Origin of the sequence: Streptomyces sp. XH2 (assembly GCF_049725035.1) — a bacterium.
GTDB classification, from domain to species: Bacteria; Actinomycetota; Actinomycetes; order Streptomycetales; family Streptomycetaceae; genus Streptomyces; species Streptomyces roseoverticillatus.
The window spans coordinates 266350-323702 of sequence record NZ_JBMMMZ010000010.1 but is presented as its reverse complement, the minus strand read 5'-3'; the positions used below and the strand labels follow the sequence as shown (position 1 = coordinate 323702).

General features: G+C 73.0%; 47 protein-coding genes and 1 riboswitch (1 of these 48 running past the window's edge). Of the genes, 36 read left to right on the top strand and 11 right to left on the bottom strand.

All coding sequences use genetic code 11. From position 1 onward, the window contains the following. The 3 genes from ACOTKD_RS22105 to ACOTKD_RS22095 all read left to right on the top strand — a co-directional run. On the top strand, positions 1–746 hold the 3' portion of the coding sequence (locus ACOTKD_RS22105) for a GNAT family N-acetyltransferase (protein WP_424890716.1). It extends 112 nt beyond the left edge of the window; 746 of the gene's 858 nt are visible here — the last part of the coding sequence; the start codon falls outside the window, past its left edge; its stop codon occupies positions 744–746. Positions 747–1035: 289 nt separating this feature from the next. Continuing rightward, positions 1036–2805, top strand: a complete 1770-nt coding sequence (locus ACOTKD_RS22100; protein ID WP_424890779.1) for an IucA/IucC family protein — start codon at positions 1036–1038, stop codon at positions 2803–2805. Between the two features lie 43 nt (positions 2806–2848). Beyond that, a complete protein-coding gene (locus tag ACOTKD_RS22095; protein WP_424890715.1) occupies positions 2849–4828 on the top strand; it encodes an ATP-dependent DNA helicase in 1980 nt (659 codons plus the stop codon). Positions 4829–4955: 127 nt separating this feature from the next. On the opposite strand, the gene lexA is transcribed toward ACOTKD_RS22095, so the two are convergent. Then, a complete protein-coding gene (gene lexA, locus ACOTKD_RS22090) occupies positions 4956–5741 on the bottom strand; it encodes a transcriptional repressor LexA (protein WP_030368667.1) in 786 nt (261 codons plus the stop codon). Between the two features lie 536 nt (positions 5742–6277). Between lexA and nrdR the strand changes: the two genes are divergently transcribed. Next, positions 6278–6790: a transcriptional regulator NrdR gene (gene nrdR / locus ACOTKD_RS22085; protein WP_030368666.1), complete on the top strand. Its 513-nt coding sequence runs from the start codon at positions 6278–6280 to the stop codon at positions 6788–6790. Between the two features lie 113 nt (positions 6791–6903). Next, entirely contained in the window at positions 6904–9768 is a 2865-nt protein-coding gene (locus ACOTKD_RS22080; RefSeq protein ID WP_424890714.1) for a vitamin B12-dependent ribonucleotide reductase, read from the top strand. Positions 9769–9840: 72 nt separating this feature from the next. On the opposite strand, the gene ACOTKD_RS22075 is transcribed toward ACOTKD_RS22080, so the two are convergent. Next, positions 9841–10263: a nuclear transport factor 2 family protein gene (locus tag ACOTKD_RS22075; RefSeq protein ID WP_424890713.1), complete on the bottom strand. Its 423-nt coding sequence runs from the start codon at positions 10261–10263 to the stop codon at positions 9841–9843. Between the two features lie 102 nt (positions 10264–10365). Here ACOTKD_RS22075 and ACOTKD_RS22070 point away from each other — a divergent pair, with 102 nt between their 5' ends. The 3 genes from ACOTKD_RS22070 to ACOTKD_RS22060 are packed head-to-tail and all read left to right on the top strand — an operon-like array spanning position 10366 to position 12480. Then, positions 10366–10980, top strand: a complete 615-nt coding sequence (locus tag ACOTKD_RS22070) for a TetR/AcrR family transcriptional regulator (protein WP_424890712.1) — start codon at positions 10366–10368, stop codon at positions 10978–10980. 26 nt (positions 10981–11006) lie between these two features. Next, positions 11007–11840 carry an arylamine N-acetyltransferase family protein gene (locus ACOTKD_RS22065; RefSeq protein ID WP_424890711.1) on the top strand — a complete coding sequence of 278 codons (834 nt, stop codon included), beginning with the start codon at positions 11007–11009 and terminating at the stop codon, positions 11838–11840. 34 nt (positions 11841–11874) lie between these two features. Next, positions 11875–12480 (top strand): YdbC family protein, encoded by a 606-nt coding sequence (locus ACOTKD_RS22060; protein ID WP_424890710.1) that lies wholly within the window; start codon positions 11875–11877, stop codon positions 12478–12480. A 35-nt stretch (positions 12481–12515) separates the two neighbouring features. On the opposite strand, the gene ACOTKD_RS22055 is transcribed toward ACOTKD_RS22060, so the two are convergent. Further along, entirely contained in the window at positions 12516–13196 is a 681-nt protein-coding gene (locus tag ACOTKD_RS22055) for a TetR/AcrR family transcriptional regulator (RefSeq protein ID WP_424890709.1), read from the bottom strand. Between the two features lie 133 nt (positions 13197–13329). Between ACOTKD_RS22055 and ACOTKD_RS22050 the strand changes: the two genes are divergently transcribed. The 6 genes from ACOTKD_RS22050 to ACOTKD_RS22025 all read left to right on the top strand — a co-directional run bounded on the left by ACOTKD_RS22050 (position 13330) and on the right by ACOTKD_RS22025 (position 17588). Continuing rightward, complete coding sequence (locus ACOTKD_RS22050) at positions 13330–14031, top strand: ATP-binding cassette domain-containing protein (protein WP_424890708.1); 702 nt, start codon at positions 13330–13332, stop codon at positions 14029–14031. After that, a complete protein-coding gene (locus tag ACOTKD_RS22045; RefSeq protein ID WP_424890707.1) occupies positions 14028–14444 on the top strand; it encodes an ATP-binding cassette domain-containing protein in 417 nt (138 codons plus the stop codon). Before ACOTKD_RS22050 ends, ACOTKD_RS22045 begins: the two co-directional genes overlap by 4 nt. A 38-nt stretch (positions 14445–14482) precedes the next feature. Then, positions 14483–15142: a histidine phosphatase family protein gene (locus ACOTKD_RS22040; protein ID WP_424890706.1), complete on the top strand. Its 660-nt coding sequence runs from the start codon at positions 14483–14485 to the stop codon at positions 15140–15142. A gap of 41 nt (positions 15143–15183) precedes the next feature. Next, on the top strand, positions 15184–16083 hold the full coding sequence (locus ACOTKD_RS22035; protein WP_424890705.1) for an ADP-ribosylglycohydrolase family protein: 900 nt from the start codon (positions 15184–15186) through the stop codon (positions 16081–16083). A 150-nt stretch (positions 16084–16233) separates the two neighbouring features. Further along, positions 16234–16935, top strand: a complete 702-nt coding sequence (locus ACOTKD_RS22030) for a ribonuclease HII (protein WP_424890704.1) — start codon at positions 16234–16236, stop codon at positions 16933–16935. Positions 16936–16994: 59 nt separating this feature from the next. Then, positions 16995–17588: a hypothetical protein gene (locus ACOTKD_RS22025; protein WP_424890703.1), complete on the top strand. Its 594-nt coding sequence runs from the start codon at positions 16995–16997 to the stop codon at positions 17586–17588. A 104-nt stretch (positions 17589–17692) separates the two neighbouring features. Here the strand turns inward: ACOTKD_RS22025 and ACOTKD_RS22020 are convergent, their stop codons facing one another. Both ACOTKD_RS22020 and ACOTKD_RS22015 read right to left on the bottom strand, forming a co-directional pair. Next, positions 17693–18271, bottom strand: a complete 579-nt coding sequence (locus ACOTKD_RS22020; RefSeq protein ID WP_424890702.1) for a hypothetical protein — start codon at positions 18269–18271, stop codon at positions 17693–17695. Between the two features lie 219 nt (positions 18272–18490). Then, on the bottom strand, positions 18491–20656 hold the full coding sequence (locus ACOTKD_RS22015) for a RecQ family ATP-dependent DNA helicase (protein WP_424890701.1): 2166 nt from the start codon (positions 20654–20656) through the stop codon (positions 18491–18493). Between the two features lie 146 nt (positions 20657–20802). Here ACOTKD_RS22015 and ACOTKD_RS22010 point away from each other — a divergent pair, with 146 nt between their 5' ends. From ACOTKD_RS22010 to ACOTKD_RS21980, 7 genes are all read left to right on the top strand, one after another. Further along, positions 20803–22230 carry a DUF4192 domain-containing protein gene (locus tag ACOTKD_RS22010; RefSeq protein ID WP_424890700.1) on the top strand — a complete coding sequence of 476 codons (1428 nt, stop codon included), beginning with the start codon at positions 20803–20805 and terminating at the stop codon, positions 22228–22230. Between the two features lie 233 nt (positions 22231–22463). Beyond that, positions 22464–24401 (top strand): glycogen debranching N-terminal domain-containing protein, encoded by a 1938-nt coding sequence (locus ACOTKD_RS22005; protein ID WP_424890778.1) that lies wholly within the window; start codon positions 22464–22466, stop codon positions 24399–24401. A gap of 89 nt (positions 24402–24490) precedes the next feature. After that, positions 24491–25252, top strand: coding sequence for an NUDIX hydrolase (locus tag ACOTKD_RS22000; protein WP_030368650.1), 762 nt, complete (start codon positions 24491–24493; stop codon positions 25250–25252). Between the two features lie 251 nt (positions 25253–25503). Beyond that, positions 25504–27312 carry an ATP-binding cassette domain-containing protein gene (locus ACOTKD_RS21995; RefSeq protein WP_424890699.1) on the top strand — a complete coding sequence of 603 codons (1809 nt, stop codon included), beginning with the start codon at positions 25504–25506 and terminating at the stop codon, positions 27310–27312. 158 nt (positions 27313–27470) lie between these two features. Continuing rightward, on the top strand, positions 27471–28409 hold the full coding sequence (locus ACOTKD_RS21990; RefSeq protein ID WP_106674939.1) for a FadR/GntR family transcriptional regulator: 939 nt from the start codon (positions 27471–27473) through the stop codon (positions 28407–28409). A gap of 434 nt (positions 28410–28843) precedes the next feature. Next, positions 28844–30394, top strand: coding sequence for an RNA polymerase sigma factor (locus tag ACOTKD_RS21985; RefSeq protein ID WP_424890698.1), 1551 nt, complete (start codon positions 28844–28846; stop codon positions 30392–30394). Positions 30395–30579: 185 nt separating this feature from the next. After that, positions 30580–31680 carry a S1 family peptidase gene (locus ACOTKD_RS21980; RefSeq protein ID WP_424890697.1) on the top strand — a complete coding sequence of 367 codons (1101 nt, stop codon included), beginning with the start codon at positions 30580–30582 and terminating at the stop codon, positions 31678–31680. Here ACOTKD_RS21980 and ACOTKD_RS21975 read toward each other — a convergent pair. Beyond that, entirely contained in the window at positions 31640–31870 is a 231-nt protein-coding gene (locus tag ACOTKD_RS21975; RefSeq protein ID WP_106674942.1) for a DUF7455 domain-containing protein, read from the bottom strand. The genes ACOTKD_RS21980 and ACOTKD_RS21975 overlap by 41 nt on opposite strands. Positions 31871–32311: 441 nt before the next feature. On the opposite strand from ACOTKD_RS21975, the gene ACOTKD_RS21970 reads away from it, so the two are divergent. The 6 genes from ACOTKD_RS21970 to ACOTKD_RS21945 all read left to right on the top strand — a co-directional run bounded on the left by ACOTKD_RS21970 (position 32312) and on the right by ACOTKD_RS21945 (position 39260). Continuing rightward, positions 32312–34432 carry a DNA gyrase/topoisomerase IV subunit B gene (locus tag ACOTKD_RS21970; RefSeq protein WP_424890696.1) on the top strand — a complete coding sequence of 707 codons (2121 nt, stop codon included), beginning with the start codon at positions 32312–32314 and terminating at the stop codon, positions 34430–34432. Positions 34433–34641: 209 nt separating this feature from the next. Beyond that, entirely contained in the window at positions 34642–35106 is a 465-nt protein-coding gene (locus ACOTKD_RS21965; protein WP_424890695.1) for a DUF1453 domain-containing protein, read from the top strand. Positions 35107–35140: 34 nt separating this feature from the next. After that, the gene (locus tag ACOTKD_RS21960) at positions 35141–36298 is read left to right on the top strand and encodes a sensor histidine kinase (protein ID WP_424890777.1); all 1158 of its coding nucleotides are present in this window, start codon (positions 35141–35143) and stop codon (positions 36296–36298) included. 110 nt (positions 36299–36408) lie between these two features. Next, entirely contained in the window at positions 36409–37098 is a 690-nt protein-coding gene (locus ACOTKD_RS21955) for a response regulator (protein WP_424890776.1), read from the top strand. Between the two features lie 114 nt (positions 37099–37212). Beyond that, positions 37213–37671 carry a DUF485 domain-containing protein gene (locus ACOTKD_RS21950; protein ID WP_424890694.1) on the top strand — a complete coding sequence of 153 codons (459 nt, stop codon included), beginning with the start codon at positions 37213–37215 and terminating at the stop codon, positions 37669–37671. Continuing rightward, a complete protein-coding gene (locus ACOTKD_RS21945) occupies positions 37668–39260 on the top strand; it encodes a solute symporter family protein (RefSeq protein ID WP_424890693.1) in 1593 nt (530 codons plus the stop codon). The genes ACOTKD_RS21950 and ACOTKD_RS21945 overlap by 4 nt, the downstream gene beginning before the upstream one ends. 94 nt (positions 39261–39354) lie before the next feature. Here the strand turns inward: ACOTKD_RS21945 and ACOTKD_RS21940 are convergent, their stop codons facing one another. Further along, positions 39355–40032 carry a response regulator gene (locus tag ACOTKD_RS21940; RefSeq protein ID WP_424890692.1) on the bottom strand — a complete coding sequence of 226 codons (678 nt, stop codon included), beginning with the start codon at positions 40030–40032 and terminating at the stop codon, positions 39355–39357. Continuing rightward, positions 40029–41693 carry a sensor histidine kinase gene (locus ACOTKD_RS21935; protein ID WP_424890691.1) on the bottom strand — a complete coding sequence of 555 codons (1665 nt, stop codon included), beginning with the start codon at positions 41691–41693 and terminating at the stop codon, positions 40029–40031. The genes ACOTKD_RS21940 and ACOTKD_RS21935 overlap by 4 nt, the downstream gene beginning before the upstream one ends. A 196-nt stretch (positions 41694–41889) precedes the next feature. Between ACOTKD_RS21935 and ACOTKD_RS21930 the strand changes: the two genes are divergently transcribed. The 3 genes from ACOTKD_RS21930 to ACOTKD_RS21920 all read left to right on the top strand — a co-directional run bounded on the left by ACOTKD_RS21930 (position 41890) and on the right by ACOTKD_RS21920 (position 44791). After that, positions 41890–42729, top strand: a complete 840-nt coding sequence (locus tag ACOTKD_RS21930) for an ABC transporter ATP-binding protein (protein ID WP_424890690.1) — start codon at positions 41890–41892, stop codon at positions 42727–42729. A gap of 28 nt (positions 42730–42757) precedes the next feature. Continuing rightward, entirely contained in the window at positions 42758–43624 is an 867-nt protein-coding gene (locus tag ACOTKD_RS21925; protein ID WP_424890689.1) for an ABC transporter permease, read from the top strand. Positions 43625–43732: 108 nt separating this feature from the next. Continuing rightward, entirely contained in the window at positions 43733–44791 is a 1059-nt protein-coding gene (locus tag ACOTKD_RS21920) for an ABC transporter substrate-binding protein (RefSeq protein WP_424890688.1), read from the top strand. Here the strand turns inward: ACOTKD_RS21920 and ACOTKD_RS21915 are convergent. Together ACOTKD_RS21915 and ACOTKD_RS21910 are read right to left on the bottom strand one after the other, a co-directional pair. After that, positions 44775–45746: a sucrase ferredoxin gene (locus tag ACOTKD_RS21915; protein WP_424890687.1), complete on the bottom strand. Its 972-nt coding sequence runs from the start codon at positions 45744–45746 to the stop codon at positions 44775–44777. The two genes, ACOTKD_RS21920 and ACOTKD_RS21915, sit on opposite strands and share 17 nt — an antisense overlap. A 95-nt stretch (positions 45747–45841) precedes the next feature. Then, a complete protein-coding gene (locus ACOTKD_RS21910; protein ID WP_424890686.1) occupies positions 45842–47104 on the bottom strand; it encodes a citrate/2-methylcitrate synthase in 1263 nt (420 codons plus the stop codon). Between the two features lie 113 nt (positions 47105–47217). Here ACOTKD_RS21910 and ACOTKD_RS21905 point away from each other — a divergent pair, with 113 nt between their 5' ends. Both ACOTKD_RS21905 and ACOTKD_RS21900 read left to right on the top strand, forming a co-directional pair. Further along, positions 47218–48366, top strand: coding sequence for a citrate synthase/methylcitrate synthase (locus tag ACOTKD_RS21905; RefSeq protein WP_424890685.1), 1149 nt, complete (start codon positions 47218–47220; stop codon positions 48364–48366). A gap of 17 nt (positions 48367–48383) precedes the next feature. Next, the gene (locus tag ACOTKD_RS21900; RefSeq protein ID WP_424890684.1) at positions 48384–49445 is read left to right on the top strand and encodes a CobW family GTP-binding protein; all 1062 of its coding nucleotides are present in this window, start codon (positions 48384–48386) and stop codon (positions 49443–49445) included. Positions 49446–49509: 64 nt separating this feature from the next. Here ACOTKD_RS21900 and ACOTKD_RS21895 read toward each other — a convergent pair whose 3' ends face one another. Continuing rightward, the gene (locus ACOTKD_RS21895; RefSeq protein ID WP_424890682.1) at positions 49510–51966 is read right to left on the bottom strand and encodes a DNA gyrase/topoisomerase IV subunit A; all 2457 of its coding nucleotides are present in this window, start codon (positions 51964–51966) and stop codon (positions 49510–49512) included. Between the two features lie 238 nt (positions 51967–52204). Here ACOTKD_RS21895 and ACOTKD_RS21890 point away from each other — a divergent pair, with 238 nt between their 5' ends. The 4 genes from ACOTKD_RS21890 to ACOTKD_RS21875 all read left to right on the top strand — a co-directional run bounded on the left by ACOTKD_RS21890 (position 52205) and on the right by ACOTKD_RS21875 (position 57133). Beyond that, entirely contained in the window at positions 52205–53557 is a 1353-nt protein-coding gene (locus ACOTKD_RS21890) for a M16 family metallopeptidase (protein ID WP_424890775.1), read from the top strand. A gap of 35 nt (positions 53558–53592) precedes the next feature. Further along, complete coding sequence (locus ACOTKD_RS21885) at positions 53593–54960, top strand: M16 family metallopeptidase (RefSeq protein ID WP_424890774.1); 1368 nt, start codon at positions 53593–53595, stop codon at positions 54958–54960. A gap of 215 nt (positions 54961–55175) precedes the next feature. Further along, positions 55176–55331, top strand: a riboswitch (cyclic di-AMP (ydaO/yuaA leader). Positions 55332–55344: 13 nt separating this feature from the next. Continuing rightward, positions 55345–56154, top strand: coding sequence for a M23 family metallopeptidase (locus ACOTKD_RS21880; protein WP_424890680.1), 810 nt, complete (start codon positions 55345–55347; stop codon positions 56152–56154). 250 nt (positions 56155–56404) lie between these two features. Further along, complete coding sequence (locus ACOTKD_RS21875; RefSeq protein ID WP_424890679.1) at positions 56405–57133, top strand: GntR family transcriptional regulator; 729 nt, start codon at positions 56405–56407, stop codon at positions 57131–57133. Positions 57134–57353: the final 220 nt, after the last annotated feature.

The window sequence follows — 57353 nt, the reverse complement described above, 5'->3', positions numbered from 1 at the left end:
TCGACGACAGAGCCTGCGCGAGCGCCGGTGACGGCGCCGGCCCCCCGACCGACAACGAGACCACCCTCGAACTGAAGCTGTCCGAAGAGTTCGCCGGGCTCCTCGACCACGGCCCGCCGGAGCCCGCCGCGATCACCGCGGGCCGCGGGCCCGCCGCGGCCATCGGCCCGGGCTCCGACCTCCTCGACTCGCTCCCCGACTGGGGCCCCGCCGACACCGGCGCCGGCACCTTCCAGCTCGTACCGGTCCGTGTGGAGCGCGATCTGCGGCTCATCACCCGCTGGATGAACGACCCGGCCGTCGCGGCCTTCTGGAAACTGGGCGGCCCTGAGAGCGTCACCGAGGCCCACCTGCGCGCCCAGACCGGCGGCGACGGGCGCAGCATCCCCTGTCTCGGGGTGCTCGAAGGCGTGCCGATGAGCTACTGGGAGGTCTACCGCGCCGACCTCGACCCCCTCGCGCGCCACTACCCGGCCCGCCCCCACGACACCGGCATCCACCTCCTGATCGGCAAGGTCGCCGACCGGGGCCGCGGCCTCGGCACCCGCCTGCTGCGGACCGTCGCCGACCTCGTCCTGGAGCACCGGCCCTCCTGCGGCCGCGTCGTCGCCGAACCCGACCTGCGCAACACCCCGTGCGTCTCCGCCTTCCTGAGCGCGGGCTTCCGGCTCATGGCGGAAGTCGACCTTCCGGACAAGCGGGCGGCACTCGTGGTCCGCGACCGTGCCCTGCGCACGCTCCTCTAGTACGTACGCGCTTCACCCGTCACCCCTCACCCTCGCCCGGCTCATCTCAATCCCCTCCCACCGGCCTTTTCGAGGAGCCCCCTTGTCTCCTTCTTCCCGGTCCGAATCACCCCGGCCCGAGCACCTCGGCACCCGCTCCGGCCCGGACGCCACCGCCCGCGCCGCCGGCCCCGACGCCGCGGACAACCCGGCCCACTCCCATCCCGAGGACATCCCCGACCGCCCCACGCGCCCCACCCGAACCGACGGCTCGGACTGGTCGCTCGCGGGCGCCCGGCTGCTCGCCAAGATGCTCGGCGAGCTCAGCTACGAGGGCGTGCTCACCCCCGAGCCGGACGACGTGCTGCCCGAGCAGTCGGACACGCTGCCCGGTCCGGGAGACACACCGCCCGGGCCGGACGGCCCACCGGCGGCCCCGGAGCCCGCCGCTGCCTACCGCCTGCCGTTAACGGATGACGTGACCTGCCGCTTCCGCGCCCGCAGGGGCGCCTACGGTCACTGGCGCGTCGACCCTGATTCCGTCACCCCCTTCCAGGACCCCCTCCGCTTCCTCGCCCTCGCCCACGACACCGTGCTCGGCCTGTCCGGCGACACCACCGGCCACCTGCTCAGGGAACTCCTCGCCACCCTCGCCGCCGACACCCGCCTCCAGGCGGGCGCCCTCAGCGCGGCCGACCTCGCCGACCTCGACTACGCCGCGCTGGAAGGCCACCAGACCGGCCACCCCTGGCTCATCGCCAACAAGGGCCGGCTCGGCTTCTCCGCCTCCGACGCCGCCCTGTGGGCACCGGAGGCCCGCATCCCGCGCCGCCTGCCCTGGATCGCCGTCCACCGCGACCTCGCGCACTACCGGGCCGTCCCCGCACTCGCCACCCCCGATCGCCTCTACGCCGAAGAGCTCGCCCCCGGCACCCGGGCCGCCTTCGCCCGCACCGTCGCCGACCACGGGCGCGACCCCGCCGGCTACCTCTGGCTCCCGGTCCACCCCTGGCAGTGGGACGAGACCGTGGCCCCCCTCTTCGCGCCCAGCCTCGCCGACGGATCCATCATCCTCCTGCCCACTGACAACGACCTCCGGCTCCCGCAGCAGTCCGTCCGCACCTTCCTCAACGCCAGCCGCCCGGACGCCCGGACCGTGAAGCTCCCGCTGTCGATCCTCAACACCCTCGTCTGGCGCGGCCTGCCCACCGAGCGCACCCTCGCCGCCCCCGCCGTCACCGCCTGGGTCCAGGCCCTCCGGGACGAGGACGACTTCCTCCGGGACGAGACCCGGGTGATCCTCCTCGGCGAGACCGCCTCCGTGACCGTCGAGCACCCCCTCTACGACCGGCTGCCCGGCGTCCCCTACCAGTACAAGGAACTGCTCGGCTGCATCTGGCGCGAGCCTCTCGGCCCCGCCCTCGCCCCCGGCGAGCGCGCCCGCACCCTCGCGGCCCTGCTGCACACCGACCCCGCCGGCCGCTCCTTCACCGCCGAGCTCGTCCGCCGCTCCGGCCTGGCCCCGGCCGACTGGCTGCGCCGGCTCTTCGCCGCGCTGCTCCCGCCGCTGCTGCGCTTCCTCTACCGCTACGGCACCGTCTTCTCCCCGCACGGCGAGAACACCATCGTCGTCTTCGACGACAACGACGTCCCCACCCGCCTCGCCGTCAAGGACTTCGTCGACGACATCAACATCAGCGCCGTGCCGCTCCCCGAGCACGCCTCCATGCCCGGGGACGTACGGGAGGTGCTGCTCACCGAACCGCCCGGATTCCTCACCCAGTTCATCCACTCCGGCCTCTTCGTCGGGGTCTTCCGCTACCTCGCGCCGCTGTGCGAGGAACAACTCGGCGTGCCCGAAGCGGCCTTCTGGTCGCTCGTCCGGGCGGAGATCGTCCGGCACCACGAGCGCTTCCCGCGGATGAAGGACCGCTACGAGGCCTTCGACCTGCTCACCCCGCGGATCGAGCGCCTCTGCCTCAACCGCAACCGGCTGCATCTCGACGGTTACCGCGACCGCCCGGAGCGCCCGCACGCGGCCGTCCACGGCACCGTGCCCAATCCGCTGCACATTCCGTGACGCCGCCGCCGATGTCAGTGCCGCCCCTTAGGGTGGAAGAGCTATGACTGCCTCCTCCTCGCCCTCCCTCGCCGACCTGCTGCACGCCGCCGTCACCGCCGTCGGCGGCACCGAGCGGCCCGGCCAGGTCACCATGGCCGAATCCGTCGCCGAATCCGTCGACGGCAATTCCCACCTGCTCGTCCAGGCCGGCACCGGCACCGGCAAGTCCCTCGGCTATCTGGTGCCGGCCCTGGCCCACGGCGAGCGCGTGGTGGTGGCCACGGCGACGCTGGCGCTCCAGCGCCAGCTCGTGGAGCGCGATCTTCCGCGGACGGTGGACGCCCTGCAGCCGCAGCTGCGCCGCCGCCCCCAGTTCGCCATGCTCAAGGGCCGGTCCAATTACCTGTGCCTGCACCGGCTGCACGAGGGGGTGCCCCAGGACGAGGAGGAGGGGCTCTTCGACCCCTTCGAGGCGGCGGCGCCCTCCAGCAAGCTCGGCAAGGACCTGCTGCGCCTGCGCGACTGGTCCGACGAGACGGAGACCGGTGATCGCGACGACCTCACCCCCGGCGTCTCCGACCGGGCCTGGTCCCAGGTGTCGGTCACGTCCCGCGAGTGCCTCGGCGCCTCGAAGTGCGCGTACGGCGCGGAGTGCTTCGCCGAGGCGGCCCGGGAGCGGGCCAAGCTCGCCGACGTGGTGGTCACCAACCACGCCCTGCTGGCCATCGACGCCATCGAGGGCGCCCCGGTGCTGCCGAGCCATGAGGTCCTGATCGTCGACGAGGCCCATGAGCTGGTCTCCCGGGTCACCGGCGTCGCCACCGGCGAGCTCACCCCCGGCCAGGTCAACCGCGCCGTGCGCCGCGCCGCCAAGCTGGTCGACGAGAAGGCCGCGGATGCCCTGCAGACCGCCGCGGAGAGCTTCGAGCGCCTGATGGAGCTCGCGCTCCCCGGCCGCCTGGAAGCGCTCCCCGACGATCTCGAGTACGCCCTGATGGCGCTGCGCGACGCCGCCCGTACGGTCATCTCGTCGATCGGCAACACCCGCGACAAGTCCGTCCAGGACGAGGACGCGGTCCGCAAGCAGGCCCTGGCCTCCGTGGAGAACATCCACGCGGTCGCCGAGCGCATCGTGGAGGGCTCCGAGTACGACGTCGTGTGGTACGAGCGGCACGACCGCTTCGGGGCCTCGCTCCGGGTGGCCCCGCTCTCGGTCTCCGGGCTGCTGCGCGAGAAGCTCTTCAGCGAGCGGTCCGTGGTGCTCACCTCGGCCACGCTCAAGCTCGGCGGTGACTTCAACGGCGTCGCCGCGTCCCTGGGCCTGGCCCCGGAGGGCACCGGCGGAGCGGACAGCCCGGAGTGGAAGGGCGTCGACGTCGGCTCGCCGTTCGACTATCCCAAGCAGGGCATCCTCTATGTCGCGCGGCATCTGTCCCAGCCCGGCCGGGAGGGCAGCCGTTCGGACATGCTCGACGAGCTGGCCGAGCTGGTGGAGGCCGCCGGCGGCCGGACCCTGGGTCTGTTCTCCTCGATGCGCGCCGCCCAGGCCGCGGCCGAGGCGCTGCGCGGCAGGCTCGACGTGCCGATCCTCCTCCAGGGCGAGGAGACGCTCGGCGAGCTGATCAGGAATTTCGCCGCCGACCCGCGTACGTGCCTGTTCGGCACGCTGTCGCTGTGGCAGGGCGTCGATGTGCCGGGGCCGAGCTGCCAGCTGGTGGTGATGGACCGCGTGCCCTTCCCGCGCCCGGACGACCCGCTGATGAGCGCCCGGCAGAAGGCCGTGGAGGAGGCGGGCGGCAACGGCTTCATGGCGGTGGCGGCGACGCACGCCGCGCTGCTGATGGCCCAGGGGGCGGGTCGGCTCGTCCGGGCCTCGGGGGACCGTGGTGTGGTCGCCGTGCTGGACCCCCGGCTGGCCACCGCCCGCTACGGCGGCTTCCTGCGCTCGTCACTGCCGGACTTCTGGTACACCACGGACCGTAACCAGGTGCGGCGCTCGCTGGCTGCGATCGACGGGGCGGCGAAGGCGGAGGGCCGCTAGACGCTGCGGGCCCGGCCTCGCCGGGCCCCGGGACGTACGGAGGCGCAACAGCAGCACGGCGGAAAACGGAAAAGAGCCCCGGAACCGGCGCAGGTGGTTCCGGGGCCCGGCCTTGCAGCCTGCACCTTCAGACGCGGCGCAGCACCGCCACGACCTTGCCGAGGATGGTGGCCTCGTCGCCCGGGATCGGCTGGTAGGCGGCGTTGTGCGGCAGCAGCCACACATGGCCGTCCTCGCGCTTGAAGCGCTTGACCGTGGCTTCCCCGTCGAGCATGGCGGCCACGATGTCGCCGTTCTCCGCGACGGGCTGACGGCGGACCGTCACCCAGTCGCCGTCGCAGATGGCGGCCTCGATCATGGAGTCGCCGACGACCTTCAGGACGAACAGCTCTCCGTCGCCCACCAGTTGGCGGGGGAGCGGGAAGACGTCCTCGACGGACTCCTCGGCGAGGATCGGACCGCCCGCGGCGATCCGGCCGACCAGCGGCACGTAGGACGCGGCGGGCTTGCCGGTGGTGTCCGTGGGCTGCGAGCTGGGCTGGTCCGAGCCGCGCACCTCGTAGGCGCGGGGGCGGTGCGGATCCCGGCGCAGGAAGCCCTTGCGCTCCAGCGCCATGAGCTGGTGCGCCACCGAGGAGGTGCTCGACAGCCCGACCGCCTGGCCGATCTCCCGCATGGAGGGTGGGTAGCCCCGGCGCTGGACGGAATCCCGGATCACTTCGATGACCCGCCGCTGGCGGTCGGTGAGGCCCGAGCTGTCGGCCCGGATTCCTGGAGGTCGCCCCGGGAGGGCCCGAGCGGGCTTCTGCCCCTCGGAGCTCATGGCTGCGTCATTCATCGGGTGTGCCTGGTCGAGTCGGTTCTGGGAGCGGTCCTGGGCGGTGATTGTGGCGCTGTCTGCGGTGGTGGTCACGTCGGCCCCTCTCGAGATGTTCTCCCTAGCTGGACAACGGTAGTTGCTTTCGAAAGGTTGCGCCAAACACACGTTCGAGTGAAATATCGAAGTTTGCCTGACGTGATCAAGGTCGAGGGTGTACGGCTGAAGATCAATTCGGACTATTACGGTACCCTTCGGTGCGAAGAGCACCGGGCGGGTTCCGGGGTCCTGCGGGCCCCGCGCGGGACCGGCCGGATCGGACCGGAGCCCTCCGTGAGTGGCTCCAGTCTGTCATCAAAGCCCCCGTGCCCCTGCGGCCGGGGCGGCTCGCGTAGGGTCGTGAGCGGTCTTCGCGGCCGCGACACGCGTCCGGTGCGGTTCACCGCACGGCACCAGATCTAGTGGTTTGATTGGCGGAAGCCGCCCACAGGTTGTGGTCGAGGGGCGTCGCCGGTCATTTGAGGGCGCCGTCATCGCCTATGCTTGGGGCTGCTTCGCGAGGCCCCCGTTCGAGGGTCCGCCGAGGCTGAAGATCGTGCACAGTCCTACGAGGGTGAGGAGGGTGGAGAGCCATGCACTGCCCCTTCTGCAGGCACCCCGACAGTCGCGTCGTCGACAGCCGGACCACCGATGACGGCTGCTCGATCCGGCGCCGGCGCCAGTGCCCCGACTGCTCCCGTCGTTTCACGACCGTGGAGACGGCGTCGCTGATGGTGATCAAGCGGAGCGGGGTCACCGAGCCCTTCAGTCGCACCAAGGTCATCTCCGGAGTGCGCAAGGCGTGCCAGGGCCGCCCGGTCACCGAGGACGCCCTGGCCCAGCTCGGCCAGCGGGTCGAGGAGGCGGTGCGCGCCACGGGCAGCGCCGAGCTCTCCACCCATGACGTGGGTCTCGCCATACTCGGCCCCCTCCGGGATCTCGACCTCGTCGCGTATCTGCGGTTCGCGTCCGTGTACCAGGCGTTCGACTCGCTCGAGGACTTCGAGGCCGCCGTCGCGGAGCTCCGCGAGCAGCGGTCCGCCGCGACCGCCGGCGACGGCGACGAGGACTCCCGGGTCCCCGCGCCCAGCACGGCCGCCGAGTAGCCGCGGCCATCACAGACCTGCCCGGTGCGCCGCGCGCCCGGGCGAAAGACAGACATAGCGCGCCACGGAAGAAATAGGCGCATTAGGGCGTTTTGCCCGTAGAGGGAGGCGGCATGACCGAGACGACGAGCGGCCCGGCACGAGGTTCCCGCTCCAAGGGGAACAAGGGCGGCAAGGGTCTGCGCATCGAACGCATCCACACCACCCCCGGGGTCCACCCGTACGACGAGGTCGTGTGGGAGCGTCGTGACGTCGTCATGACCAACTGGCGCGACGGCTCGATCAACTTCGAGCAGCGCGGCGTGGAGTTCCCCGACTTCTGGTCGGTGAACGCGGTCAACATCGTCACGAGCAAGTACTTCCGCGGCGCCACGGGTTCGCCCGAGCGCGAGTCCAGCCTCCGCCAGCTCATCGACCGCGTCGTGCTGACCTACCGCAAGGCGGGCGAGGAGCACGGCTACTTCGCCTCCCCGGCGGACGCCGAGATCTTCGAGCACGAGCTGACCCACGCCCTGCTGCACCAGGTCTTCAGCTTCAACTCCCCGGTCTGGTTCAACGTCGGCACCAAGCAGCCGCAGCAGGTCTCCGCCTGCTTCATCCTCTCCGTCGACGACTCCATGGAGTCGATCCTCGACTGGTACAAGGAAGAGGGGATGATCTTCAAGGGCGGCTCCGGCGCCGGCCTGAACCTCTCCCGCATCCGCTCCTCCAAGGAGCTGCTCTCCTCCGGCGGCAACGCCTCCGGCCCGGTCTCCTTCATGCGCGGCGCCGACGCCTCCGCAGGAACGATCAAGTCCGGTGGCGCCACGCGCCGTGCGGCCAAGATGGTCGTCCTCGACGTCGACCACCCCGACGTCGAGGCCTTCATCGAGACCAAGGTGAAGGAGGAGGAGAAGGTTCGCGCCTTGCGCGACGCCGGCTTCGACATGGACCTGGGCGGCGAGGACATCACCTCCGTCCAGTACCAGAACGCCAACAACTCCGTCCGCGTCAACGACGAGTTCATGAAGGCCGTCGAGACCGGCTCGAAGTTCGGGCTGCGCGCCCGGATGACCGGTGAGGTCATCGAGGAGATCGACGCCAAGGGCCTCTTCCGCAAGATGGCCGAGGCCGCGTGGGCCTGCGCCGACCCGGGCATCCAGTACGACGACACCATCAACCACTGGCACACCTCGCCGGAGTCGGGCCGGATCACCGCGTCCAACCCGTGCAGCGAGTACATGCACCTGGACAACTCCTCGTGCAACCTCGCCTCCCTCAACCTCATGAAGTTCCTCCGCGACGACGACCAGGGCAACCAGTCGTTCGACGCCGAGCGCTTCGCCAAGGTCGTCGAGCTGGTCATCACGGCGATGGACATCTCCATCTGCTTCGCCGACTTCCCGACCGAGAAGATCGGCGAGACCACCCGCGCCTTCCGCCAGCTGGGCATCGGCTACGCCAACCTCGGCGCCCTGCTGATGGCCACCGGCCACGCGTACGACAGCGACGGCGGCCGCGCCCTCGCCGGTGCCATCACCTCCCTGATGACCGGCACCTCCTACAAGCGCTCCGCCGAGCTGGCCGCGGTCGTCGGCCCGTACGACGGCTACGCCCGCAACGCCGACGCCCACAAGCGCGTCATGAAGCAGCACGCCGACGCCAACGGTGCCGCCCGGCGCATGGACGACCTGGACACCCCGGTGTGGGCCGCGGCGACCGAGGCCTGGCAGGACGTCGTCCGCCTCGGCGAGAAGAACGGCTTCCGCAACGCCCAGGCGTCGGTCCTGGCGCCCACCGGCACCATCGGCCTGATGATGGACTGCGACACCACGGGCGTCGAGCCGGACCTGGCCCTGGTCAAGTTCAAGAAGCTCGTCGGCGGCGGCTCGATGCAGATCGTCAACAACACGGTGCCGAAGGCGCTCAAGCGCCTGGGCTACCAGCCGGAGCAGGTCGAGGCGGTCGTCGCCCACATCGCCGAGCACGGCAACGTGATCGACGCCCCGGGCCTCAAGCCCGAGCACTACGAGGTCTTCGACTGCGCCATGGGCGAGCGTGCGATCTCCGCCATGGGCCACGTGCGCATGATGGCCGCCGCGCAGCCGTTCCTCTCCGGCGCGATCTCCAAGACGGTGAACCTGCCGGAGTCGGCCACCGTCGAGGAGGTCGAGGAGGTCTACTACGAGGGCTGGAAGCTCGGCCTGAAGGCCCTCGCGATCTACCGCGACAACTGCAAGGTCGGCCAGCCGCTCTCCGCCAAGAAGAAGGAGGAGGCCAAGGCCCCCGAGGCCGCCGCCCCCGCCGCGGAGAAGGTCGTCGAGTACCGCCCCGTCCGCAAGCGCCTCCCCAAGGGCCGCCCGGGCATCACCACCTCCTTCACGGTGGGCGGCGCCGAGGGCTACATGACCGCCAACTCCTACCCGGACGACGGTCTCGGCGAGGTCTTCCTGAAGATGTCCAAGCAGGGCTCGACCCTCGCGGGCATGATGGACGCCTTCTCCATCGCCGTCTCGGTCGGTCTGCAGTACGGCGTGCCGCTGGAGACGTACGTCTCGAAGTTCACCAACATGCGCTTCGAGCCGGCCGGCATGACGGACGACCCGGACGTGCGGATGGCGCAGTCGATCGTCGACTACATCTTCCGCCGCCTGGCGCTGGACTTCCTGCCCTTCGAGACCCGCTCGGCCCTCGGCATCCACTCCGCCGAGGAGCGTCAGCGTCACCTGGACACCGGTTCGTACGAGCCGACCGACGAGGACGTCGACGTGGAGGGCCTCGCCCAGTCCGCGCCGCGCCAGACCGAGGCCCCGAAGCCGGCGCAGCCGGCCGCCGCGGTCCCGGCCCCGAAGCAGGCCCACAACTCCACCGAGCTGGTGGAGATGCAGCTGGGGCTGAACGCGGACGCCCCGCTGTGCTTCTCCTGCGGCACGAAGATGCGCCGCGCGGGCAGCTGCTACCTCTGCGAGGGCTGCGGCTCGACCAGCGGCTGCAGCTGATGCGGGTGCCGCCCGGCACTGAATAGCACCTGACGGCGGGGGCCGGAGGAATTCCTCCGGCCACCGCCTTCGTCATGCCCGCGCGGTGAATTCCCTCTGGCCCTCGGCGATCGGCACGTCGTTGATGCTGGCCTCGCGGCGCCGCATCAGGCCGTCCGGGGCGAATTCCCACTGCTCGTTCCCGTAACTGCGCCACCACTGGCCGCCGGCGTCGTGCCACTCGTACCGGAAGCACACCGAGATCCGGTTGCCGGACCACGACCAGAGCTCCTTGCGCAGCCGGTAGTCCAGCTCCTTCTCCCATTTGCGCCGCAGGAAGGCCCGTATCGCGTCCCGGCCGGTGATGAATTCGTGCCGGTTACGCCACACGCAGTCCTCGGTGTAGGCGAGGGCGACCCGTTCGGGATCGCGGCTGTTCCAGGCGTCCTCGGCGGCCTGCACCTTGGCGCGGGCGGAGGATTCGTCGAAGGGGGGCAGGGGTGGGCGCTGGGTCATGGCAAGCCCTTCCACACATGAGGAATGGGGGAGAACGGTCGTTCTCACGTTTCGTGTGTAGCCTAGAGAACGATCGTTCTCCGCGCCAGCCCGGGAGGGGCAATGGACATCACCGAAGCCGACGGACGCCTGCTCGACGCCGCGGAGGCCCTGTTCTACGAGCACGGCGTCCAGGCGGTCGGGATGGACCGGATCCGAGCGGCGTCCGGGGTCTCGCTCAAGCGCCTCTATCAGTGCTTCCCCTCGAAGGACGTGCTGGTGGAGGCCTACTTGCGGCGGCGCGACGGGCGCTGGCGCGGCGCGCTCGCCGAGTACGTCGCCGCGCGTCCGTCGGCGGCGGAGCGCCCCCTCGCGGTGTTCGACCGGCTGGAGGAATGGTTCGGCGAACCGGATTTCCGGGGCTGCGCGTTCATCAATGCCTACGGCGAACTCGGTACGGCCTCCCCGGCCGTGGCCGAAGCCGTGCGGGACCACAAGGTCGAAGTGCTGCGCTATCTGCGCGGACTGGTGCGTGACGCAGGGGCCGCGGAGCCCGGGCCCGTGGCGGAACAGCTGGCGGTCCTGGTGGACGGTGCGATCACCACGGCGGCGATCACCGGAACTCCGGCCCCCGCGCGCAGCGCACGGGAAGCGGCTTCGGCAGTGCTGGAGGCGGCCGGTCTCGCGCAGCGGCGGCCGGCGGGCCGCCCCGTTCAGGGACGGAATACTGTCGGGTGACCGGCCGAGGGGAGAGGGCAGCAGCAATGACGGGCGATTTCACGTGGGGCGGCGAGGAACTGGACCTGGGCGCGTATCTGGCGCGCATCGGCATGGAAGGACCGGTGCGGCCCGACATCGCGACGCTCGGGGCGGTGCACCGCGCTCATGTGGCCGCCTTCCCTTTCGAGAATCTGGAAATCCTGCTGGGCCGGCCGATTCTCCTGGACGTCAAGGCACTTCAGGACAAGATGGTGGCGCAGCGCCGCGGAGGGTACTGCTACGAGCAGAACCTGCTCTTCGCGGCGGCCCTGGAGCGCATCGGATTCTCCTTCACGGGTATCGGTGCGCGGATCAGGATGGGCAGTGACAAGCTGCGCCCGGTCACCCATATGGCGTTGAAGGTCGAGGCGGGCGGCGAACGGTGGCTGTGCGACGTCGGGTTCGGCGGAGAGGGGCTGCTGGAACCCCTGCCGTTCCGCGACGGGGTGCAGGTGCGGCAGGGCGGCTGGACGTTCGGCATCGAACGGGAGCCGGAGGGCGTGCGGGTGCTCCGTTCACTCCACCCGGAGGGCTGGTTCGACCTGTACGCGTTCGGCCCGGAGGAACGCGTCCCGGTCGACTACGCCGTCATGAACCACTACATCTCCACGCACCCGCACTCACCCTTCGTCTCGCGCGCGGTGGTACAGCGGACGGAGCCCGGCATACGGCGGAGTCTGGTGGGCTCCATGCTCGTCACCGCCCGTCCGGACGGCCCCGAGGAGCAACGGGAGGTACGCGCGGAGGAGTTGGTGCGGTTGCTGGCGCGAGAGTTCCGGATCGAGCTCGGCGAGACGGACGCGGAGATCCTCGGACGGGTGCAGTCCTCCGGTACGTGACCTCGGTCCGCTGTGCGGGCCGTACGATGGCGCGGTGCTGGTCAAGTGGACTCGCTGCACCGTGGTCGACCGCCGCGGCTTCGAACGCGGGCAACGCAAATGGGCGGGCCTGCCCGGCGAGCCCGGTTTCCGGGGGCAGGGCGGGGGCTGGAGCAGAGGGCGCCCGCACGTGGTGCACCTGTTCGGCTTCTGGGAGAGCCGGGCGTTCTACGACTCCTTCATGGCGCGGTCGCACGACAGGCTGGCGGCCGCGCAGGCCGGGACCTTCAAGAACCTCCAAGTGCGGCTGTTCGAGCACCGCTTCGACGTGAAGGTGGGCTTCAGCCCGCAGTTCGCGGATGCGGACGTGGTGCGGATCGCCCACTGCCGCGTCCGGGAGGACCGCGTGGAGCACTTCACCCTGATGCAGGAGAAGGTGTGGAACCCGGCCATGGCCGGGTCCCCGGGCATGCTGCGCGGCGTCTTCGGGGAGGCCCCGGGCCGGGAGTTCCTCGTCCTCTCCGTGTGGAACTCCGGGGCCGAGCACGGGAAGTACCGCGCGGAGCGGGTCGAGCGGCTCGCCCTGCGGGCGCAGCTCGAAGCCGATGTGGCGGAGATCGGTGGCGACATCGTCGCCCTGGAGCCTTCCTGGACCGTGTGACGCGCCGGGGCGCCCGCCGGCCGTGCGGCCGCGGGTCAGGCGGTTGATGCAAAGACCCCCGCGCGGGCTGCCGCCAGGGCGGCGTCCGCGGCCTGCCCGGCGACCGCCCCGTCGAGCGGCTCGCGGGTGATGAACAGCCGGAAGAACAGCGGTGCCGAGACGGCGCGGGCGAGGGCGCCGGGGTCCGTGCCGGCGGGCAGTTCGCCGCGGGCGACGGCCCGTTCGACCAGTGGCGCGCAGCGCCCGAAGCGTTCTGCGTAGAAACCCCGCAGGGCGTCCGCCGCCTGCTCCGACTGGAACGCGGCGGCGATGAAGGCGGCGGGTGCCGCCCCGGCGGCCGGATCGCCGAAGGTGTCGACGACCTCCTGCGCCAGGGCGTGCAGATCGCCGCCGAGGGTCCCGGTGTCGGGCGGCGTCCAGCTGTCCTCGCCGGCCAGGTCCAGCGCGTCGGCGACGAGCCCCTCGACGCTGCCCCAGCGCCGGTAGAGCGTCGTCTTGTGGACGCCGGAGTGCTCGGCGACGTACTCCACGGTGAGGCCCGGATAGCCGTGCTCGACCAGCCCGGAGAGGACGGCGTCGCGTACGGCGGCGCGCGTGCGGGCGGTGCGCCCGCCGGGGCGCACCGTGCCGGGTGCCGAGGAGCCGGGGGAGAGGGTCCGTGAAGGGTTCGGAGGCAACTGCAACTCCTGTTGCGTTAGCTGGACGGGGCGTGTCATGCTGAGCGTAACGCAACTTGGGTCGCGTTTGGTGTGCGTGGTCCGGTGCCCGACCGCGGGGGCGTCGTGCCGCCCGTTGCCGATGCCGACGGAGGTTCGCTTGCCCACTCAGCTTTCTTTGCGCGGTGTGTCCGTGTCCCGCGGTGACCGGCCGCTCCTCGACGACGTCACGTTCTCGGTACGGCCGGGCGAGCGGATCGGCATCGTCGGCGAGAACGGCGCGGGGAAGTCCACGCTGCTGAGACTCCTCTCCGGTGCCGAGGCTCCCGACGAAGGAGTCGTCGTGTCCGGCGCCGAAGGCGGTGTCGGCCGGCTCGGGCAGACGCCCGGACTCCCGCCGGACCGCACGGTGGGCGATGCGGTGGACCACGCCCTCGCCGACCTGCGCTCCATCGGTGGGAGCAGGCCTGCGAGGCGTGGACGGCCGAGACGGCGGCGCTGGAGGGGACCGCCGCCGGCGTCGCCCGGCGGGTGGCCCCCGGCCGGGCCGCCAAGGACGGCCACAAGATGGCCTGCGACCGCGACAAGGGCCGTGTCCAGGCCTCGGGTCTCCAGCAGGGTGCGCAACGCCCAGGAGCGGCTGCGCCGGCTCCGGGAGAACCCGGTGCCCCGCCCGCCGGAGCCGCTGCGCTTCGCCGCACGCCCGGCCGCGGGCACCACCCAAGGCGTCCTCGTCGCCCTGGACGGCGTACGGGCCGGTGAGCGGCTGGCGGTCGGCCGCATGGAGATCCGCGCGGGCGAGCGGCTGCTGCTCCACGGGGTCAACGGAGCGGGCAAGAGCACCCTGCTGCGCCTCCTCGCGGGCGCGTCACCGAACCGGACGCCGGCACCGTGACCCGGCGCGGCCGCATCGGCTACCTCGCCCAGGAGATCCCCGTGACCCGCCCCGCCGAGCGGCTCTTCGCCGCCTTCTCCCGCGGCCTGCCGGGCACGGAGGAGGAACAGCGGGCCCTGCTGCTGTCCTACGGGCTCTTCCGGGAGTGCGACCTCCACGTCCCCCTCGGAGCGCTCTCGGCCGGGCCGCGCCGCCGTCCGGGGCTCGCCCGCCTCCTCGCCCGGTCCGCCGACCTCCTCCTGCTGGACGAGCCGACGAGCCACCTCGCGCCCGGCCTGGTCGAGCGGCTGGAGGAGGCGCTCGCCCAGTGGTCCGGCGCCCTGGTCGTGGTCACCCACGACCGGCTGCTGCAGGACCGCTTCGAGGGCCGCAGGCGCGAGATACGGGCGGGCCGGGTGCTGACCGGGGGCTGACGAGGCGGGCGGTCGGCACCCGATCTAGGGTGGGCGGCATGGCACGGCCCCGACGCATCGTTCTCATCCGGCACGGAGAGTCGGTGGGCAACGTCGACGACACGGTCTACGAACGGGAGCCCGACCACGCACTCAGCCTGACCGAGCGGGGCCGCAAGCAGGCCAAGGACGCCGGGGGACCGCTCCGCGAGCTCTTCGGCGACGAACGGGTCTCGGCCTACGTCTCGCCCTACCGGCGCACCCACCAGACGTTCCACGCCCTGGGGCTCGACCCGGGTCGCGTGCGCGTCCGTGAGGAGCCGCGGCTGCGCGAGCAGGACTGGGGCAACTGGCAGGACCCGGTCGACGTGCGCAAGCAGAAGGCGTACCGGGACGCCTACGGCCACTTCTTCTACCGCTTCGCCCAGGGCGAGTCCGGGGCCGACGTCTACGACCGCGTCGGCGCCTTCCTGGAGAGCCTGTGGCGCAGCTTCGAGGACCCCGGCCACCCGCCGAACGTCCTGCTGGTCACCCACGGCCTGACCATGCGGCTCTTCTGCATGCGATGGTTCCACTGGACGGTCGCCGAGTTCGAGTGCCTGTCGAACCCGGGCAACGCCGAGACCCGCGCACTGCTCCTCGGGCCCGACGGCCGCTACCACCTCGACCGGCCCTTCGAGCGCTGGTGCACCCCTGAACCGTACGGCTTCACCGGTTAGACACCACCGTGGCCGCTGGAAAGGAATTAGAGTTCGCTGCGATGACCGCTGACCGATTCCACCGCGCACTGGCGAGCCTGCGCGGGCTGGCCCTCGGCGATGCCCTCGGCTCCCAGTTCTTCGTCCCCGGCAACTACCCGTCCCTCAAGCGCCGCGAGCTGCCCCCCTCCCCCTGGCAGTGGACCGACGACACCGAGATGGCCTGCTCCGTGCTGGCCGTCCTCGCCGGCCACGGGCGCATCGACCAGGACGCGCTCGCCCGCTCCTTCGCGGAGCACCACGACTTCGACCGGGGATACGGCCCGGCCGTGGGCCGCATGCTGCGCCTGGTCAGGGAGGGCGGCGACTGGCGCGAGCTGGCCTCGGCCCTCTTCAACGGGCAGGGATCCTGGGGCAACGGCGCGGCCATGCGCATCGCCCCGCTCGGCGCCTGGTACGCGGACGACCCGGAACAGGCCACGCATCAGGCCGAGATCTCCGCGTACACCACCCACCAGCACCGCGAGGCGGTCGCCGGGACCATGGCCGTGGCCGCCGCCGCGGCCATCGCCGCAGGGCGGACCGGGCCCGTCGCCCCGGACGCCCTCCTGGACGGAGTCATCGCCCTCGTGCCGCGCAGTGCCGTCCAGGCGGGGCTGCGCCGCGCGCGGGACATGCTCGACTACGGCGACGCGACCACCGTCGCCGCCGTCCTCGGCTGCGGCCGTCGCACCAGCGCGCACGACACCGTGCCCTTCGCCCTGTGGTCCGCGGCGCGCAACCTCACGTCCTACGAGTCGGGGTTCTGGACCACCGCGCAGGTCGGCGGTGACGTGGACACCAACTGCGCCATCGTCGGCGGAGTGGTCGCCGCGGGCGAGCGGGGCACGCCGCCCGCCGACTGGCTGCGGCGCACCGAGCAGCTGCCGGACTGGCTTCCCGCGGGCGCGGGCCGCCGGTAGGGGCGCCGGCCGGGGCGGAGGAGCGGCCCCGGCAGCCGGGTGACCGGACGGCCGGGGTACCCGCGGGAAACCGGAATGGAACCGGCCGGAAGAAAGGGGAGGGGGCGGGGCTACTCGGCTTACCCGCAGGGGCGTACGCTTGCTGGCGCCATGCCGTACGAACCGCCTACCCACACCGTCGAGCGCTCCTTGCGCGCCACGACCGGAGCCAAGGTCGTCGCCGGGCTCGACGAGGTCGGCCGGGGCGCCTGGGCCGGCCCGGTCACCGTGTGCGCGGCCGTCACAGGGCTGCGCCGCCCTCCCGAGGGCCTCACCGACTCCAAGCTGCTGACGCCCAAGCGGCGGTCCGTCCTCGCCGGGCAGCTGGAGAGCTGGGTCACCGCCCACGCGCTCGGCCACTCCTCCCCACAGGAGATCGACGAGCTGGGCATGACGGCGGCGCTGCGGCTGGCCGCGAACCGTGCCCTGGAGGCACTGCCCGTCCGGCCCGAGGTGGTGATCCTCGACGGCAAGCACGACTACCTCGGCGACCCCTGGCGGGTCCGTACGGTCATCAAGGGCGACCAGTCCTGCGTCGTCGTCGCGGCGGCGTCCGTGCTCGCCAAGGTCCGGCGCGACACGATGATGGCGGAACTGGGCGCCGGCTACGAAGACTTCGGCTTCTGTGACAACGCCGGATATCCCTCGCCGGTGCACCGCGCCGCCCTCGAGGCGCTGGGCCCCACCCCGCACCACCGGCTGTCCTGGTCCTATCTGGACGCGCTGCCCAGGTGGCAGCACCTCAAGCGGGTTCGCAGCGTCCCCGACACAGCTTCACTGGAGGCCGGTGGCCAGCTCGGTTTCGACTTCTGAGCGGCCCTGACCGCCACCCGCCGACGCGACTCGCACCGGCGTTTGATAAACATCAACTCATGCCTCTCATCCCCGAGGAGCCTCAGATTCACGAGAGTGTCCCGGGTCCCCGCGCCGTGCCGGCCCCCGGCCGTACGACGCCGACCCCCCGCCCTGTCCCTGGCCCCCGCCCGGCCCCGCGGCCCGGTCCCGCCGCCCAGCGCGGCCCGGTGCCGGCCCCGGCGCCGTCCCGGCCCGCCGCGGCGCAGACGGCGGCTGCCGCCGCCGGTCCGCAGGTCCAGCTGATCCCCGCCTCCGCGCAGGGTGCCCTGGACGCCGCTGACGAGGCCGTCGACCTGCTGCTCGACACCGGCCGCGCGCCCGGCGAGATCCTGGTGCTCACGACCGGTGACCCGCACCCCTGGGCGGCGCACGAGCTGTCCTTCGGTGAGGCGTCCTACTGGGCGCAGCACGACGCCCGTGACGACGTCTTCTACGCGGCCGCCGACGCGGACCGTGCCGGCTCCCGGCCCGTCGTGGTCGTCGCCGTCAACGGCGGCGCGGACGAAGCGGTCACCCGCGCGCTGCCCGCGGCGATGGCCCGCGCCGGTGCGCTGCTGATCGTCTGCGGCGACCCGCAGCGCGTCAACGCCCTGATCTCCGCGAGCGTCTGAGAACGGACCGTGGCGGCCGCCCCTTGGCGGGGTGGCCGCCACGGTCCGGTCCCGCATGCGGGCCTGTGGCGCCCAGGGCATGATGCCCGGGCTACCGCAGCCGTTCAGCGGGCCGCCGTGTGGCGGTCCGCCTTGGGCGCGCCGCCGCCCGACGTCACGGGCGCCGGCGGGTGCTCCGGTGAGCGCGGCCGGCGCCCGCTGCGGCCTTCCCCGAGAATCTGCCAGCCGCCCGCGGTCAGCGTGATGTACGCCCCGCAGCGCAGCCCGTGCAGCGTGCAGGCGTCACGCAGGCCCCACATCCACGCCCCGTCCTCCTCGGTCCAATGGGCCTCGCCCGAACGGCAGTAGAGCAGTACGGCCGTCCGGACCGGGGCGCGTCGCCGCAGGTCGTGCGGGATCACCCGGCGCAACTGCGCGAGGAGCGCGTTGCGCAGCTCCCAGCCGTCGGGCGGGACGGGCCGGCGGGCGAACGAGGCGCTCGCCGCGAGCCGTTCGTCGTGGTCGAGGACGGCGACGACGGCTGTCGACGGCGCCGGCAGATGGCGGGCGTGCAGACCGGTGATCACCTCACGCGGGTTGCGCAGCAAGGGAATTCCGGCCGCGGCCCACTCGGAGGGCTCGAGCATCCGGCTCAGCCGGTGGCCGGGCTCGGCGGGCGGAGGCGGTGCGAAGTCGAAGGCCATGACCCTCCCTTCGGCTGCTTGGCCACGGGCCGGGTGGCGGCGGGCAGGGATGCGCGCCACGACGGCCGTCCCGGCGGGCCGTGGACGGACGAGAGCGGGATCGCGTCCAATTCTCGCCGCGCCGGAGGCATGCGGCAACGATCAATTGGCGCCATTGGCCGGCGGCGCGCGGCTCTTGGCGCCCCGGCCGCCCCCGCCGCCCCCGCCGGCCTGGCGGGGCTAGCCCTGCACCGCCAGCACCATCGGGAACACCTCCGGTGCTCCGGCCCGCCGCAGCAGCCGGGCGGCCACGGCCAGCGTCCACCCGGTGTCGGTGAAGTCGTCGACGAGCAGGACGGGCCCACCGGCGGAGGCCAGCGCGGCCGCGAGCTCCGGCGGCACGGTCAGCGCGCCGTCCAGCGCCCGCAGCCGCTGGGCGCTGTTGGTGCGCGGCACCCGGGTGTCGGTGTCCGCGCCGCCGTACTCGACCGTGCCGAGCAGGGGCATCCGGCCGACCGAAGCGATGCGCTCGGCGAGCGACCGGATCAGGCGCGGCCGCGTTCGCGAGGCGAGGGCGACGACACCCACGGGGCGTGCGGGGGCGTCCGCGGCGCCGGAGGCCCAACCACCCGGACCGCGGGCCCAGTCGGCCAGCACGGTCACCACGGCGTCCGCCACATCATCCGGAACAGGCCCGTCCGGCGTCTGCGGCGCGAGGAGGGGACGCAGCCGGTTGCCCCAGCCGATGTCGGACAGCCGGCCCAGGGCGCGGCCGGTCGCGGCCTGCTCGCCCGCCGGGATGCGGCCCTTGAGGTCGACACCGACCGCGGGCATGCCCGTCGGCCACATCCGGCGCGGCTCGACCTCCACGCCCGGCCGGCCCAGCTCGCCCCGCGAGGCGTCGAGCGCCGCGGCGGAGACCTCCGCGGTGAAGCGCGGGCCCGCGCAGTTGTCGCAGCGCCCGCACGGCGCCGCCTGCTCGTCGTCCAGCTGGCGGCGCAGGAACTCCATCCGGCACTGCGTCGTGGTGGCGTAGTCGCGCATCGCCTGCTGCTCCGCGCCGCGCTGCCGCTCCACCCAGGCGTAGCGCTCGGCGTCGTACGCCCACGGGCGTCCCGTCGCCGTCCAGCCTCCCTTCACCCGGTGCACGGCGCCGTCGACGTCGAGGACCTTGAGCATGGTCTCCAGGCGGGAGCGCCGCAGCTCCACCTGGGGTTCGAGGGCCGGCAGGGAGACGGGGCGGTCGGCGGCGGCGAGCACCTCCAGGGTGCGGCGGACCTGGTGCTCCGGAGGGAAGGCGAGGGACGCGAAGTACTTCCAGATCGCCTCGTCCTCCCGGCCCGGGAGCAGGAGGACCTCGGCGTGCTCGACGCCGCGGCCGGCTCGGCCGACCTGCTGGTAGTAGGCGATGGGGGAGGAGGGGGAGCCCAGGTGGACCACGAAGCCCAGGTCGGGCTTGTCGAAGCCCATGCCCAGCGCCGAGGTGGCGACGAGCGCCTTGACGCGGTTGGCGAGCAGGTCCTCCTCGGCCTGCTGCCGGTCCGCGTTCTCCGTCTTGCCCGTGTACGCGGTGACCGTGTGGCCGCACCGGCGCAGGAACGCGGTGACCTCCTCGGCGGCGGCGACGGTGAGGGTGTAGATGATGCCCGAGCCGGGAAGCTCGGCGAGGTGGTCGGCGAGCCAGGCCAGCCGGTGCGCCGCGTCGGGCAGCTGGAGCACCCCGAGGCTCAGGCTCTCCCGGTCCAGCGGGCCGCGCAGCACCAGCGCCCGGGTCGACTCCTCGCCCGTGCCCAGCTGCTCGGCGACGTCGGCGGTGACGCGGGCGTTGGCGGTGGCGGTCGTGGCGAGGACGGGGACGCCGGGCGGCAGGTCGGCCAGCATGGTGCGAAGCCGGCGGTAGTCGGGCCGGAAGTCGTGGCCCCAGTCGGAGATGCAGTGGGCCTCGTCGACGACCAGAAGGCCGGTCGCGGCGGCGAGCTTGGGCAGGACCTGGTCGCGGAAGTCGGGGTTGTTCAGCCGCTCCGGCGACACGAGAAGCACGTCGACCTCGCCCGCCGCCACCTCGGCCTGGACGGTGTCCCACTCCTCGACGTTGGCCGAATTGATCGTGCGCGCGTGGATGCCCGCCCGCGCCGCGGCGTCCACCTGATTGCGCATCAGGGCCAGCAGCGGCGAGACGATCACCGTGGGTCCGCTGCCGCGGGCGCGCAGCAGGGCGGTCGCGACGAAGTACACCGCCGACTTGCCCCAGCCCGTCCGCTGCACAACCAGGGCGCGGCGGTGGTGGGCGACCAGCGCCTCGATCGCCAGCCACTGGTCCTCGCGCAGTCTCGCCCTGCCCGTGGTGTCACCGACGAGGCGGGCCAGGACGGCGTCGGCCGAGGCACGGAGGTCTTCGTTCGTCATGCCCCCATGCAACACGAGTGCACTGACAATGCGCGAACGGGCCCGGCCCGCTGTGGAAAACCACTGTCCACAGCGTTGGTAGGACCATATTCCCGGGTTATCCACAGGCCTGGCGGGCTCCGGCGGGTCCGCGGGACTCTCGGGCCATGACGCAGCACAACGAATCCTCCCGTCCCTCCGTCCCCTCCTCCCCGTCCGCCGACGTGCCCGGCGCGCCGGCCACGGGTCCCGGGCAGCAGGTCACCCTCCGCTCCCCGGCCGAGCTGGCCGACGCCCTCCCCTACCTCCTCGGCTTCCACCCGACGGACAGCGTGGTCCTCGTCGCGCTGCACGGCGAGCGGGGCCGCTTCGGGGGCCGGCTCCGGCTCGGCATCCCGCACAGCGGCGAGGAGTGGCCGGAGGTCTGCGACCAGCTCGCCGAGACCCTCCTGACCGGCAGCAGCAAGCGCGGCAACCGTCCCGAGGGCGTGGTCATCTTCTTCTGCCAGGACCCCGATGCCGCCAGTGGCCAGACGCCGCAGCAGGTCATGGAGCGGCTGCGCCCCTTCGCCCAGAGCCTGCGCCGCGCCTGCGGCCGGCTGGACATGCCCGTGCACGAGGCCCTGTGCATCTCCGACGGCCGGTTCTGGTCGTACTGCTGCCCCGATCCCCGCTGCTGCCCGCCCGAGGGCACCCCTCTCTCCCTGCCCGGCACCTCGGTCATGGCGGCCGCGGCCACCTACGCCGGCATCGAGGTGCGCGGCACCCTCCGGGAGATGGAGGACCGGTACGCACCCCTCACCGGGAAGAGGGCGGAGGCACAGCGCAAGGCGCTCGACGCCGCGGCCTTCGCGATGGTGCCCCGCATCCTCGGCGGCGCAGGCTGCGAGCCCGTGCGGCAGGAGGCGCTCGCCCTGGCGCGGACCCTGGTCGACCGCTTCGACGGGACGCCGCCGCTCCCCGGCCGCCCGGCGGCCGACGCGTGCGACGACTCCCTCCTCACCGACGAGGAGGCCGCCACCGTCATCGTGGGCCTGCAGGACCGCGTCACGCGCGACCGGGCCGCGGAGTGGATGGAGGGCCCGCGGGCCGCCGCCGTGCTGCGGGTGTGGCGCGCCCTGGCCCGCCGCTGCGTGCACCCGTACGCGGAGTACGCGGCGGCTCCCGTCACGCTCGCCGGCTGGGTGGCCTGGGCCGGCGACGACCAGCCCGAGGCGCGGGTCGCGCTGAGCCGGGCCCTCGCCGCCGACCCCGAGTACGTCTTCGCCCAGCTGCTCTACCGCGCGTGCAACGAAGGGCTGGACCCGGAACCGCTCCGCCAGTGTCTGCGGCAGGAGCGGGCCGACCGGGCCCTTCAGGACGCGGTCCGGGCCGAGGTGGAGCGCCTGGAAGCGGCGGCACTGGCGGCCTCGGCGGCCTCGGCGGTCCCGGAGACGCAGGGCGCAGGCGGCACACGGAGCGCGCGCCGGCGGACACGGCCCGGAGGCCCCGCGGGCAGCACCGGCCCCGGTGGCCCGGCCGGGCCCGCCGGCAAGCCCCGCGCGCGGCGCAGGAGCTCCCGGAAGGGGGACTGCAGCCGGGAGGAGCGGCCGTAGTGAACCCGTGGCCCACACAGGCGGCCCTCCACACCGTGACCTCGGCGGGCCCGGCGCCGTTCATCCGTGTGGCCCGCAAACGTTGTCCGTCGTCCCGGTCCGTGACACCCACAGGGGAGCGCAGTCAAGTGCAAGGCATCGTCCCCCATGGCCAGCCGCCCCGGCCCCGTCATGCGCCGTCCCAGCGCCCCGCCCCGGGGCGTCCGCCCGCTCCGCAGCCCGTGCACACGGCCATGATCTGCGTCGCCCTCCCGGCCCTGGCGATCTCCGGGGAGCACGGGCAGATGACCGGTCAGGGGCTCGACGGCTTCTACCGCGGCGGGCGCCGGCTGCTGGCCCGCTGCAGGCTGAGGGTCGGCGGCGCCGAGCCGCTGCCCGTGCAGGGGCGGATGCTCGGCGCCGACCGCGCCCGCTTCGTCGGCGCCGTGAGGACGGCCGCGGATTCGGGGCCCGATCCCGCCGTCACGGTCGAGCGGCTGCGCTCGGCCGACGGCGTCGAGCGGATCGCCCTGCGCAGCACCGCGGCCCGTGCCCTGCGGCTGCCCGTCGAGGTGTCGCTGGGCACCGACCTCGCGGAGCTGGGCGCGGTCGCGGCGGGGGCGGCCGGGCCCGAGGTCCCCGCCGGGGTGCACGCCTCCGGCCTGCGGTGGTCCACGACGGAGGCGCAGGCGGCGGTCACCGCCGATCCCCCGCCGGGGGACGCCCTGGCGTCGGCGGGGCTGCTGTGCTGGGAGATCGAGCTGCCGCCGGGAGGCACGCGCAGCATCGAGCTGCGCGTCCTGCCCGAGCAGCCCGGCAGGGTCCGGCAGCCCGAGGCGGCCGTCCCCCCGGGCCGCTCCGCGAGCGTGCCCTGGGGCGACCCCCAGGCGGAGGGCGACGATCCGCGGGCGGGCGCCCTGCTCGCCGCCGCCCTGGACGATCTCCGCGCGCTGCTCGTGCGCGACCCCGGCAGTCCCGGTGACGTCCATCTGGCGGCCGGCGTCCCCTGGCGCTGCGGCCTCGCCCCGGCCGAGGCCCTCTGGGCGGCGCGGATGACGCTGCCCCTCGGCGTCCGGCTTGCCGCCGGGACGCTGCGCACCCTGGCCCGTACGCAGCTGGCGGGACCGGGCCCCGACGGCGGGCGGATCCCCGGCGCCCTGCGCCACGCCGGGGCGCACCTGCCACCCGGCTGCACCGGCATCGAGGCCACCCTGCTGTTCCCCGTCGTCCTGGCGGAGGCCCGCCGGTGGGGGCTTCCGGAACGGGAGACGGAAGCGCTGCTGCCCGCCGTCGAGCGCTGCCTCGCCTGGCTGCAGACCGCCACGGGCGAGGACGGCTACCTCCCGGACCCGGTGCCCGGCGGGCCGTACCGGTGCGAGACACAGGCGCACGCCCACCGCGCGGCCCTCCTCGGAGCCGACCTCCTGGAGGCCTTCGACCGCCCCGGGGCCGAGCACTGGCGGAGCTGGGCGGCCGGCTTGCGCGGACGGTTTCGCGAGGAGTTCTGGGTGGAGGATCCGGGCGGCGGGCGCCCCGCCGCCGCCCGCACGCCCGAAGGCCGCCGGATACCGCACCTGGGCGGCGCCGCCGCCCACCTCCTCGACACCGGCCTGCTGGGAGGGGGGATGCCGGCGCCGGGCCTGCTCGACAAGGTGCAGACCGAACAGCTCGCCCGGCTGCTCGGCGGGCCGGCGCTCGACTCCGGCTGGGGCCTGCGCAGCCTCGGGGCGAAGGAGCCGGGGCACAACCCCTTCGGCCACCGCAGCGGCGCGGTCAGGGTCCACGAGACGGCCGTGGCCGTGGCGGGCCTGGCCTCCGCCGGATACGAGAAGGAGGCCGGCGCGCTGCTGCGCGGCACGCTGGACGCAGCGGCCGCCTTCGGGCACCGGCTGCCGGAGATGTACGCGGGAGAGCAGCGCACGGCCGGGAGCGCGCCGCTGCCGCATCCGGCCGCCTGCCGTCCCGCGGCCGTCGCCGCCGCGGGCGCGGTGCACCTGCTGACCGCGCTCGCCGGCCTGCGGCCCGACGCCCCGGCGGGCTGCGTCGCGGTGCGGCCGCTGCACACCGCGCCGCTCGGGGCGCTCAGGTTCACCGGGCTGCGCATCGCCGAGCAGCCCTTCGCGATGCGGATCAGCAGGCTGGGCCTCGGCATGGTCGAGGAAGCCGCCGACGGCCTGCAGCTGGGGGTGTGAGCGGGTTGCTTCCGAGGCTCGCGGAGGGGGCGCTCCCCGGCCCTTCGCAAGACCCTGTTTATCGTCAGGAAGACGACTATGATCGCGTCATGCCCTACGACCCGTCGGCCTTTCCGCCCTTCGCTGTCACCGTCGACCTGGTCGTGCTCACCGTGCGCAGGCACGCGCTCTGCGCGCTGGCCGTGCGCCGCGGCGAGCCGCCGTACCAGGGCCGCTGGGCGTTGCCGGGCGGGTTCGTACGGGGCGACGAGGATCTGACGACCGCCGCCGCGCGGGAGCTGGCCGAGGAGACCGGGCTGAACGCCCATGACCCCGCGGGCCCCGTCCTGCCCAACGCCGCCCACCTGGAGCAGCTCGCCACGTACGGCGATCCGAAGCGCGACCCGCGCATGCGGGTGGTGAGCGTCGCACACTTGGCGCTCGCGCCCGACCTGCCCGCTCCGCGCCCCGGGGGAGACGCGCGCAGCGTGCGCTGGGCGCCGGTGGAGGAGCTGCTGGACCAGGAGGCCGGCTACGGCCGCGACGGCGAGCAGGTGACGCCCCTCGCCTTCGACCACGCGCAGATCCTCGCCGACGGCGTCGAGCGCGCCCGGTCCAAGATCGAGTATTCCTCGCTGGCCACGGCCTTCTGCCCCCAGGAGTTCACCGTCGGCGAGCTGCGCCGGGTCTACGAGGCGGTGTGGGGTGTCGCCCTCGACCCCCGCAACTTCCACCGGAAGGTGACGGGCACCCCGGGCTTCCTGGTGCCCACCGGCGGGACGACGACGCGCCAGGGCGGCCGTCCGGCCCAGCTCTTCCGGGCCGGCGGGGCCACGCTCCTCAACCCGCCCATGCTGCGCCCCGAGGCGTAGCCCGGCGGTCCTGGCCGCCCGCCCCTGCCGGGAAGGCCGCGCGCAAGGGCGACGGCCGGCGGCCGGGTATGCGTGCCGGTGCATGCCCATGACGGGACACGCTTACAACTGCCTACATTGCGTAGCAATTCGGACATACCGGGTTACGGTGCTGCCGTACGTCCCAGCGATCCCCTGCGCCCTCGGCCGCCTCGGTCACCGAGCGGGCCGAGGGGTGCCGCCGAGCCGTCTCACGCCCCGCGAGAGAAGCCATGATCCAGGCCATCGGACTCACCAGCGCCCCCCAGCGCAACAGGTTCCCCGCCGTCGACGACCTCACCTTCGAGGCCCGCCCCGGCCGGGTCACCGTCCTGCTCGGTGCCCCCGGCGCGGGCAAGACCAGCGCCCTGCGCCTCCTGCTGCGCCTCGACCCCGGGCGCGGCGTCGCCCTCTTCCGCGGCCGCCCCCTGGACCGCGTCCCCCATCCCACCCGTGAGATCGGCGTCGTCCTCGGGGACGTCCCCGGTCACCCCGCCCGTACGGCCAGGGGGCACCTGCGCATGCTCAGCGCCGCCGCGGGCGTCCCCGCCGAGCGCGCCGACGACGTCCTGGAGGTCGTCGGCCTGACCGGCCTGGCCGGGCAGCGCCTCGGTGACTTCTCGCTGGGCATGGACCGCCGCCTCGGCCTCGCCGCCGCCCTCCTCGGCGACCCCCACACCCTCGTCCTGGACGAGCCCGCCCACGAGCTCTCGCCCCGCGAGACGGCCTGGCTGCACGGCATGCTGCGGGCCTACGCGGACCACGGCGGCGCCGTCCTCGTCACCTCGCCCGACCCCAGGGAAGCGGCCCGCATCGCCGACCGCGTCGTCACCATCGACGAGGGCCGCCTCGTCGCCGACCAGGAGGCCGCCGAGTTCTCCCGCACCCGCCTGCGGCCACGCGTCGCCGTCCAGTCGCCGCTGGCCGCCCGCCTCGCCCACGCCCTCAGCGCCGAGGCCGACGAGGCGGAGGCGGCCGAGGCCGGGCAGGCCGTGGAGGTCGTGCAGGAGGGCGGCAGCAAGCTCTCGGTCTACGGCAGCACCTGCGCCGTCGTCGGCGAGACCGCCTACCGGCACGGCATCCTCCTCCACCGGCTGACCGAGGAGATCGGCGACACCGGCCCCGTACCCCCGCTGCTGCGGGCCGACGGCCGCAGGCCCGCCCCGTCCCTGGTGGACGCGCCCGGAATGCGCGCGGAGGGGCCCGGCGCCGCGGCCTCCGGTGAAGCCGCCGGTCCCGTCCAGCTCCCGCGCCTCCAGCCCCGTCTCCCGGCGCCCGACCCGATCTGGCCGCTGCGGTACGAACTGCGCCGCGCCACCGGCGTGCGGACCGGCTGGATCGTGGCGGCCGCCGCCCTCGCCGCCTCCCTGCTCGTCGCCGTCCTCCTCGCCAGGTCCGGCACCGCCCCCGAGCCGCGCGTGCTCACCGGCTGGCCGGCCCTGCTGCCGCTGCCCCCCGCCGTCTTCGGGGCCGGCCTCATCGGTGCCCTCGCCTTCGGCCAGGAGTTCCGCTATCCCGCGCTCGCCCCGGACCAGGGCACCGTCCCGCGCCGTCTCGGCCTGCTCTTCGCCAAGCTCACGGTCACCGCCGTGGCGGCCGTGCTGCTCGCCCTCGCCTCCCTCTTCCTCGACGCCGGCGCCCTCGGGCTGCTCTTCGGCAACGACGTCGTCTCCCTCCCGCGCGACTGGGCCGTGCTGCTGGCCGGCTGGACGGCGCTGACCCTGGGCTGCGCCTGGGCGGGGCTGCTGGCCGCCGGGCTGTTCCGGTCGACGGCGCTGGGAGTGGTCGCGGTGCTCGCCGTGCCGACGCTCGTGGTCCCCGTCCTGGGCAGCGTGCTCGCCGAGCCCGCGGCCCGCTCGCTCGTCGGGCTGCCGGAGCGGCTGCGCTCCGCCGCCGTCGTGCAGTGGCCCTCCGGCGTCGACCGGGGCGTCTCGACGGCGCTGCGGCTGGTCTCCCAGCCGGTCGGCTGGGCGCTCGCACTGTCGCTGGGGGCGCTTCTCGGTGCCTACGTCCTCGCCGTGTTCCGCGGGAGGCCGCGGTGAGGGCCGCCGCCGCGCCGGCCGAGGACTCCGGCACCCCTTCCCACGTGCAGAGTTCCCAGGCCGCGACCGTCACGCTCCGCATATGAACGATCTCGGAGAGTGCCCGATTCTGTCCGTTTGGCCGTCAATTGTGAGGTAATGGGCGATCACCCTTTCGTGTGCTTTTCACCAAAGACCTCAAGGGACCTCGAGGTGTCGCCGACAAAGGAGGCGTGAGTACCCTTGCGCACACCATGATGACCGCGGCTCGCCCCGCCGACTCCGGCCTCGCAGGCCCGGGCGAGCTTGACCGTTACTCCTATGCGGAGGCCCCTGGGGCCGACCGCGGGGCACCGCCCGCCTGGGACGGCGAGGCGGAGCTGAGCCGCGCCGGCCGCAGGGCCGCCGGCAGCCGGGGCCGGGGCCTGCACGGCCAGCTCGTGCAGCAGCTCGGCCAGATGATCGTCTCGGGTGACCTGGGCGCGGACCGCCCGCTCGTCCCCGAGGAGATCGGGCAGCGCTTCGAGGTCTCCAGGACCGTCGTCCGCGAATCCCTGCGCGTCCTGGAGGCCAAGGGCCTCGTCAGCGCGCGCCCCAACGTCGGCACGCGCGTCCGCCCCGTCAGCGACTGGAACCTCCTCGACCCCGACATCATCGAGTGGCGGGCCTTCGGCCCGCAGCGGGAGGACCAGCGCCGCGAGCTGTGCGAGCTGCGCTGGACCATCGAGCCGCTGGCCGCCCGCCTCGCCGCCGGGCACGGCCGCGAGGACGTCCAGCAGCGCCTGGCCGACATGGCCGAGATCATGGGCCACGCCCTGGCCCAGGGTGACTCGCTCACCTTCACCCGCGCCGACGCCGAGTTCCACTCCCTGCTCCTGCAGGTCGCCGGCAACCGCATGCTGGAGCACCTCGCGGGCATCGTCTCCTCCGCCCTGCACGTCTCGGGCGCGCCCTCCGGCGGCTGCGACCGCCCCACCGAGGCCGGCGTGGGGCACCACCTCCGCATCGTCGACGCCGTCGGCGCGGGCGACGGGGCCGGGGCCGAGGCCGCCATGCGGCAGCTGCTCATCGCCCACCCGGACGTCGAGCGCGTGGTGCCCGCACCGCGCGAGCACTGACCTCGGAGTGGAGCGGGACGGTACGAGTGGGGTCGTACGGAAGGGCCGCACGCGCAGGGCCGGGCCAGGGCCTCCGCGTGCGGCCGGATGCGCGGCCGCACGCGTGAGCCGTCCGGTGGCGCCGGCGCCCCTCCCGGAACTCGGACCGGGACGCCAGGAAGTGGAGTGTTCTGTCCAGTTGAGCAGGCATTCATTCCGGTTTGGGGTGTGACTCGGGCCACGAGGATTGGGCGTAACGCTCCTTGAGGCAGTGCGATGACTAAGGAGGTGGTGGACGCGGAGGGAATACCGGCCTCGTCCGGGGCGCTGTCTCCGTCTGCATCCCATCACCCGCGCGCCGTCGGTTCATCCTTAGCCGGCGGTCGTCGGAACCGGTTCCCCGATCAGGGCGGGCCGGGGCCGGAAGCCGTTTCCATCGTTCCGAGAGGTTGTTCGTGTCGGCCAGCACATCCCGTACGCTCCCGCCGGAGATCGCCGAATCCGAGTCTCTGATGGCGCTCATCGAGCAGGGAAAGGCCGAGGGGCAGATCGCCGGCGACGACGTGCGTCGGGCCTTCGAGGCTGACCAGATTCCGCCAACCCAGTGGAAGAACGTTCTGCGCAGCCTCAACCAGGTCCTCGACGAGGAGGGTGTGACGCTGATGGTCAGTGCCGCAGAGGCGCCCAAGCGCACCCGCAAGAGCGTCGCAGCGAAGAGCCCGGCGAAGCGCACCGCCACCAAGGCCGTCGCCTCCAAGACGGTCACGGCCAGGCAGACCGCGTCCTCGGCGTCCGCCACGTCCGCCTCCGCGGCGTACGGCGACGACGAGAGCGCGGAGGCGCCCGCCAAGAAGGCCGTCGCCAAGAAGGCGGCGGCGAAGAAGACGGTGGCGAAGAAGGCCGCCGTCAAGAAGACGGCGGCCAAGAAGACCGCCGCGAAGAAGGACGCCGACGAGCTCCTCGACGAGGACCTCGTCGACGAGACCCCGACCCCGGGCAAGGGCGAGGAGGAGGACGAGACCGGCGAGAACAAGGGCTTCGTCCTCTCCGACGACGACGAGGACGACGCTCCCGCGCAGCAGGTCGCCGTCGCCGGTGCCACCGCCGACCCGGTCAAGGACTACCTGAAGCAGATCGGCAAGGTCCCCCTCCTCAACGCCGAGCAGGAGGTGGAGCTCGCCAAGCGCATCGAGGCGGGCCTGTTCGCCGAGGACAAGCTGGCGAACTCCGACAAGCTCGCCCCCAAGCTCAAGCGCGAGCTGGAGATCATCGCCGAGGACGGGCGCCGCGCCAAGAACCACCTCCTGGAGGCCAACCTCCGCCTGGTGGTCTCCCTGGCCAAGCGCTACACCGGCCGCGGCATGCTCTTCCTGGACCTGATCCAGGAGGGCAACCTCGGTCTGATCCGTGCGGTCGAGAAGTTCGACTACACCAAGGGCTACAAGTTCTCCACGTACGCGACCTGGTGGATCCGCCAGGCCATCACGCGCGCGATGGCCGACCAGGCCCGCACCATCCGCATCCCGGTGCACATGGTCGAGGTCATCAACAAGCTCGCGCGCGTCCAGCGCCAGATGCTCCAGGACCTGGGCCGCGAGCCCACCCCGGAGGAGCTGGCCAAGGAGCTCGACATGACCCCGGAGAAGGTCATCGAGGTCCAGAAGTACGGCCGCGAGCCGATCTCCCTCCACACCCCCCTGGGTGAGGACGGCGACAGCGAGTTCGGTGACCTCATCGAGGACTCCGAGGCGGTCGTGCCGGCCGACGCCGTCAGCTTCACCCTCCTCCAGGAGCAGCTGCACTCCGTCCTGGACACGCTCAGCGAGCGCGAGGCGGGCGTGGTCTCCATGCGCTTCGGCCTCACCGACGGTCAGCCGAAGACGCTCGACGAGATCGGCAAGGTCTACGGGGTGACGCGTGAGCGCATCCGCCAGATCGAGTCGAAGACGATGTCCAAGCTGCGCCACCCGTCCCGTTCCCAGGTCCTCCGCGACTACCTGGACTAGACCCCGGAGCGGAACGCAGCACTACCCGCAGGGCCCGGCACCTCGTGAAGAGGCGCCGGGCCCTGCGGGCTGTACGGGTGACAGTGCGACGGATCCGGAGGCATGCCGTCCAGGTTCCGGATGCGTCGCAGGCCCTGCGGGTTGACTCTTGGTGTACGAGGAACTCCGCAGAGTCAGGAGACTGTATGCGTTCGCTGAGCTGCCTGCTGGCCGGGACGATCGCGCTACTGGTCGCGGTCCCCGCTCCGGCAGTGGCGGACCGTGCGGTCGTCGGAGGGCAGGCCGTCAGGAGCTCCGAGGCGCCCTGGGTGGTGGCTCTGGGCAGCCGTCAGCGGTTCGGGGCCGCCAGGGCCGGGCAGTTCTGCGGAGGCGTCGTCGTGGGCCGCAGAACGGTCGTCACGGCCGCGCACTGCCTGAGCCACGAAGTGCTGGGCGTCGACGTGAACGACGCGAACGACCTGCGCGTCATCATCGGCCGGGAGGACCTGCGGGGCATCGGCGGCTCGGAGGTGGAGCCGCAGGAGACCTGGGTCAATCCGGGATTCGACCCCGGCAGCAACGCCGGGGACATCGCCGTCCTCACCCTGAAGAACGCGGTGCCGGAGAGCTATGTGATCCCGATGGCGCAGCAGGGTGACCCCGCCTACCAGGTGGGCGGGCAGGCCACCGTCTACGGCTGGGGCGATGTCGTGGGCAACGGCACCTACTCGGACATCCTGCGCGGGGCGCGGGTGCGCGTCATGCAGGACACGGCGTGCGAGCGGGCCTATCCGGGCAGCGAGGAGGGGGTCTACCGCCGGGCGTCCATGCTGTGCGCCGGGGTCCCGCTGGGCGGGCGGGACGCCTGCCAGGGCGACAGCGGCGGGCCGCTGGTGGCCAAGGGCAAGGTGGTGGGCGTGGTCTCCTGGGGGGCCGGCTGCGGCCAGCCCCTGTATCCGGGCGTGTACACCCGGATCTCGGCCTACACGGCCCTCGTGGCGGCGCACAGCCCCGACGGGGTACGACCGCCCGCGGCTCCGGCCCCGCAGCCTGCTGCGCAGCCTGCCGTGACGCCGGGGCAGCCGCCCGCTGCTCAGCCGCACAGGCAGCACGCGGGCAAGGGGGTCAAGAGCGAGCCCAGGCCCGCGAGAGTACGAGAGCGGGCGGCTTCCCCCGCAGTGGGGGCAGCCGCCCGCGGCTGTCCGGCACAGGGTGGCCGGACCTCGCTCGTCGTCGGATGCGATGTGTCAGCGTTCCGCTACGGACTCAGCGGTCCTCGTCGGGCGCAGACGCCGGGGAGGCGGTGAGCCGCTCCGTCTCGTCCTGTATTTCCGCGGCGATCTTCTTGAGTTCTGGCTCGAACTTGCGTCCATGGTGGGCGCAGAAGAGCAGTTCACCGCCGCTCATGAGAACGACGCGCAGGTAGGCCTGAGCGCCGCACCGGTCGCAGCGGTCAGCGGCCGTCAGCGGGCTCGCGGGGGTCAGAACAGTAGTCACGTCGCCTCTTCTCTAGCTCGACGAGCTGTCGTACCAGGGTCAACATCCAACCAGGCCGAAAACGTTCCCGCTCACGGCTTTTCCTCGAAAGTTCCTTCCGAGTCCCTTCCGAGACGGCCAGATCTTGACGGTTGGCGGCGAATGAGCCGTATTGCGTGGGCCTACGGTTTCACATCGCTGGGGGCTTTCGTCCTCCCGGCCGGCTTGCCGGTGTTCTTGAGGACGTGCCCGGAGCCTAAATGGTTCATGCCTCCAAGGGAACGTGATGTGCACGTCACTCCATCGTGTCATCGAACGTGTGATCGATGGCTGGACTAGCATGGTCGTTCCCACGGGTGGCTGCACAAAGGCTCTACCAGGCATCGGTACCCTCTGAACGGCAACCGGGCCGCCGGTCCGCCGACCGGGGCCGAAAAGAAATTCAGCGAGGAGCGAACCCGCGTGACCGCCGAAACGTCCGTGCCGTCCACTGCGCTGCTCACCGGGGCAGACCGGGACGGGTCCAACTACACCGCGCGGCACCTGCTCGTCCTCGAAGGTCTGGAAGCCGTCCGCAAGCGGCCCGGTATGTATATCGGCTCGACGGACAGCCGTGGTCTGATGCACTGCCTCTGGGAGATCATCGACAATTCCGTCGACGAGGCCCTCGGCGGCTACTGCGACCGCATCGAGGTGATCCTCCACGACGACGGTTCCGTGGAGGTGCGCGACAACGGCCGCGGCATCCCCGTGGACGTCGAGCCCAAGACCGGGCTGTCCGGCGTCGAGGTCGTCATGACCAAGCTGCACGCGGGCGGCAAGTTCGGCGGCGGCTCCTACGCGGCGTCCGGCGGTCTGCACGGCGTCGGCGCGTCGGTGGTCAACGCGCTCTCCGCCCGCCTGGACGTCGAGGTCGACCGCAACAGCCGGACCCACTCCATCAGCTTCCGCCGCGGCGTCCCCGGCATCTTCACCGAGTCCGGCCCGGACGCCCCCTTCGACCCGGCGAACGGCCTGCTCAAGGGGAAGAAGATCCCCAAGGCGCGCACCGGCACCCGCGTCCGCTACTGGGCGGACCGCCAGATCTTCCTCAAGGACGCCAAGCTCTCCCTGGAGACCCTCTACGGGCGCGCCCGGCAGACGGCCTTCCTGGTGCCCGGCCTGACGATCGTCGTCCGTGACGAGCGCGGCCTCGACGGCGCGGGCAGCACCGAGGAGGTCTTCCACTACGACGGGGGCATCAGCGAGTTCTGCGAGTACCTGGCGCAGGACAAGGCCGTCTGCGACGTGCTGCGCCTGACCGGGCAGGGCACCTTCAAGGAGACCGTGCCCGTCCTGGACGACCGCGGCCACATGACGCCCACCGAGGTCACCCGCGAGCTGGGCGTGGACATCGCCCTGCGCTGGGGCACGGGCTACGACAGCACGGTCAGGTCGTTCGTCAACATCATCGCCACCCCCAAGGGCGGCACGCACGTGACGGGCTTCGAGCGCTCGATCACCAAGACCGTCAACGAGGTGCTGCGCTCCTCCAAGCTCCTGCGCGTCGCCGAGGACGACGTCGTCAAGGACGACGCCATGGAGGGGCTCACGGCCGTGGTGACGGTGCGCCTCGCCGAGCCGCAGTTCGAGGGGCAGACCAAGGAGGTGCTCGGCACCTCCGCCGCGAACCGGATCGTGGCCAATGTGGTCGCGAAGGAGCTCAAGACCTTCCTGACCTCCACCAAGCGCGATGCCAAGCAGCAGGCCAGGGCCGTGCTGGAGAAGGTCGTCGCCGCGGCCCGCACCCGCATCGCGGCCCGGCAGCACAAGGAGGCGCAGCGCCGTAAGACGGCCCTGGAGTCCTCCTCGCTGCCGGCCAAGCTCGCCGACTGCCGCAGCGACGACGTCGAGCGCAGCGAGCTGTTCATCGTCGAGGGCGACTCGGCGCTCGGTACGGCGAAGCTGGCGCGGAACTCCGAGTTCCAGGCGCTGCTGCCGATCCGCGGCAAGATCCTCAACGTTCAGAAGGCGTCGGTCTCCGACATGCTGAAGAACGCCGAGTGCGGCGCGATCATCCAGGTGATAGGAGCCGGGTCCGGCCGGACCTTCGACATCGACGCGGCCCGCTACGGCAAGGTCATCTTCCTGGCCGACGCCGATGTGGACGGCGCGCACATCCGGATCCTGCTGCTGACCCTCTTCCAGCGCTACATGCGGCCCATGGTCGAGGAGGGCCGGGTCTTCTCCGCGGTCCCCCCGCTGCACCGGGTGGAGCTCATCCAGCCCAAGAAGGGGCAGGACAAGTACATCTACACGTACTCCGACAGCGAGCTGCGGCAGACGCTGCTGGAGCTGGAGCGGAAGAACGTGCGCTACAAGGACTCCATCCAGCGCTACAAGGGCCTCGGCGAGATGGACGCGGACCAGCTCGCGGAGACCACGATGGACCCGCGCCACCGCACCCTGCGGCGGATCAACATCAGCGACCTGGAAGCGGCGGAGCGCACCTTCGACCTGCTGATGGGCAACGAGGTGGCGCCGCGCAAGGAGTTCATCACCAACTCCGCGGCCACTCTCGACCGCTCGCGCATCGACGCCTGACGCGTCCCTCCCGGCTCCTCTCTCCCGGGTACCTCCTCGGTGCTCTCTCCACCCCTGGGTGGAGAGAGCACCGTCGTGCATCTCCACCCGGGACCCACCCGTGCTCCGATCCGCGGCCGGAGCCGGATCCGTAGTTTCGGAAGCGTTCGTCGTCAGCGCTTTTCCGGGATCCGCGGAGGCTCCTCATGCCGGGTATGGCCAATGGTCTGGTGATCGTTGCCGTTGTCGTGCTCACGCTGGTCCGGCAGGTCCGGCCGCAGCGGGTGAGCACCGACGCCAGGAGCTGGTGGGCCCTGCCGGCCCTGCTGGTCTTCCTGGCCGTGCGCGAGCCCGGGCTCATCGACCCCGCGCACCGTGCCGTGTCCGCCGGACTGCTGGCGGGCGGGGTCCTGGCCGGGCTCGCCACGGGGGCCGCCTGGGCGTGGAGCAGCCGCGTCTGGGCGGACGCGTCCGGCGAGACCTGGGCGCAGGGCAGCAAGGCGACGGCCGCGATATGGCTCGGCGGGGCCGCCCTGAGGCTGGGGCTGCACGGTCTGGGCGCGCTCGCGGGCGTCCACCAGGGGAGCTCCGCGACGATGGTGACCGTCGCCGCCGTGCTGCTGGCCCGTAGCGCCGTGGTCCTCCACCGCGTCCACGGCATACGCCCGGCGCACCGTGTCACGGCCGGCGGCTGACACCCGCTGCAAGGTGGAAGGATCGCGCGTGCCGATGGAGAACTGGACGGCCTGGCCCGCCCGCGAGGCCCTCTCCGGGGTCGGGGTGCCGAGGCGCCGGCAGGTGATGACGTGGGGGGTCAGAGGAGTCCTGGCGGCCCTGGTGCTCTGGGGGGCGCTGCGCAACGGCTCCTTCCACGGCTGGGGGTACGCGGCCCTCGCCGCGGGCTTCCTGGCCTGCGCCGCCGCGGTGCGGGGCTACTACCTCACCACCCTGGCGCGGCGGCCGGGGCCCTCCCTGGCGCTCCTCGGGGTGCTCCTGGGTGTGGGGGCGGCGGCCCAGCTGGCGGGGGAGCACACCTCGGCCGCCGTGCTCTGGGGCGGCACCGTCGTGATCGCCGTGGAACGGTTGCCGCTGCTCCACGCGCTGGCCGTCTCGGCCGTCACCACGGGGGCCTATGCCCTGGCGAGCACCGAGCGGCCGCTGGTGATCGCGGGCACGGTGGTGGCGCTGCCCTTCGTCGGCTACGCGCTCCGGCTGGACGAGGAGGCGCGGGGTGCCGGTTTCCGGCTGCTGGCCCAGGAACGGGCGGCACGGCGCGCGGAGGCGGAGTCGGCGGCGCTGGCCGAGCGGGCCCGGATCGCCCGGGAGATCCATGACGTGCTCGCGCACAGCCTGTCCGCGCAGATGGTGCACCTGGAGGCGGCCCGGCTGCTGATCGAGCGCGGTGAGGACCCGCAGCGGGTGCTGGAGCGGGTGGTGGCGGCCCGGGGCATGGCGCGCGAGGGCCTGGCCGAGACCAGGCAGGCCCTGTCCGCGCTGCGCGGGGAGCTGACCCCCGTGGAGGAGTTCCTACGGGAGTCCGCGGCGGGGGAGGGGGCGCGGCTGGAGGTGACGGGGGAGCCGCGCGCCCTGCCGGCCGAGGCCGGGCTGGCGGTGCGCAGGGTCGCGCAGGAGGCGCTGACCAATGTGCGCAAGCACGCGCCGGGTGCGCCGGTGGAGATGCGGTTCACCTACTTGGAGGGGTGGGTCGAGTTGTGGGTCCGCGACCGGGGGGCGCGCGGAGCGTCGGGAGAACTGGGAGCCGCTGGCTCCGGGTACGGTCTGCTCGGGATGAGGGAGCGGGCCGAGCTGCTGGGCGGCACGCTGGATGCCGGACCGGCAGGGTCCGGGGAGGAGGGGTTCGTGGTGCGTCTGCGGGTGCCCGCATGACGGGTGGCGGGGGCGGCGGCGTGGGCACCGGCAGTGGTGCGGGCGGTGACGGCGAGATCGCGAGGGTCGTCGTCGCGGACGACCAGACCGTGGTGCGCGAGGGCATCGTGATGCTCCTGGGGCTGCTACCGGGCATCGAGGTCGTCGGCGCGGCGGCCGACGGGGAGGAGGCGGTGCGGCTCGTCGCCGAGCACGCTCCGGATGTGGTGCTGATGGACCTGCGGATGCCCCGCTGCGACGGAGTGGAGGCCACGCGGCGCATCCGTGCCGAGCACCCGGCCACCCACGTCGTCGTCCTCACCACCTACGCGGACGACGACTCGCTGTTCCCGGCGCTCCGGGCGGGGGCGCGCGGCTATCTCACCAAGGACGCCGGCGGCGAGGAGATCGTCCGGGCCGTGCGGCACGTGATGTCGGGGGAGGCCGGGCTGTCGCCGAACGTACAGCGGCGGCTCCTGGAGCGGCTCTCGGATCCGGCCGCGGCCGGCGGTGCCGCGGCCGCCGGACCGGCCGCCGGTACGGGCTACGGTGCGGCATCCGCCGCATTCCCGGCCGCCGCGTCCCCGGCCCGCCGGGAGCTCCCCGACGGGCTCACCGCGCGTGAGGCGGAGGTGCTGTCGCTGGTCGCCGAGGGACTGTCCAACGCCGAGATCGCCCGGCGGCTGCACGTGAGCACGGCGACGGTGAAGACGCACATCAACAACCTCTTCGCCAAGACGGGCGCGCGCGACCGCGCCCAGGCCATGCGCTATGCCTTCCAGTACGGCATCGCGCGGCCCCCCGGGTCATCCATCACCTGATGGGGTGAACGTCGGGCCAACGGCCCGGCCCGGGCGGCGGCGTTCCGCCCATCCTTGGGTCCCTGACGGCGGGTGACACCGGTCGGCCGGGCCCGGCGACCCAAGGAGAGTTCGGTGGAGAAGCACGACAGACGCGGTTCCGGAGGAAGCGGTGCCGGAACGATTCAGCCGACCGCCCTGGACATCTACAGCGAGGTCCAGCGCGGCGCCGCCTTCCAAGAAGTGCGCCGCCGCTACCGCCGGTTCGCCTTCCCCGCGGCGGCCGCGTTCCTGCTCTGGTACCTGGCCTACGTGGTGACGGCGATCGCCGCACCCGGCCTGATGGCCCGCCAGGTGGCGGGCGCGCTCAACGTCGCGATGGTGGCCGGCCTCGCCCAGTTCGCCACGACGTTCCTGCTCACCTGGGCCTACGCCCGCCACGCCCGGCTGCACCGGGACCCGGCGGCGCTGGAGCTGCGCTGGGCGGTCACCCTGGAGACCCGCCAGGATCCCGCCTCCGCCCCTGTCCCCGCCCTGCCGTCCGCCCGCCGGGCCGGCGTTCCCGCCCTCCACCCGCGGGGTGAGCACCGATGACCGGCGCCCACCACGCCCTGGCCCTCGCCCTGTTCAGCGCCTTCGTCCTGGTCACGCTGGCCATCACCACCTGGGTGGGCCGCGGCCGCCGCGGTTCCCCGGAGGAGTTCTACGCGGGCGGCCGGCTCTTCTCCCCCATGGAGAACGGTTTCGCCATCGCGGGCGACTACCTGTCCGCCGCCTCCTTCCTCGGCGTCACCGGCCTCATCGCCCTCTACGGCTACGACGGCATCCTCTACACCGTCGGCTTCCTCGTCGCCTGGCTCGTCGTGCTCTTCCTCGTCGCCGAACTCGTCCGCAACTGCGGCCGGTTCACCCTCGCCGACGTCCTGGTGGCCCGGCTGCGCGAGCGGCCGGTCAGGATCGCGACCGGGGTCTCCTCCGTCACCGTCTCCGTCGTCTACCTCGTCGCCCAGATGGTCGGCGCGGGCAGCCTCATGACGCTGCTGCTGGGCGGCACCGGCGAGCGGGCCCGCGCCTGGACGGTCGTCGGCGTCGGCGTCCTGATGGTCGTCTACATCACCCTGGGCGGCATGCGGGCCGCCACCTGGATCCAGATCGTCAAGGCCGTCCTGCTGCTCGGCGGCACGACCGTCCTCACCGTCCTCGTGCTCCTGCGCTTCCACGGCGACCTCTCCGCCCTGCTCACCACCGCGGCCGGCCGCAGCGGCCACGGCCGGGCCTTCCTCGCCCCCGGCCTGAAGTACGGCGGTGACTGGACCTCCCGGCTGGACTTCGTGAGCCTCGGCCTCGCGCTCGTCCTCGGCACCGCGGGACTGCCGCACATCCTCTCGCGCTTCTACACCGTGCCCACGGCGCGCGCCGCCCGCCGCTCGGTGATCTGGTCCATCGGGCTCATCGGCACCTTCTACCTGATGACCGTCGTGCTCGGCTTCGGCGCCGCCGCAGTGCTCGGCTCCGGCACCGTGCGGGCCGCGGGAGCCGGCGGGAACAACGCGGTGCCGCTGCTCGCCCTCGACCTGGGCGGCGGCCCCGGGTCCACCGGCGGCACGGTGCTGTTCGCCGTGGTCGCGGCCGTCGCCTTCGCCACGATCCTCGCCGTCGTCGCGGGGGTCACGCTGGCCTCCTCCGCCTCGGTGGCCCACGACCTGTACCGGAAGCCGGGCCGCCGTGCCCGTACGCCCCGCAGCGAAGTGGCGGTGGCGAGGGCCGCGGCCGCCGGCACCGGAGCGGTGGCCATCGGGCTCGGCCTGCTCGCCCAGGACCTCAACGTCGCCTCCCTGGTGGGGCTCGCCTTCGCCGTCGCCGCCTCCGCGAACCTCCCCGTGCTGCTCTACTCGCTCTTCTGGCGGCGGTTCACCACCCGGGGCGCGGTCTGGTCGGTCTACGGCGGTCTGGTCCCGGCCGTGGTGCTCGTCGTCCTGTCACCGATCGTCTCCGGCGGCCCCGGCGCCATCTTCCCCGGCCTGGACTTCGCGTTCTTCCCGCTGGAGAACCCCGGCCTGGTCTCCGTCCCGCTGGCCTTCCTCGCCGGCTGGCTCGGCACGGTGACCTCGCCCGAACCGGCCGACGCCGCCGGGCACGCCGAGACGGAGGTGCGCTCGCTGACCGGCGCCGGCGCGGCGTGACGCCTCCGGCGCAGGCGGTGCGGGCACCGGCGCGTCGCGGCACCGCGGCCCGCCGGGCGGCGAACCTACCGTCCTGCCCCCCTCCGTCCTGAACCTACCGTCCCGTCCACGCGTACCGGTGCTCCGGACGGCCCGTCTCCCCGTACTTGAGGGTCAGGCTCAGCCGCCCGGACTCCTCCAGCCGCTTGAGGTAGCGCTGCGCCGTGGAGCGGCTCAGCCCCGACCGGGCGGCGACCTCGTGCGCGGACAGCGGGGACGCGGCGTCCGAGAGCACCTGCCGTATCAGCTCGGCCGTGGGCGCCGAGTGCCCCTTCGGCAGCGGCGTGCTGGTGGCGGCCGTGCGCAGCGTGCCGAAGATCCGGTCGACCTGGTCCTGCCCCGCCTCCTGCGCGTCGTCGAGGGTGCGGCGCAACTGCGCGTACGCCTCCAGCTTCACCCGCAGCCCGGGGAAGGTGAACGGCTTGACGAGGTACTGCAGGGCTCCGTAGCGCATGGCCGCCTGGACGGTCGCGACGTCGCGCGACGCCGTCACCATGATCACGTCGGTGAGGTCGCCCAGCTGCCGCAGGCGGCGGACGAGCCAGAGGCCGGTCTCGTCCGGGAGGAAGTGGTCCAGCAGCACCAGGTCGATGCCGCCCTTCTCCAGCACGGCCATGGCCTGAGCCGCGTTGTGGGCCTTGGCGCCGACGCGGAAGCCGGGGACCCGCGCCACGTACGCGGCGTTGATCTCGGCGACGCGGAAGTCGTCGTCCACGACCAGGACATCGATCATCGTTCACCCCTTCGAGTGAGCTGCTTGGGCTGCGGTGAGCGCAGCGCTTCGGGCAGCTCCACGGTGAACACCGCGCCGCCGCCCTTCCGTTCGCCCACCCGCGCGGAGCCCCCGTAGCGCTCGGCCAGCCGCCGTACGAGCGAGAGACCGAGCCCGCGGCGGCGGTGCGGGGCGGCCTCCTTGGTGGACCAGCCGTCGGTGAAGACCAGTTCGCGGACCGCGGCCGGCACCCCGGGGCCGTTGTCCGCCACGCGGACGACGAGCGTCTCCCCGACGGCCCGCAGCTCCACCTCCACGAACGGAGGACCGGCCGCCCGGTGGGACCCCGCCGCGTCCAGGGCGTTGTCCACGAGGTTGCCGAGCACGGTGACCAGGTCGCGCGGGTCCACGACCCGGTCGGGCAGCCGGGTCGCCGGGCTCACGCGCAGGGCCACGCCGCGCTCCGCCGCGACCGCGCTCTTGCCGACCAGCAGGGCGCCCACCAGCGGGTCGCGGACCCGCTCGGTGACCTCCTCGGCCGTCGCCCGGTGCGCGCCGGTGACCTCGGCGACGAAGTCGGCGGCCTCCTCGTGCAGGCCGAGCTCCAGGAGCCCGGCGATGGTGTGCAGGCGGTTGGCGTGCTCGTGGTCCTGGGCGCGCAGGGCGTCCGTCAGGCCGCGGGTGCCGTCGAGTTCGCGGCGGAGCTGCTCCAGCTCGGTGCGGTCGCGCAGGGTCGCCACGGTGCCGCCGTCGGCCGTGTCCCTGCGGTTGACGACGAGCACCCGCCCGTCGCGGACGGTCAGCAGGTCGGTGCCCGTCACCCGGCCGGCCAGCACGTCCGTGGTGCGGCCGGGCGGCAGCACGCCGTCCAGGGGGTGGCCGATGGCGTCCCGGCCGATGCCCAGCAGCCGCGCGGCCGCGTCGTTGACGAGACGCACGCGGCCGTGCCGGTCGAGGGCGACCACGCCCTCGCGGATGCCGTGCAGCATGGCCTCGCGCTCGTCCAGGAGGGCGGAGATCTCGGTGAGTTCGATGCCGTGGGTGCGCTTGCGCAGCCGGCGGGAGGCGGCGATCGCGGCGATCGCGCCCACGCCGAGGGCCGCGCCGGCGTACGTGAGGATGCCCGGCACGGCCCGCAGCAGCAGGGCGTGCACGTCGTCGTAGGCGATGCCGACGGAGACGGCGCCGACGACGGCTCCCTCGCCGTCGCGCAGGGGCACCTTGCCGCGCGCGGAGCGGCCGAGGGTGCCGCGCTCGATGCCCGTCCACTCCCGGCCGCCGAGGACGCTGCCGGGGTCGGAGCTGACGTGCTCCCCGATCCGCTCCGGGACGGTGTGGGAGTAGCGGATGCCGCGGGTGTCGACGACCACGACGTAACTCGCGCCGGTGGCCAGCCGGATGCGCTCGGCGTCGGCCTGCACGGGTCCGCCGGGGGAGGGCGGCCCGGCCAGCAGGCTGTGCGCGATGCCGGGCTGGGCCGCGGTGGCCCGGGCGATGGTCAGGGCCCGGAGCTCGGCCTGGTCGTCGAGCTGGGCGGCCAGGGGCGCGAGGAAGAGCCCGGCGGCGAGCCCGGTGACCCCGGTGATGATCAATAGCTGGACGAGCAGCACCTGGGCGAAGACGCGGCGCGGCCAGCGGGGGCGCATGCGGGTCCCCCTCCTGCCGGTCGTCGTGGTCCTCATGTGCGCCTCCGGCGTCATCTTCCGTGGCGCCTTCGTCGCTCTTTGTTGTTCTACCGCGCGCAAAACGAGCAGAACAGGGTTCGTGCACTCAAGCCGCACAGCGCTCACAAGGCTGTCTGTGCGCCACGCGCCACATCTAGCCTCCAGCACCGGCCACCCCCTTGGCCGGAAACCTGCACAGGAGGAGGCGGCAAGCATGATCAGTGGCACCCCGCCGGGCCACGCTCCGGCGATCGAGCTGCGCGGCGCGAGCAAGGTGTTCCGTACGCCGTCGGGCGCCTCGCACACCGCCGTACGGGATCTCGGCCTGACCGTGGAGCAGGGCGAGTTCGTGGCGGTCGTCGGCCCGACCGGCTGCGGGAAGTCCACCACGCTCACCCTGGTCAGCGGCCTGGAGGAGCCGACCGAGGGCGAGGTGCTGGTCGGCGGCGAGCAGGTGACCGGAATCCGGCCGGAAGTCGGCTTCGTCTTCCAGCAGGACGCCGTCTTCCCCTGGCGGACGGTGCTGTCCAACGTGACGGCCGGGCCGCGCTTCCGCGGTGTGCCCAGGGCCGAGGCGCGGGAGCGGGCGCGCGACTGGCTCGGCCGGGTGGGGCTCGCGGCCTTCGCCGACCGCTATCCGCACCAGCTCTCCGGCGGCCAGCGCAAGCGCGTCGCGCTCGCCCAGACCTTCGTGTGCGACCCGGCGATCCTCCTGATGGACGAGCCCTTCTCGGCGCTCGACGTACAGACGCGGGCCCTGATGTCGGACGAGCTGCTGGAGCTGTGGGGCGGCTCCCACGGCGGACGGACCGCCTCCGTCGTCTTCGTCACCCACGACCTCGAAGAGGCCATCGCCCTCGCCGACAAGGTCGTCGTGATGACCGCCGGGCCGGCGACCGTCAAGCAGGTCTTCCCCGTACGGCTGCCGCGCCCGCGCAAGGTCGAATCCATCCGTCTGGAACCCGAGTTCGTGGAGATCTACCGCGAGATCTGGTCCTCCCTCGGTGAAGAGGTCCGCATCACCCGTGAGAGGGGTGCTTCCCGTGTCGCATGATTCGGCCGATTCCGGAGGGGCGTCCGTGATGCTTGAGGCGGCCGCATCCGTGGGCGCCCCCGCCGCCCTGACCATGGAGCGGTCCCTCACCCGCGCGAAGGCCGCCCGCCGGCGCAGGCTCACCGTGTACGCCGCGCGGGTGCTCGTGCTCGCCGTCGTGCTGGGCGCGTGGGAGCTGATGGCCCGCAACGGCGTCATCGATCCGTTCAACTTCTCGATGCCGTCGAAGATCTGGGACCAGATCGCCCAGTGGACGCTCCACGGCACCGCGCAGGGCTCGCTCGGCGAGCAGATCTGGTACACGCTCTACGAGGCCCTGCTCGGCTGGGTGCTCGGCGTGACCGGCGGCGTGGTGCTCGGGATCGCGCTCGGCCGGGTGCGCTTCCTGGCCGACGTCTTCGGCCCGTACATCAAGGTCCTCAACGCGCTGCCGAGGATCGTCCTCGCGCCGATCTTCCTGATCTGGTTCGGGCTGGGGCCGGCGTCCAAGGTTGCGTCGGCGGTCGTCCTGGTCTTCTTCCCCGTGTTCTTCAACGCCTTCCAGGGCGCTCGCGAGGTCGACCGCAATCTGGTGGCCAACGCCCGCATCCTGGGCGCGAGCAACCGCCGGGTGACGCTGCAGGTCGTCATTCCCTCGGCGACCTCCTGGATCTTCACCAGCCTGCACGTCAGCTTCGGCTTCGCGCTCATCGGCGCGATCGTCGGCGAGTACATCGGCGCGACCAAGGGGATCGGGCTGCTGGTCTCCGCCTCGCAGGGCACCTTCAACACGGCGGGCGTGTACGCCGCCATGGTGATCCTCGCCGTCGTCGCGCTGCTCGCGGAGGGGCTGCTGACCTTCGCCGAGAAGCGGCTCTTCCGCTGGAAGCCGGGCGGTTCCGGGCCGGGGGAGTGACGGCACGCCGCAGCTCCCTCCCGCCCGCCCCCACCGCACCCCCACACCCCCCAGCATGTCCTGCACGTCCTGTTCGTCCCCGCGAACCACCGACCGTAAGGAACAGCGATGCGAACGTTCAGCAAGACCGCCGGAGCCCGCGCGGGCGCCGTCGCGGCGGTGATGTGCCTGCCCCTGGCCGGGTGTGCCGACGAGTCGTCGACGAACAAGCCGAACCCGGCGCTCGAGGCGGCGAAGGGCGACATCGTCAAGATCATGGTCGGCGGCCTGGACAAGGTCATCTACCTGCCGGCGGTCCTCACCCAGCGGCTCGGCTACTTCCAGGAGGAGGGCGTCACCGTCGACCTGCTCACCGAGCCCGCGGGCGTCCAGGCCACCACGGCCCTCGTCTCCGGCGAGGTCCAGGGCGTCGTCGGCTTCTACGACCACACGCTCGACCTGCAAGTGAAGGGCAAGCAGGTGGAGTCCGTGGTCCAGCTCGCGCAGACGCCGGGGGAGGTCGAGGTCGTCTCGAAGAAGGCCGCGGGCGAGCTGGCCTCGCCCAAGGACTTCAAGGGGAAGAAGCTCGGCGTCACCGGGCTCGGTTCCTCCACCGACTTCCTGACGAAGTACCTGGCGGTGAAGAACGGGGTGAAGGTCAGTGACTTCACGCCGGTGGCCGTCGGCGCGGGGCAGACCTTCATCTCCGCGCTCCAGCAGGGTTCCATCGACGGCGGGATGACCACCGACCCGACGGTCGCGCAGATCGTCGCCAAGGACGCCGGCAAGGTGCTCGTCGACATGCGCACCCCCGAGGGGTCGCGGGCGGCGCTCGGCGGCCTCTACCCGGCGTCCAGCCTCTACATGAACACCAGCTGGGTCGACGGCCACAAGGACGTGGTGCAGAAGCTCGCCAACGCCTTCGTGAAGACCCTCGCGTGGATGTCCGAGCACACCCCGGAGGAGATCGCGGCCAAGATGCCCGAGGACTACGCCAAGGCCGGCAAGGACCTCTACGTCCAGGCGATCAAGAACACCCTGCCGATGTTCACCAAGGACGGGGTGATGCCCGAGGACGGGCCCAGGACGGTCCACGAGGTGCTGAAGTCCTTCAACCCCGACCTCAAGGGAGCCAAGGTGGACCTGCAGAAGACCTACACCACGGAGTTCGTCAAGAAGGCCGGCTGACGGCACCCGGACGGGAAGGGCGCGGGCCGGTCAGCGCCTCTGCGGGGACGTCCGTACGAAGGGGAGTGACGGATATGACGTCCATCCGCGCGGGCGTGCCGGGAGCACGTCCGCAGCTCTCCGGCCGGGCGGGCTCCGCGGCGCCCTGTTCGACGGCAACCTGCCAGGCCCGGCCGTCGGCGTGGGCGACGGTCACCGACCAGTGCGGTGCCGCGCCCTCGGTGTGCGTCACGTCGAAGGCGTCCGCGTCCTCCTCTCCGGTCAGTTCGCGCACCGCCAGCTCGGCCGCCTGGGCCGGGCGCTCCCAGGCCGAGCGGCCCCGGCAGTCGCCGGTGACGATCCGGCGGTCGCGCACCGCCTCCAGGACGTCCTTGACGCCGTGGGCGGTGACCCGGCCGTACGCGTAGCCGTACGGGAGGACGAAGAGCGTCGGGGAGAAGCGGTGGCCGCCGATGTGGGTGACCTCCCACGCCTCCGCCCCGGACGCGGCCAGCTCGGCGGCGAGGGGGCGGCCCAGCAGGGCGCAGCAGCGGTCGCGCTTGCCGTTGGTGCACACGAACACCAGCGGGTCGCCGTCGTAGGCCTCCCACAGGCCGCCGTGCTCGCCCGCGCCGAGCGCGGCGAGGTCCAGCCGGGTCAGCTCCGCGGGGTCGGCGATCGCGGCGGTGCGGATCCAGGAGCGGCCCGGGGCCGTGTGGGCGGCGAACACCCGGTGGGTGCCGGGCTGGTGGCAGTCGGCGTGCCGGCCGGGGCGGCGGATCAGCGCGGTGCGGACGCCCGTGCCCTCTGCGGCCGTGTCCAGCGCCCGCCCGACGGCGGGGTCGAGGTGGCTCGCGGTCAGCGCGTCCGCACCCCAGGGCCCGGGCTGCTCGACGAGCAGCCACGTCCGTGCGGTGGCGGCGGTGCCGGCCAAGGGCTCGGCGAGCTGGCGGGAGGCGGTCGCGCACGTACTCACGAAGGTAAGCCTAACCTGAGTTGCCGGTGTTCGTATGACGGGACGGCCGGGACGGCTGAAGTCCGTGGGGTGGCCTGAAAGGGTCTCTCGGGGCGTCAGGGCAGAGGCTGGGGCGGCGTGGGGCCGGAGTACGCGCCCGAGGGCCGCATCCGCATGGGGCGCTCCCCGTACTCCTCCAGGGCGTGCGCGATCCAGCCGGCCGTACGGGCCACCGCGAAGACGGTCTCCCCGGCCTCGGGCGGCATCTGCGCGGAGACCGACAGCACGGCCAGGGCGAGGTCCACGTTGGCGTGCAGGGCGACGTGCCGGGCCGTCGTCGCCTCGACCTCCCGCGCCGCCGCGAGGGCGTCGGCGGCGGCCGGCACGGTCTCCAGCCGGGCGAAGAGAGCCGTGGCACGGGGGTCGGGACCCTTGTAGAGCCGGTGGCCGAGGCCGGGCACGCGGCGCCCGCCGCGCAGGTGGTCGGCCACGACCGCGCCCGCGCTGCCCCGCTCCAGCACCTCCGTCAGCATCCGGTGCGCCGGCCCGCTCGCGGCACCGTGCAGCGGGCTCTCCACGACACCGAGGCCGGCCGTGACGACCGCGTAGGGGTGGGAGCGGGCCGAGGCCGCGACCCGCACCGCGAGCGTGGACGCGGCCAGGTCGTGGTCGATGAGCAGCACGAGGGCCGCCTCCAGGGCGCGCAGTGACGCCTCGTCGGGCGCCTGCGCGGTCAGCCGCGACCACAGCCGGCGGGCCAGGGGCCCGCCGCCGTCCTCCCGGGGCAGCGGCCCGGCGGCCGGCAGGGCGTCGACCAGCGTGGGGATCAGGCCGCGCGCAGTGCCGAGCACGGCCTGCGGCGAGAGGTCGAAGCGCAGCGGGTCCGCGGCGGCCGCCGCGATCGCGGCCACCCGCAGCCGGTCGGCGGGCCCGCCGTGCGCGGGCAGGGAGCCCACGGCGCGGAGCGCCGCGATCAGCGCGTCGTGCGGGGCGGTGAACCGCGTGCCGCGCCGCAGCCGGCCCGTCCACAGCCAGTCCGCGACCTCCTCGTAGGTGTACCGCTCCGCCAGGGCGGTGGCGTCCACCCCCCGGTAGTAGTACCGGTCCTTGTCGATGAGCGTGATGCCCGTACGGATCGCCGTCTCGCCGCCGAACGCCGTCTCGCGCCTGCTGCGCCGCAGGAGGGCGTCGACCTCGCGCGCGTCGAAGGTGCTGCCGCGCCCGCCGGGGCCGCGGCGGCTGCTGAGCTGGCCGCGGCTGACGTACGCGTAGACCGTCTCCGGCTTCACGCCGAGCCGCTCCGCGACCTCGCGCGTGGTCAGCCGCCGGTCTTCCGCCCCGGCGTGCGCCTCGCCGCCGTCCGTTCTGTGGTCCGCCATGGGGCACACGTTATCCACCCCTCTACATTGATTCGAATCAACATTGACAAGTATTGAGTCAAGCATGGACAGTCGCATCAAGATCTGATCGATCGCCTGCTGAGGAGGCAGCCATGCCGATCACCGATGTGCCCCGTGGACTGGCCGGCGTCGTCGTCACCGACACCGCGCTCGGTGACGTCCGCGGCCAGGAGGGCTTCTACCACTACCGCCAGTACTCGGCCGTCGAACTCGCGCGGACGCGCTCCTTCGAGGACGTCTGGCACCTGATGTTCCGCGGATCCTTGCCGGACGCGCAGCAGCGTGCCCGCTTCGCCGCCGAGACCGCCGCCCTGCGCCACCTGCCGCAGGACGTGCGCGAGGCCCTGCCGGGCATCGCCCGCGCCGGCGCCCGCTCGGGCCCCCTCGCCGGGCTGCGCACCGCGCTGTCCCTGCTCGGCGCCTCCGCCGGGCTCCGGCCCCTCTACGACATCGCCCCCGCCCGGCGCGAGGCCGGCGCGCTCGCCGCCTGCGCCGCCGTGCCCACCCTGCTCACGGCCCTGTACCGGCTCGGGCGGGGCCTGGAGCCCGTGGAGCCGCGCGACGACCTGCCCCACGCCGCCAACTACCTCTACATGCTGACCGGGACCGAGCCCGGCCCGCGGCAGGCCCGCGCCGTCGAGCAGTACCTCGTCTCCACCATCGACCACGGCTTCAACGCCTCGACGTTCACCGCCCGCGTCATCGCCTCCACCGGCGCGGACCTCGCCGCCTGCCTGTGCGGCGCGATCGGCGCCCTGTCCGGCCCCCTGCACGGCGGCGCCCCGAGCCGGGCCCTGGACACCCTCGACGCCATCGGCACGCCGGACCGCATCGACGAGTGGATCCGCGCCCGCGTCCTCGCCGGGGAACGGATCATGGGCTTCGGGCACCCCGTCTACCGCACCGAGGACCCCCGCTCCCGGATGCTCCGCGGCATCGCCCAGGAGTTCGGCGGGAGCCTCGTGGAGTTCGCCGTCGAGGTCGAAGGCCGAGTGGAGGCGATCCTCGCCGAGCTCAAGCCCGGCCGGGAGCTCCACACCAACGTCGAGTTCTACGCCGGCGTCGTCATGGAGCTGTGCGGGCTGCCGCGCGAGATGTTCACCCCCACCTTCTGCGCGGCCCGCGTCGTCGGCTGGAGCGCCAATATCCTGGAGCAGGCGGACGACTCGAAGATCATCCGCCCGGCGGCCCGGTACACGGGCCCGCCCCCGCCCCAGCCGGTCCCCGCCGCGCTCGACTGACGATGGAGGCGCCCCCCGTGGCCAAGCGACAGATCCCGGTCATCGTGCTCGCAGGATTCCTGGGATCGGGCAAGACCACGCTCCTCAACCACCTCCTGGGGAGAAGCGGGGGCACCCGCATCGGGGCGGTCGTCAACGACTTCGGCAGCATCGAGATCGACGCCATGAGCGTCGCCGGCCAGGTCGACTCGATGGTCTCGCTGGGCAACGGCTGCCTGTGCTGCGCCGTCGACACCAGCGAGCTCGACGGATTCCTGGAGAAGCTCTCCCGCCCCGCGGCCCGCATCGACGTCATCGTGATCGAAGCGAGCGGACTGGCCGAGCCGCAGGAACTCATCCGGATGATCCTCGCCAGCGACAACAAGGACATCGTCTACGGAGGGCTCGTCGAGGTCGTCGACGCGGCCGAGTTCGACGCCACCCGCGCCACCCACCCCGAGCTCGACCGGCACGTCGCGATCGCCGACCTCGTCGTCCTCAACAAGGCCGACAGGATCGGCGACGAGGCCCGCGAGGAGCTCCTCGGCACTCTGGCGGAGCTCAGCCCCGGCACGCCCGTCGTACCGGCCTCCTACGGGCGCATCGACCCGGAGCTGCTCTTCGACCGCAAGCCGCGCGAGGAGGACACCGCGGCCGTGCGGCAGCTGTCCTTCGAGGACCTGCACGCCGACGGCGAGGACGACGGCCACGACTGCCACGACGGCTGCGACCACAGCGGGCACCTGCACGCCGCCTACGAGAGCATCGAGTTCGTCTCCGCGGAGCCCGTCGACCCGCGGCGGCTGATGGAGTTCCTCGACAGCCGGCCGGAGGGCCTCTACCGCATCAAGGGCTTCGTGTACTTCGGCATAGCCGGGCACAAGCACAAGTTCGCCGTGCACGCCGTGGGCGACTTCCTGCGCTTCTACCGCTCCTCCTGGGCCCGCGCCGAGGAACGGCTCACCCAGCTCGTGCTGATCGGCAGGGGAGTCGACGTCGGGGCACTGCGGGCCGGTCTGGAGCGCTGCCGCGTCACCGAGGGAGAGCCCCTCGCCGAGGAGCACACCATGTGGGGCGTCCTTCGGTACGCACAGGCCTGACGGTACGCACAGGCCTTGCGGGGGCGCCCTTCGCGCCCCCGCCCGCTCACCTTCCGCGCTCGGGTTACACCGGGCCCGCGATCGCGCTCACCGGCTTCGCCAGGGGCGTGCCCGAGCCGTCACGGCGCGGGTCGGCCTCCGGCAGCTCCACCGGAGCGCCCTTCGCATCCGCGGCCCGCGCCGGGGCCGCTCCCGCCCAGGCCATGACCAGGCAGTCCTCGCCCTTGAGGAAGCGCTGGCAGCGCACGCCGCCCGTCGCCCGCCCCTTGCGCGGGTACTGGTCGAACGGCGTCAGCTTCGCCGAACCCTCCGTGGCACCGCCCATGCCGCCCCGCGCCCCGGCCCGGGTGAAGACCACCGCGTCGGCCGCGGGGTCGATGGCCGTGAAGGAGATCACCTTCGCGCCCGCGGACAGCTTGATGCCCGCCATACCGCCCGCCGGGCGGCCCTGCGGACGCACCTGCGAGGCCTGGTAGCGCAGCAGCTGGGCGTCGTCCGTGAGGAAGACCAGGTCCTCCTCGCCCGTCCGCAGCTCGGCCGCGCCGACGATCCGGTCGCCGTCCTTGAGGGAGATGACCTCCAGCTCGTCCTTGTTGGCCGGATAGTCCGGGACCACGCGCTTGACGACGCCCTGCTCCGTGCCGATCGCGAGACCCGGCGAGGACTCGTCCAGCGTGGTGAGGCAGACGACCGTCTCGCCGTCCGCCAGGGACAGGAACTCCGGCACCGGCGCGCCGCCCGACAGGCTGGGAGCCGCCGCCGTCTCCGGCAGCTGCGGGAGGTCGATCACCCGCAGCCGCAGCAGCCGCCCGGCCGAGGTCACCGCCCCTACCTCGCCCAGGGCCGTCGCCGGCACCGCCGAGACGATCACGTCGTGCTTGACGCGCTTGGCCTCGCCCGCGGCCGGCGGGAACGGCTCGCCCGTGGCCGTACGGGCCAGCAGGCCGGTGGAGGACATCAGGACGCGGCACGGGTCGTCGGCGACCTGCAGCGGCACCGCCGACGCCGGGGCGCCCGCCGACTCCAGCAGGACCGTACGGCGGTCGGTGCCGAACTTCTTCGCCACGTCGGCCAGTTCGCCCGAGACCAGCTTGCGCAGCTCCGCGTCGGACTCCAGGATCCGCGTCAGCTGCTCGATCTCCTCGTTCAGCCGGTCGCGCTCGGACTCCAGCTCGATGCGGTCGAACTTCGTCAGCCGGCGCAGCGGGGTGTCCAGGATGTACTGCGTCTGTACCTCGGAGAGGGAGAAGCGGGCGATCAGGGCCTCCTTGGCCTGCGCCGCGTTCTCACTCGATCGAATGATCCTGATGACCTCGTCGATGTCGAGCAGCGCCACCAGCAGGCCCTCGACCAGGTGCAGCCGGTCGCGCCGCTTGCCGCGCCGGAACTCGCTGCGCCGCCGCACCACCTCGAAGCGGTGGTCGACGTAGACCTCCAGGAGCTCCTTGAGGCCCAGGGTCAGCGGCTGGCCGTCGACCAGCGCCACGTTGTTGATGCCGAAGGACTCCTCCATCGGCGTGAGCTTGTAGAGCTGCTCCAGGACGGCCTCGGGGTTGAAGCCGTTCTTCACCTCGATGACCAGGCGCAGGCCGTGGGCGCGGTCGGTGAGGTCCTTGACGTCGGCGATGCCCTGGAGCTTCTTCGAGCCGACCAGGTCCTTGATCTTGGAGACGACCTTCTCGGGGCCGACGGTGAAGGGCAGCTCGGTGACCACCAGGCCCTTGCGGCGGGCCGTCACGTTCTCCACGGAGACGGTGGCGCGGATCTTGAAGGTGCCGCGGCCGGTCTCGTACGCGTCGCGGACGCCGCTCAGGCCGACGATCCGGCCGCCCGTGGGCAGGTCCGGGCCGGGGATGAACTTCATCAGCGTCTCGAGGTCGGCGCCCGGGTGCTTGATCAGGTGCCGGGCGGCGGCGACGACCTCGCCGAGGTTGTGCGGCGGCATGTTCGTCGCCATGCCGACGGCGATCCCGGACGAGCCGTTGACCAGCAGGTTCGGATAGGCGGCGGGCAGGCTGACGGGTTCCCGCTCGCTGCCGTCGTAGTTCGGCGCGAAATCGACCGTGTCCTCGTCGATGGACTCCGTCATCAGCGACGTCGGCGCCGCCATCCGGGCCTCGGTGTAGCGCATGGCCGCGGGCGGGTCGTCATTGCCGAGCGAGCCGAAGTTGCCGTGGCCGTCCACCAGGGGCAGCCGCATGGAGAACGGCTGCGCCATGCGCACCAGGGCGTCGTAGATCGAGGCGTCGCCGTGCGGGTGCAGCTTTCCCATCACCTCGCCGACGACGCGGGCGCACTTCACGTGGCCCCGGTCGGGCCGCAGGCCCATCTCGTTCATCTGGAAGAGGATGCGGCGCTGGACCGGCTTGAGACCGTCGCGCGCGTCGGGCAGGGCCCGGGAGTAGATGACGGAGTAGGCGTACTCGAGGAAGGAACCCTGCATCTCGTCGACGACGTCGATGTCGAGGATGCGCTCCTCGAAGTTCTCCGGCGGCGGGGTCTTCGTGCTGCGGCGGGCCATCGCGGCTGCGGCTCCTTCGATCGATTGCCGAGGCAGGGTGCTGACGCGGACCATTGTGGACCGCGCCACTGACAACACCGGACACGACCCGTCCGTAAGGGGGCACCGCGCCGGGAACTTCGCCGGATGTCAGCGCGCTTGCATACAGTGACAGCACTGTTCATCACGCGAGCCAACGCGCACGAGCTCGTCGCGCACGGGCGCGAGATCTCAAGCGATCGAAGGGACGTACATGCCCATGGGTCACACGGCCACGCAACAGGCCGGTACCGGCGGCCTCACAGCGACCGAGCACCGCCTGGCCAACGGCCTGCGGGTGGTGCTCTCCGAAGACCACCTGACCCCGGTCGCCGCCGTCTGCCTCTGGTACGACGTCGGCTCGCGCCATGAGGTCAAGGGCCGCACGGGCCTCGCCCACCTCTTCGAGCACCTTATGTTCCAGGGCTCGGCCCAGGTCAAGGGGAACGGCCATTTCGAGCTGGTGCAGGGCGCCGGCGGCTCCCTCAACGGCACCACCAGCTTCGAGCGCACCAACTACTTCGAGACCATGCCGGCCCACCAGCTGGAGCTGGCCCTGTGGCTCGAGGCCGACCGGATGGGCTCGCTGCTCACCGCCCTCGACGACGAGTCGATGGAGAACCAGCGCGACGTCGTCAAGAACGAGCGCCGCCAGCGCTACGACAACGTCCCCTACGGCACCGCCTTCGAGCGGCTGACGGCCATGGTCTTCCCCGACGGCCACCCGTACCACCACACGCCGATCGGCTCCATGGCCGACCTGGACGCGGCCTCCCTGGAGGACGCCCGCGCCTTCTTCCGCACGTACTACGCGCCGGGCAACGCCGTCCTGTCGGTCGTCGGCGACATCGACCCCGAGCAGACGCTCGCCTGGATCGAGAAGTACTTCGGCTCCATCCCCGCGCACGACGGCAAGCAGCCCCCGCGCGACGGCAGCCTCCCCGACACGATCGGCGAGCAGCTCCGCCAGGTCGTCCGCGAAGAGGTCCCGGCGCGCGCCATGATGGCCGCCTACCGCCTCCCGCAGGACGGCTCCCGCGAGGCCGACGCCGCCGACCTGGCCGTCACCGTCCTCGGCGGCGGCGAGTCCTCCCGGCTCCACAACCGCCTCGTCCGCCACGACCGCACCGCCGTCGCCGCCGGTTTCGGCCTGCTGCGGCTCGCGGGCGCCCCCTCGCTGGGCTGGCTGGACGTCAAGGCCTCCGGCGGCGCCGAGATCCCCGACATCGAGGCCGCGGTCGACGAGGAGCTGGCCCGCTTCGCCGCCGAGGGCCCGACCCCCGCGGAGATGGAGCGCGCCCAGGCCCAGCTGGAGCGCGAGTGGCTGGACCGGCTCGCCACGGTCAGCGGCCGCGCCGACGAACTGTGCCGCTTCGCGGTGCTGTTCGGCGACCCCCAGCTCGCCCTCACCGCCGTGCAGCGCGTCCTGGACATCACCCCCGAGGAGGTGCGGCGGGTCGCCCAGGCCCGCCTGCGCCCCGACAACCGCGCCGTGCTGGTGTACGAGCCCACCGAGAGCGCAGCCCCCGCCGCCGACGAGAACGCCGACGCAGAAGAGGAGACGGCCAAGTGAGCGACGCCGTGGCCGCTGACCCCGCCCAGCCCTCCATGAAGTTCCACCCGCAGCCCCAGGCCGGGCCCGCGGCCCCCTGGGCCTTCCCCGCCCCCGAGCGCGGCACGCTCCCCAACGGCCTGACGGTGCTGCGCTGCCACCGCCCCGGCCAGCAGGTCGTCGCCGTGGACATCAACGTCGTGGCCCCCCTGGCCGCCGAGCCCGAGGGCCTCGACGGCGTCGCCACCATCATGGCGCGCGCCCTGTCCGAGGGCACCGACAAGCACACCGCCGAGGAGTTCACGGCCGAGCTGGAGCGCTGCGGCGCCACCCTCGACGCCCACGCCGACCACCCGGGCGTGCGCCTCTCCCTGGAGGTGCCGGCCTCCCGGCTCACCAAGGCCCTCGGCCTCGTCGCCGACGCCCTGCGCGCCCCGGCCTTCCCGGACAACGAGGTCGAGCGCCTCGTGGGCAACCGCCTGGACGAGATCCCGCACGAGCTGGCCAACCCCTCCCGCCGGGCCGCCATGGCGCTCTCCAAGGAGCTCTTCCCGGCCGGCTCGCGGATGTCCCGGCCCCGCCAGGGCACGGAGGAGACCGTCGCCCGCATCGACGCCGCCTCCGTCCGCGCCTTCTACGAGGCCCACGTCCGGCCCGCCACCACGACCGCCGTGGTCGTCGGCGACTTCACCGGCATCGACCTCGACGCGGCCCTCGCCGACTCGCTCGGCGCCTGGACGGGCTCCCCGGCCGAGCCGCACCCGCTCCCGGCGGTCACCGCCGACGACACCGGCCGCGTCGTCATCGTGGACCGCCCCGGCGCGGTCCAGACCCAGCTCCTCATCGGCCGCACCGGCGCCGACCGGCACGACGCGGTGTGGCCCGCCCAGTCCGTCGGCACGTACTGCCTCGGCGGCACCCTCACCTCCCGCCTGGACCGCGTCCTGCGCGAGGAGAAGGGCTACACCTACGGCGTCCGGGCCTTCGGCCAGGTGCTGCTGTCCTCCCCGGAGGGCACCGGCGCGGCCATGCTGGCCATCAGCGGCTCGGTGGACACCGCCTCCACCGGCCCCGCGCTGCAGGACCTGTGGACGGTGCTGCGCACCCTCGCCGCCGAGGGCCTGACCGACGAGGAGCGCGACTCCGCCGTGCAGAACCTCGTCGGCGTCGCCCCGCTCAAGTACGAGACGGCGTCGGCCGTCGCCGGGACGCTGGCCGACCAGGTCGAGCAGCACCTCCCGGACGACTTCCAGGCGCGGCTGTACGAGCGCCTCGCCGCGACGGGCACGGTGGAGGCCACGGCCGCCGTCGTCAACGCCTTCCCGGTCGACCGGCTGGTGACGGTGCTCGTCGGCGACGCCGCGCAGATCGAGGAGCCGGTCCGGGCCCTCGGCATCGGCGACGTGACGGTGATCACGGGCTGAGCCCCGGCGGCGGGCCGCTCCGCCGACCCGCCGTCAACCGGCAGGCACGCGCGCACGAGAGGCGCGCGTGCCTGCCAAATGTCCGGTTTAGCGGAGTGGTTGCACGTCTGCGCTGTGGCGTGGGACACAAAACAGTGCTTCTGTTTGCCGATCGAAAGTGACGGCGTCTAGCGTCGAAGCGTCTGTCCGTCAGATGTGCGTCGCATCCGCGGCCCGGGCAGACATCGCCGAGTCCCCGTACGGCGCGAGCCAGGGGAGCCGGGGACCCAAGTGTCCCTGGGGTGAATCGGGCCCCTTTCCGGAGGGATCCGTAGGAGACCTTCCTGCTCCGAACCCGTCAGCTAACCCGGTAGGCGAGAGGGAAGGAAAGGACCAGCCTCACCCATGGCGTTTACTCGTGCCACCGGGAAGCACCGCAAGCCGAGCCGCGCCGTTCGCGTCAGCGCGAACGCGGCGGGCATAGCCACCCTCGCCGCCACCGGTGTCGTCGCGGGCTTCGCCGCACCGGCGCTGGCCGCCACCCCCGACGACGTCCACCGTCCCACCGAGGACACCGGCCTGACCCAGGCCGTCGTCATCGGCGAGGACACCGCCGGCCGCATCGGCGAGCAGGCCCAGGTCCAGACCAGCGCCGCGGCCGAGAACACCGCCGTCCACGCCGCCGAGACCGCCGCCAAGCAGCAGGCCGCCGACGTCAAGAAGGCCGACGACGAGGCCAAGCGCAAGGCCGAGGCCGAGCGCAAGGAGCAGGAGCGCATCGCCCGCGAGCAGGAGCGCAAGCGCCTCAACACCTTCGTCTCGCCGATCGCCGGCTCGTACGTCTCCACGTCCTACAAGGCCTCCAGCGGCCTCTGGTCCTCCGGCAGCCACACCGGCGTCGACTTCCACGCCGAGACCGGCACCTCGGTCCAGGCCGTGGGCGCCGGCACCATCGTCGAGGCCGGCTGGGGCGGCGCGTACGGCAACAACGTCGTCATCAAGCACAACGACGGCACGTACACGCAGTACGGCCACCTGTCGTCCATCGACGTCTCCGTCGGCCAGAGCGTCACCGCCGGCCAGCAGATCGGCCTCTCCGGCGCCACGGGCAACGTCACCGGCCCGCACCTGCACTTCGAGGCCCGCACGGGCGCCGTCTACGGCACCGACATCGACCCGGTCGCGTACCTGGCCGAGCACGGCGTCTCCGTCTGACGCACCGCGGACTCCGGCGCCCAGCGCGCCCCATCGCCTGACGAAGGCCCCGGCCCACCGGCCGGGGCCTTCGCCGTGCCCGGACCGCCCCGCGCCGTGGCCGCCGCCCGCCTCGTGTTGGCCAAAACATATCGATGACTTCCCGTGCGCCGTCGGAAATCGCGGGCCACTGCAATAGAGTCGCTGAACAAACGTCAATCGGCCGCGTTTCGCGGGGGTTATCCGGAGGTTCACCCATGCGGGGCCGTACGTGAACGGTGAGGGGACAGCGGCTCAGGAGAGCCGTCGCATTTCCGCGCATGCCGTGTGCACGGCGATTCGTGACGACATTGTTTCCGGTACGTTTCCGCCCGGCAGCCGGCTCACCGAGGAAGTCCTCGCGCGCCGCTACGGGGTCTCCCGCGTGCCCGTGCGCGAGGCGCTGCGCACCCTCGCCTCGGAGGGGTTCGTGACCACCCGGCGGCACGCCGGCGCGTGCGTCGCCGAGCCCACCGAGCAGGAGGCCGCGGATCTGCTGGAGGTGCGCGCCCTGCTGGAGCCGCTGGGCGCCGCGCGCGCCGCTCAGCGCCGCACGGAGGCGCACCTGAAGGTGCTGCGCGGGCTGGTCAGGCTGGGCCAGGAGCGGGCCCGCGGCGGCCGTACGGGCGAGCTGCGGCCGCTGGGCGACTGGTTCGACGAGACGCTCGCCCAGGCGTCCGGCAGCCCGAGCATCGCGGGGCTGCTCACCCAGCTGCGGCTGAAGATCGCCTGGGTGTACGCGGCGGAGCCGCCGGTGCGGCCCGTCGACACGTGGGAGCTGCTCGGCGCCCTCGTGGACGCCGTGGCCCGCGGCGACGCCGAGCGGGCCCGGGCGATCGCCGCGGCCCGCGCGGACCGGGCGCCGGGGGAATTCCGGCTGCGGCGCTCCGTGCCGGCGGCGCGGCCGGGGACCGCCCGGAATAGGGAGCCCGCCGCGAGAACGGTGATCTCCGGTTCTTGAAGTGCGCCCGCGCATATTTACGCCCGGAGTTCCGGAGTTACCGAGGGAAATGTTCTTCAGGCGAACTTGCGCCTATGGAATGTGATGCCTGTGCGGCGGTAATGCCATGGATTTCGCTCGGGCGCGACGCTCGGGAACGACAACGGGGCCGCGGCGGCCTCCCTCGGCCGCCGCGGCCCCGGCGTCGCCGAGGCCGGTGGTCGGGCCGGGTCTAGGCCCA

Excerpts from the sequence above, each read along its gene's own strand:
- ACOTKD_RS22100 (WP_424890779.1), top strand. The coding sequence starts at position 1,036 with ATGCTCGGCGAGCTCAGCTACGAGGGCGTGCTCACCCCCGAGCCGGAC.
- ACOTKD_RS22095 (WP_424890715.1), top strand. The coding sequence starts at position 2,849 with ATGACTGCCTCCTCCTCGCCCTCCCTCGCCGACCTGCTGCACGCCGCC.
- nrdR (WP_030368666.1), top strand. The coding sequence starts at position 6,278 with ATGCACTGCCCCTTCTGCAGGCACCCCGACAGTCGCGTCGTCGACAGC.
- ACOTKD_RS22080 (WP_424890714.1), top strand. The coding sequence starts at position 6,904 with ATGACCGAGACGACGAGCGGCCCGGCACGAGGTTCCCGCTCCAAGGGG.
- ACOTKD_RS22075 (WP_424890713.1), bottom strand. The coding sequence starts at position 10,263 with ATGACCCAGCGCCCACCCCTGCCCCCCTTCGACGAATCCTCCGCCCGC.
- ACOTKD_RS22070 (WP_424890712.1), top strand. The coding sequence starts at position 10,366 with ATGGACATCACCGAAGCCGACGGACGCCTGCTCGACGCCGCGGAGGCC.
- ACOTKD_RS22065 (WP_424890711.1), top strand. The coding sequence starts at position 11,007 with ATGACGGGCGATTTCACGTGGGGCGGCGAGGAACTGGACCTGGGCGCG.
- ACOTKD_RS22055 (WP_424890709.1), bottom strand. The coding sequence starts at position 13,196 with ATGACACGCCCCGTCCAGCTAACGCAACAGGAGTTGCAGTTGCCTCCG.
- ACOTKD_RS22040 (WP_424890706.1), top strand. The coding sequence starts at position 14,483 with ATGGCACGGCCCCGACGCATCGTTCTCATCCGGCACGGAGAGTCGGTG.
- ACOTKD_RS22035 (WP_424890705.1), top strand. The coding sequence starts at position 15,184 with ATGACCGCTGACCGATTCCACCGCGCACTGGCGAGCCTGCGCGGGCTG.
- ACOTKD_RS22030 (WP_424890704.1), top strand. The coding sequence starts at position 16,234 with ATGCCGTACGAACCGCCTACCCACACCGTCGAGCGCTCCTTGCGCGCC.
- ACOTKD_RS22025 (WP_424890703.1), top strand. The coding sequence starts at position 16,995 with ATGCCTCTCATCCCCGAGGAGCCTCAGATTCACGAGAGTGTCCCGGGT.
- ACOTKD_RS22020 (WP_424890702.1), bottom strand. The coding sequence starts at position 18,271 with ATGGCCTTCGACTTCGCACCGCCTCCGCCCGCCGAGCCCGGCCACCGG.
- ACOTKD_RS22015 (WP_424890701.1), bottom strand. The coding sequence starts at position 20,656 with ATGACGAACGAAGACCTCCGTGCCTCGGCCGACGCCGTCCTGGCCCGC.
- ACOTKD_RS22010 (WP_424890700.1), top strand. The coding sequence starts at position 20,803 with ATGACGCAGCACAACGAATCCTCCCGTCCCTCCGTCCCCTCCTCCCCG.
- ACOTKD_RS22005 (WP_424890778.1), top strand. The coding sequence starts at position 22,464 with ATGATCTGCGTCGCCCTCCCGGCCCTGGCGATCTCCGGGGAGCACGGG.
- ACOTKD_RS22000 (WP_030368650.1), top strand. The coding sequence starts at position 24,491 with ATGCCCTACGACCCGTCGGCCTTTCCGCCCTTCGCTGTCACCGTCGAC.
- ACOTKD_RS21995 (WP_424890699.1), top strand. The coding sequence starts at position 25,504 with ATGATCCAGGCCATCGGACTCACCAGCGCCCCCCAGCGCAACAGGTTC.
- ACOTKD_RS21980 (WP_424890697.1), top strand. The coding sequence starts at position 30,580 with ATGCGTTCGCTGAGCTGCCTGCTGGCCGGGACGATCGCGCTACTGGTC.
- ACOTKD_RS21960 (WP_424890777.1), top strand. The coding sequence starts at position 35,141 with ATGGAGAACTGGACGGCCTGGCCCGCCCGCGAGGCCCTCTCCGGGGTC.
- ACOTKD_RS21955 (WP_424890776.1), top strand. The coding sequence starts at position 36,409 with ATGCTCCTGGGGCTGCTACCGGGCATCGAGGTCGTCGGCGCGGCGGCC.
- ACOTKD_RS21945 (WP_424890693.1), top strand. The coding sequence starts at position 37,668 with ATGACCGGCGCCCACCACGCCCTGGCCCTCGCCCTGTTCAGCGCCTTC.
- ACOTKD_RS21940 (WP_424890692.1), bottom strand. The coding sequence starts at position 40,032 with ATGATCGATGTCCTGGTCGTGGACGACGACTTCCGCGTCGCCGAGATC.
- ACOTKD_RS21935 (WP_424890691.1), bottom strand. The coding sequence starts at position 41,693 with ATGAGGACCACGACGACCGGCAGGAGGGGGACCCGCATGCGCCCCCGC.
- ACOTKD_RS21930 (WP_424890690.1), top strand. The coding sequence starts at position 41,890 with ATGATCAGTGGCACCCCGCCGGGCCACGCTCCGGCGATCGAGCTGCGC.
- ACOTKD_RS21925 (WP_424890689.1), top strand. The coding sequence starts at position 42,758 with ATGCTTGAGGCGGCCGCATCCGTGGGCGCCCCCGCCGCCCTGACCATG.
- ACOTKD_RS21920 (WP_424890688.1), top strand. The coding sequence starts at position 43,733 with ATGCGAACGTTCAGCAAGACCGCCGGAGCCCGCGCGGGCGCCGTCGCG.
- ACOTKD_RS21910 (WP_424890686.1), bottom strand. The coding sequence starts at position 47,104 with ATGGCGGACCACAGAACGGACGGCGGCGAGGCGCACGCCGGGGCGGAA.
- ACOTKD_RS21905 (WP_424890685.1), top strand. The coding sequence starts at position 47,218 with ATGCCGATCACCGATGTGCCCCGTGGACTGGCCGGCGTCGTCGTCACC.
- ACOTKD_RS21895 (WP_424890682.1), bottom strand. The coding sequence starts at position 51,966 with ATGGCCCGCCGCAGCACGAAGACCCCGCCGCCGGAGAACTTCGAGGAG.
- ACOTKD_RS21890 (WP_424890775.1), top strand. The coding sequence starts at position 52,205 with ATGGGTCACACGGCCACGCAACAGGCCGGTACCGGCGGCCTCACAGCG.
- ACOTKD_RS21885 (WP_424890774.1), top strand. The coding sequence starts at position 53,593 with ATGAAGTTCCACCCGCAGCCCCAGGCCGGGCCCGCGGCCCCCTGGGCC.
- ACOTKD_RS21880 (WP_424890680.1), top strand. The coding sequence starts at position 55,345 with ATGGCGTTTACTCGTGCCACCGGGAAGCACCGCAAGCCGAGCCGCGCC.